Source organism: Bacillus cereus (assembly GCF_002567495.1).
Lineage (GTDB): Bacteria > Bacillota > Bacilli > Bacillales > Bacillaceae_G > Bacillus_A > Bacillus_A cereus_AQ.
The window spans coordinates 57672-112323 of sequence record NZ_NVAP01000044.1 but is presented as its reverse complement, the minus strand read 5'-3'; the positions used below and the strand labels follow the sequence as shown (position 1 = coordinate 112323).

The following is a 54652-nucleotide window of genomic DNA, read 5'->3' as shown; positions in this document are numbered from 1 at the left end:
CGTTTTCGGGGTTCACTTCAGTGGCATAAGGCTTTTTCTTATTTCAATTTGAATACCATCGCTTCATACGGACGTAATGTAATGTTATCTATCGATCCGATTTCTACGTCGTAATTGTGTATGAATAACTCTGATTCACTATAACTAATATCCTCAGGCATTTCAAATACACTTTCATCCGCAGTAAAGTTTGCAATAACAAGGAGCTTTTCGTCCCCATATGTTCTTACATAAGCAAAAATGGACGGATTTTTTTCGAGTATTAAATCATACGATCCATACACAACAATCTCATTATTTTTACGTAGCTCAATTAATTTTTTGTAGTAATAAAAAATGGAGTCTTCATCTTTGAGCCCTTGTTTCACATTAATCTCTTTGTAATTAGGATTTACCGCAAGCCATGGCTCACCTGTTGTGAATCCAGCATGTGTCTTATTATCCCACTGCATTGGAGTTCTAGCGTTGTCTCGGCCTTTTATATAAATAGATTCCATTACTTTTTCCTTGTCTTCACCACGGTCCACCACTTTTTCATTGTACATATTTAACGTTTCAATATCTCGATATTCATCAATTGATTGGAATCGAACGTTCGTCATTCCGATTTCTTCTCCCTGATAAATATATGGCGTTCCTTTCATCATATGAAGAACCGTTGCTAACATTTTCGCAGATTCGATGCGATATATTCCATCATTACCAAAACGAGATACAACGCGAGGCTGATCATGGTTATTCCAATAAAGGCTATTCCATCCCGTATGCTCTAATGCTTTTTGCCACTTTGTTAAATTCTCTTTTAAAGTAAGAAGTGAACATGGTTTTACATCCCACTTTCCGCCTTCTCCTGAATCTAAATCCATATGTTCAAATTGGAATACCATTTGCAACTCTTTTCGTTCTTCTCCAGTATACAATTTGGCTTCTTCTGTCGTTACACCAGGCATTTCACCAACCGTCATAATATCATAATTCGATAATACTTCCTCATTCATTTCATGCAAATATTTATGAATGTTTGGACCGTTCATAAAATGTTTATGACCTGAAACATAGCCATCTTCATCTGTTTCAACTGTTGGTAACCCTTCTTCTTTAGAAATAAAATTGATAACATCCATGCGGAATCCATCAATTCCTTTTTCTAACCAAAACTTCATCATCTCATAAACATCTTGTCTTACCTTTTCATTATCCCAGTTTAAATCTGGTTGTTTTTTAGAAAACAGATGTAAATAATATTCATCCGTCATTTCATCATACTTCCATGCAGATCCACTAAAAGCAGCTCCCCAGTTGTTCGGTTCTTTCCCTTCTTTTCCAGGACGCCATATATAGTAATCTCTATATTTATTATCTTTTGATTTACGTGATTCAATAAACCAATTATGTTCATCAGATGTATGATTAACAACTAAGTCCATCATCAGTTTCATATTGCGTCCATGCATTTCATGTAATAGCTCATCCCAATCTTCCATTGTTCCAAATTCGTTCATAATTTTACAATAATCACTTATATCGTAACCATTATCATCATTTGGAGATTCATAGACTGGTGATAACCAAATCACATTAATCCCTAACTCTTTTAAGTAATCTAGCTTTGAAATAATCCCTTGAAGATCTCCTATACCATCACCGTTACTATCCATAAAACTACGAGGATAAATTTGATATACTACGCTTTCTTTCCACCATTGTTTTTCCATTATGCTACCCCATTTCATTCATCATTCATTTTTCTCTTTTTTAAGGCGCAAACGTTTTCATTAATGAATGATAACAGATTCTATCTCAATTTAAAATAGCGCTTACAATTTTTATTCTTCTTTTTCTAAGAAAACATGCGAAAATTACTAATATACCTTCAATAAATGAAAACGTTTTATTTTTTTATTTATTTTTTGAATCTATTCGTTTATAATGAACTCAAAGAAAACGTTTGCATAATTATTTCTAGGGGGAAATACCATGGCAGAACTTAAATTAGAAAACATTTATAAGATATATGATAATAATGTAACAGCTGTAACAGATTTTAATTTACACATTCAAGATAAAGAATTTATCGTATTTGTCGGTCCTTCTGGATGCGGAAAATCTACAACATTACGAATGGTAGCTGGACTTGAAGATATTTCAAAAGGAGAGTTTTCAATTGATGGTAAACTGATGAATGATGTTCCTCCAAAAGATCGAGATATCGCCATGGTCTTCCAAAACTACGCTCTTTATCCACATATGAGTGTATATGATAATATGGCATTTGGATTAAAACTTCGAAAAATACCAAAAGATGAAATCGATCGTCGTGTGAAAGATGCAGCAAAAATTTTAGGGCTTGAACAATATTTAGATAGAAAACCGAAAGCATTATCAGGTGGACAACGCCAACGTGTTGCGTTAGGTAGAGCAATCGTTCGAGATGCAAAAGTTTTCTTAATGGATGAGCCATTATCAAACTTAGATGCTAAACTCCGCGTTGCAATGCGCTCAGAAATTTCTAAGCTACATCATCGCCTTGGAACAACAACAATTTATGTAACACATGACCAAACAGAAGCAATGACTATGGCTTCGCGCCTTGTCGTTATGAAGGATGGAAAGATCCAACAAATTGGAACTCCAAAAGAAGTATATGAAACACCAGAAAACATTTTCGTTGGTGGATTCATCGGCTCACCAGCGATGAATTTCTTCCGTGGTAAATTGACTGAAACCGATTTCGTTATAGACAATACCATAAAATTCAAAGTATCTGAAGGAAAAATGAAGATGCTACGTGAACAAGGCTATGTAAATAAGGAGATTGTTTTAGGAATTCGTCCTGAGGACATTCATGATGAACTACTATTTCTAGAAGCTTCACAATCTACTGCCTTCACAACAAAAATCGAAGTTGCTGAGTTATTAGGTGCTGAATCCATTTTATATATGAAACTTGGAGATCAAGATTTTGCAGCACGTGTAGATGCAAGACATACGTTTTCACCTGGCGACCAAATTAAATTGGCATTTGATATAAATAAAGCGCATTTCTTTGATAGCCAAACCGAGCAACGTATTCGCTAAAAATTTTATCTTTACTATACACATACAAAAAAACCGTCCACATATATTGAGGGCGGTTTTCATTATTATACTAGGGCTTCTACTGTATGAAATGATTGTCCTTTCGTGCCAATAATACCGAAAATCGGTAAATCACTAAGCACCACTTCTTCTTGCTGTTTCATAAAAGATGACGTTAATTGTTTTATCTCTATCCAAACGTCATTAATACAAAGTACATTGGAATCGTTCTCTTGTTGGCGAGAAAAAATAGAATCTATTTTATATAAACCAGCATTTTGAAAAAGCATGTCAATGCGACTGAATGCATTCAAAGTAATGCTAATAACGCGTTGCCAATCTCCTTGCTTTTCCATATCATAGAATACAAAAAGGGCTTCTCCGCCTAGATTCGTAATTTCCTCCACTGTTGCTTGTCCACTTTCTTGATCAATGTCCGTCACAATTACTTTTGCGCCTTGTTTAGCCAACAAAAGAGCTGTATTACGTCCAATACCGATGCCACCGCCAGTTACGATAGCAACTTTTCCTGCAAGCTTCATTTTCATTACCCCTTCTATAAGTCTTACCGTCATTCAGTATACTCCTTTATGAGATTATTCTGCAAGCAAGAAAAATTGCTATTTAATTTGTAAGCGTTTACTTTTTACCCTTCTTTTTTCTTACTCTTACGCTGATCAAGAACTAGACCGATAAAAATGAGAATGCCCCAAAAAATTATGCTACCTCCTGTCATCTCAACTTCCCCCTTATTATATAAAGTAAAACTTTAATCAGCCCCAAATGGTGAGATAAAGATATTATTTTTAATCATTATACCATTATCTTAATTTTCAATCTATTATAAATGAAAATGACACATTTTAACTTTTCCTTACTGTAAACATTCAAAATAGACTTATAAAATCAAAAAGACCTTTTTATATATAAAAAGGTCTTTTTGATTTTATTATACAAGACTTATCACTTTCGTCTTTGTAATTAAATCCTGAAAACCGCAATTGTCTTTGCGGAACAACATCATATATACGTTACATATTAATGGAATTCCTAATAGCAATACGTTCGGTAATAACAATACAAAAAATCGTATAATTAATGTTTGCAACGTTAGCTTTTCACTCTTCAATGAAATTAATTTTATTCTCGTTACCTTTTTACCAAGTGTAACACCGTTCCAAATAAAGGGTAACACAATAAAATATATCGCCATCAATATGAAAACTACTGCGAAATCATATCTAAAATCACCTAAACTTATATTAAAACGCTTAAAAATAGCACTATAGTTCCCAGTCATAATAGCTACTACTGCACCATACATAACCGAGATTAAAAACATGTCAATTAGGGAAGCACCTATGCGATTCATTACAAGCGCTGGACGATGCATCTTTAACTTCATTTTATGTCGACTCCTTCATATCCTTCTTTACCCGTCTCATCGTACCACTTCTAAAAAACATTGTAAACTAGCGTTTCTCTTACTTTTCTTGTACAATGTGTTACAACAGCATTGTAAAGGAGGTTCCCATATTGAAAAAATGGATAATCCTATTCGTCGCCTTCCTATTAACTGGTTGTGCAGGAAATACAAGCCACTTAACTTATACGATTAACGATGAATACGAACTCATACGTACTTCTGGAAATGCATTTGAACTTTTCCCCTCGCAAGATGCTGTATATGCTACACAATACATCCCTGCAAAAATTACGGACATTGCCTGGGATGATAAATACATTATTGCAAAACAAACTGAGGAAAAGTCAGATCCGAATAACCCTGATGGAGCAATTGCAAATAAAAAAAGTGAACATTATTGGATTATTGACGTAAAGCACAATAAGCGTTTTGGCCCCTATAATGAAAAACAATTTAATGAACAAAAAAACGCGTTCAAAATTAAGGTACCTTTTCAAAATGTAGATTCATACATAAAAGAAATAAAAAAACAGTCAGCATAATCTTTTGAGTGCTGACTGTTTTTTCTTATATTATTTTAAAAACACATTACTCCGAAAGTGGGATGTTAAACGTTTGTGACTCTGTTACAACATCTTGTGTTTCTGAATCTCCTGCAAGTAAATCATCAGTTGTAAACTGAATATCCTTTACCTTGTCTTTTCCATCGTCAAGTATTAAACCAATAATACCATCTCTTGTTTCACCAGGCTTATAGTCTTCTCTTGATACATTTTTTGTACCAACTAACGTATCTTCGTCATATAAAAAGTTTTGAGTCGCTACTTTAAAATGTTGCTTACCATTAATCATAACATCATTCATAGAGGCAAATTGCATATTTTTATTTCCGCTATTCTCCACTTTATATGTAATCTCAACGTAACGAATTGTATTACTAATCTCTGTTCCACTTAGCGATGCATATAATTCTGCATCATCTTGGCTTACCTTATCCCCTAATCTACGTTTTACTTCTTCAGGAGTTAATGCCGTATATACTTTCAGTGTATTTTTTGCCTTTTCACTCATCTGTGATAAAGAAATTACTTTCACATCTTGTACGTGAATTTTCATTGGCGCTACTTCAAATGTTTGATTCACAGAATGCATCTGCTCTAACTTGAAAGTACCCCATCCTGTTTCTTTCACTTTTTGTCCTACTTTTTTCAGCTCACGCCCACCATATTCTTTTGTTTCAGGAATAGATTCTTTCTTCTTCGGTTCAGCTTTCTTTTCTTCTTGATGGAAGCAACCACTTAACATAAGAAGAAAACTACATAAAACAAAAATACTTTTCCATGCTTTCATCATTTAATTTCTCCTAACGCTATCATTCATGAATATAAAATTAGTCCCTTGCTTTGTAAACTATAGAAACAATGAAAAGTCCACAAAATGAACTTGTCAGTCCAGATACTATTATACCTCCAATTTGGAAAATATGAAAATAGGGATCTACGAACGCGTGCACGATAAATATAATAGTTGCCACAACAATTACTGAAATCCAATACTTTCTTTTTTCCGAAGCTAAAATAAGGTCTTTACCCATTTCATTTCTATACTTCCATAATACGTATACTAGTACTAAAAAACCAATACACGTACTTCCATGTTGCATATATTTATAAACTGAGATGCTGTGCCATTCTCTTTGCAATAATGGTATTTTCATAACAAAATAGCCTGTCTTATGAGTAAATGCATCCCAAACAACATGTGTTAACATACCGAATAATGCTGAATAACAAAATACAAAAAGATCCTTCCATGTATGAAGCTCCCACCTCTTGTCTACTGCATATGTATAGTAGCCAGCAAATGGTTTCGGTAAATGTGTTATAAAAGACTTTTTTAAAATGTAATGATATATGCATGCTAACAAGAAGACAAGTGGTAAATTTAAATATAAGAACCCAAGCCACGTATGTCCAATAATACCATACGGTCTAAAGTGTAAAAAATATTCAAAGTCAGGCGCCATACTACCTAATATAAGAGCCGTTACTGAAATATGTTTAGAATGCTTTTTCGCAAAAGGAAGAACTGCTGCTGGATGTGCGAATGTAAACGGCATACTTTAACTCCTTCTCACATTTTCAATAGAATACCATCTATCATAACGAGAGAATGGATCTTCATGCAATATTTATTTTCACATTGGAATATGATAGTTTAAATGATATAATCCACATAAAATATTCAGAAAACAAGAAGGGGTTCAAGTGTCATTAACACTTGTATTTGCTGCCTTTTTAAATTCAAAATCCGTTATGAATTGAGGTTTATATATTGATTGACGTACCCTTTTTACAAAATGTCACATTAAAAAAAGAAAATATCCCTAGTTTTTCCGCATATCCTTACTGCTTACCCGCTATTCGAACATTACAATCACTAGCTTTCCATCCAAATGTAACATTCATTATTGGAGAAAACGGAACAGGTAAATCAACATTACTTGAAGGAATTGCAATTGCGTTAGGTTTTAATGCAGAAGGTGGAACGAAGAACTTCCGCTTTAGCACAAACGATTCCCATTCATCTTTACATGAATACCTTCGAATTTCAAAAAGTTTCAATACACCAAACGACGGTTTCTTTCTTCGCGCTGAATCATTTTATAACGTTGCTTCTTATATTGATGAAATAGATGCTGATAGAGAAGCACGTGGGAATCCGGTTATCAACTCTTATGGTGGTATCTCACTACACAAACAATCACACGGTGAATCATTCTTCTCATTATTTATGAACCGTTTTTCAGGACAAGGTTTATACATTTTAGATGAGCCTGAGGCAGCTTTATCCCCGATGAGACAACTTTCCATGCTCATTCGAATGCACGAACTAGCTGAACAAGGTTCACAATTTGTTATCGCGACGCATTCTCCTATTTTAATGGCTTATCCTGAATCCACTATATACTCTTTAACACAAGAGGGAATTCACGAATCCACATTAGAAGAAACTGAGCATTACCAAACAACGAAACTTTTCTTTGAAAATCGCGATCGATTGTTCCATCATCTATTTGAGTCGTAAAAAAAGAAGCAGCAATAGCTGCTTCTTTTTTTATAGTGCTTCTATAAATAAGGCAACCCCGATACCGCCACCGACGCATAAAGAGGCAATTCCTTTTTCTAACCCACGTCTTTTTAATTCGTGAATTAAACTTACCGTAATACGAGCCCCTGTACAACCGATTGGATGCCCAAGTCCTACGCCACTACCGTTTACGTTCACTTTTTCACGGTCTAAACCTAACTCTTTCTCTACAGCTAAATATTGCGCCGCGAAAGCTTCATTAATTTCAAGTAAATCTGCATCTTCTAATGACCAATCTACTTTTTCTAAACCTTTACGAATTGCTGGTGCTGGTCCAATACCCATAATTTTTGGATCTACCCCAGCTACTGAATATCCAACAATTCTAGCTAACGGTTGTAAGCCTTTTTCTTTCGCTTTTTCTTCGCTCATTAATACTAGAACTGCACTCCCGTCATTAAGGCCAGATGCATTCCCTGCAGTTACTGATCCGCCTTTACGGAATGCCGGCTTCAATCCAGCTAATTTCTCAGCTGTAATATCTGCGCGTGGATGTTCATCCTTCGAAAATACAACTTCTTTTCTACGTTCTTTTATTGTAATAGGAACAATTTGATCGTCAAAGTATCCAGACTCAATTGCTTGCAGTGCCAATGTATGACTACGAAGCGCAACTTCATCTTGTTCCTCTCTTGTAATTTCATATTGTTCAACTAAATTTTCCGCTGTTTCACCCATCATAATATGGTGAATCGGATCTTCTAACACTTCCCACACCGTATCACGAATTTCTCCGTGCTGTAGACGTTGTCCCCAGCGGTGCTGTTTCAATGCATAAGGGCTCGAACTCATCGCTTCTACTCCACCTGCAACAACAACATCACTTACACCTAATTGAATTTGCATTGCAGCTGACATAATTGCTTGCATACCTGAAGAACATTGGCGTTGGATTGTATATCCCGTAACTGTGTCAGGAAATCCTGCCGCTAATGCAGCAGTTCTCGCCGTATTTGCTTCATCAGTTCTTTGAATACAATGACCTAAAATTACTTCATCAACTTCATGTGGTTCTACCCCGCCTCGTTTTACAGCTTCCTGAAGTATAGGAACAGCTAATTCTACTGGCGTTACATTTTTTAGCGCTCCTCCAAAAGTTCCAATTGGCGAACGAACTGCAGCTGTAATAACAACATTATGCATTTTGTACTTGCCCCTCTCTTATGTACCCTAGTCAGTTTTTAGGTGAAATTCCATAAGATGTATATCTACAACTATCATACTATAAACATACTAAAAAATCAAAATATTTAATATAATAAAAATAGAAGGAATTAACCTTCTATTCTGTCAGCGCATATAAAAACTTTTGCAAAATTTTCTCTGTCGTTTCATTCAATTTTGGTAACTTATCTACTGGAAAATATTGAAGCTTCAGCCCTTCATGATCAAGCTTCAATTCCCCGCTCACATGATGTGCCTGATACAGATGAATAACATTGAAAATTTCATCGCCATTCGGATAACGGAAATATACTTCTTTTCCTGATAGAACACCAAGAAATTGCATTATTTTTGCAGTTAACCCCGTCTCCTCAAATAATTCTCTACGTGCAGTTTCTTCTGTCGTTTCACCCAGTTCCATCGCCCCACCAGGTACACCCCAATCATATGTATCTGAACGATATTGAAGCAATACTTCTTGATTATCATTTAATATAATGATTGCTGATCCTACTAAAATAAGCGGCCTTGTACCAACGACTTTGCGTAACTCTTCAATATACCCCATATGTAAATTCCCCTTTCCCTAACCTCCCTTATCATAACAAAATTTTTCTCTTTTTGTTCATGTAATTTTAAAGAAAAAAAAGAAGCTTTCGCCTCCTTTTTTTTCACCTTTATTTCTTAAAACTTTCATATTTTACAGCTTCAAAAGCTTCCTCAATTTCATCATTACGATAATGGACATATGTAAAACGACCCAATTCTACTAATCTTGCTATTTCTTGTAACGCTTTATGTTGCTCATATGTTTCTTTCAGCTTAATATGTACATAAAACTTCATTAATGGATGTTCATATAAAGGTTCTCCCACCTCTACATATACATCTTCAACCCCCTGCACAACTCTTACATAACTTGCAAATTGATAAAGTGCTTCTCTGTCTGAAACGATTTTTAATGTATACATATATTCTCCCCCTTTCCTTTACTATATCAAAAAGATGACCATACCATGTTATAGAACTATGAATTTTTTTTGACTTGTCATCTATATATTCATGTAATAAAAAAGGCATTTATCCATACATAGCACCTTTTTCTCACATATATTATAGGAAGAATTTTTTATTTGAGGTGTTCCTTATGGATCCATACGTCAATATATGTATTTGCATTACTCCAGGCGCCGATATTTCTGATGACCGTATCGCAAAAGATTTAGCTGTTGCAGAATCAATTTGGCACCCCATTACATTTCAAATTCAAGAAGTCATTGTATTAAATGAACTTTTCCGTTTTTCTAACCGTGAAATCAGTTATAAAAATTCTATTCAAAGTCAAGAAAAGTTAGCATCCTTTTTCCAAACATGTGTAAATGAAGCTCCTGAATGCGACCTTTATATTTGTTACATTGGCAGTGATTATTTCAAAGAAACAGCAGTAATTGCCTGCGCTTACTCTCTAGCAAAACAACAGCAGCTTACCGGTTATATCGTTTTAACAAATTCAGCAGCTCCTATTAAAAATATATATACGCTTGCTCACGAAATCGGTCATATTTTATTTACAAGGCGTGTTCACGGAAAACTTACTCATGCAGATCCTCATTCTCCAACTGGATCGGAGCACCATCCTTCTCCATTCAATCTTATGTATCCGATAGTCCCTCGTCCTGAAAATGTCCATATTCAGTCCTTATTAACGAACGAACAAAAAGCACTCTCTTTACAAAGTTCTTTATTACAAAGAAAAAAACAGTAACTGTCATGTTACTGTTTAAAACAACTGATTTAATCAACAAACCAATTCCCGGCTGCTAGAAATAAAAATAGACAACTAAATGTAAACCCTCTAAAAATCCCTATATAATATTTCTTTGGAAATAATTTTTTGCATATCCAGAGCAGCCCTTTTCTATTAATATAAAAAATATACGTGGGCGTATCACCTAATAAAGTATTAAAATAGTCATCATGTATTTCTCTTATTGAAAGCAGTATAACTAACCTAAAAAACACTATTCCGTATACATGTAAATAACTATTTCTTTTTTATTCACATGCTTCTCTTTGTTCTAATTTCGTATGAATTTTTAAAAGCATATAAATAACAATAAAAAGAATTATTTGTTGTACATACATTCCGATAACGCTTGATACATCTATCATTCCAAATGCATATTCTAATGCAATTGGAACCAGTAAATATGACAAAGTAAACCAACCACCAAATTTAATATTTATAACAGCCGCTAAAAGAACTACTACACCAACAAGAATGAAGCTTTCTGTAGCAGTAAATTTAATAAATGTTGTACCATAAAAATTATTTAATAATGCTATACTGAAAATTGATAAAAACCATATCGCACCTGTTATATACATAATTAAAAATTCAGTTCTTTCACGCTTAAATGAGGCTGTTCTCATGCCCCATATTAATACACTAATTCCTGCAAAAATCATAATCGGATAGCCAATTAATTCAATTAAAGAATAAGACAAACGATGGTCGGCTTCACTAAAAAATACACTCTTCATCATCGTGAATGCTAATAAATTCATAATAAAATAAAACAATAATTTATAATTCCCTTTTTTATCAACTTCCATCTCTTTGGCAAGTTGATTCGCATACTCCTTTGGAGCATGACCGAATATATCATTTACACTCTTCCCTCTCTTTTCTCCTTCTATTAAATGAACTTCCGCATCTTCTATAAAGGAAATAATATCAGCTTCTCTAATGCCCTTCGTTCGTAAATACCCTTGGGTATCATCTAAAAATTTTTGCCCTTCATTCGATAGCACTTTTATCACTCCCTTATTTAACCGCTTCTCTTCTATTCATCTTCATCATAATTTCAAGGAAAATTAAAATAAACAAACTTCCGTATAAACATATAATTTGAAATAACATTGGCATGAGATCTTCCGAAGTAAATGTTTTAAACAGTAACATAATTGAAAGTGGAATGATTAAATATAAGTTTTTAAACCATCCTTCGAAATATATATTTATTGCTACTGTGATAATAAAAATAGCTCCAGCTACTATATAACTTTGCACTTCGGTGAATGTGAGCATTTTTGTAGGATATATCACATCTAATATCGTAACAACTCCTATTAAAAACATTGGCGCAATCATGACTAAAGACCACATAGAAAACCATGTTTTTGTAAATCTTGTTACGAAGGTCATTTTCCGAAGTAGAAAATTAGGACCCTTTACAGCTACGATCAATGTAAAACTATAGCCAATGCACTGAATAAGTGAAATTTGTAAAACTCCGTTATTCACTATTAAGATGGAAGCAATAATCCAAAACGACACGATATTCATTACTGTAAAACCAATTTGTTTCCACGTTTCCTGTCTACCCCTTTCCATTACTTTTACAAGTTCATGTGCATATTCTTTCGGTGAGCTTCCGAAAATATCTTCTACACTTTTCCCTTCATTCTCACCTTCTATTAAATGCAACTCTGCATCTTCTAAAAAACTTTCAATATCACTTTCTTTCACACTCTTTGCAGTCAAAAATAATCTCATATCTAACAAAAACTTTCGTGCTTCACTTGATAGCATTATTTTCTCCTTCCCTTCCCTTCAAGTAGACGTTCAACACTACTTTGCATCGCTTCCCAGCGATCCATAAATTCATCAAGTGCTTCCTCGCCTTTTTCTGTTAATGTATAATATTTTCTCTTTGGACCAGATGGAGATTCCTTCATTACACTTGTTATTAGTCCTTCTTTTTGCATTCGTATTAATAACGGATAAATACTTCCCTCACTCGCCATTGTAAAACCATACTTTGCTAGCTTTTCACTCATTTCATAACCGTATATTTCGCCTTCAGAAATAATAGCAAGTAAGCATCCTTCTAAAATCCCTTTCAACATTTGACTTGTCGACATAATTCAAATCCTCCCACTATCTTGTTTTACAAGATAGATAAGCGTAAGTATCTTGCTTTACAAAATAGTATAGCAGAGACTATTTTGCAAAAACAAGATAGCTAACAATATTTTCCCAAATCTTTGCAGGATTTTTATTATCCGCTCTCTAAATAGAGCAATATGAGAACTTTATTACGAAGGGATGTTTTTCACCATGGTTACAAATCGTGTTGTCTTTTTAACAGGTGCTGCAAGTGGCATTGGTTATGAAATGGGAACCGCTTTTGCAAAAGAAGGTGCAAAGGTTGTTATTACCGATCGTCTTGAAGAACGTGCAAAAGAAGCGGCTGAACAATTACAAAAAGAAGGCTATCAAGCTATCGGTTTAAAATGTGATGTTACATCTGAAGAAGAAATTACAGCTGCAATTTCTCAAACCGTTACTCATTTCGGTTCATTACATATATTAATTAACAACGCAGGAATGCAACACGTTTCACCCATTGAAGACTTTCCAACTGAAAAGTTTGAGCTACTAATTCAAATTATGCAAATTGCTCCGTTTATCGCAATTAAGCATGCCTTTCCGATTATGAAACAACAAAAATATGGTCGTATTATTAATGTCGCTTCTATTAACGGCCTTGTCGGGTTTGCTGGAAAAGCTGCCTACAATAGTGCAAAACATGGCGTAATTGGATTAACAAAAGTTGCCGCTTTAGAAGGTGCTACGCATGGTATTACTGTTAATGCCCTTTGCCCTGGTTATGTCGATACCCCTCTTGTACGTAATCAACTACAAGACTTAGCTACTACACGAAATGTACCACTTGAAAATGTTTTAGAAGATGTTATTTATCCACTCGTCCCACAAAAGCGCTTATTACAAGTACAAGAAATCGCTGATTATGCTATGTTTTTAGCGAGTGAAAAAGCTAAAGGTATAACTGGTCAAGCTGTCGTTATCGATGGTGGCTATACTGCTCAATAAAAAATAAAGTTTGCTCAAGAAGAGCAAACTTTATTTTTTATCGCGAGGATCTTCGTACTTTAGTAATTGCCGCGGGAGCTTCTCAATTGCAACAATTACCCCCTCTAATTTACTTTCAATACGGTGGAGTAAATATAATGTTACAACAATTGGAAACCCTACATTACCTATCATCTTGATCCACTCTTCCATCTTCTTCTCCTCCTTTCATTATATAAATAAGAGAAAAGAACACATTTAGGCATAAAAAAACAAGCTATTATGTATTAGCTTGTTTTTCAAATAACGATGCAATTTCTCGTTTATAATCTCCGCGTATAATACCTCTCTCAGTAATAATTCCTGTAATTAATTCGTTCGGTGTTACGTCAAATGCAGGATTATAAACATTCGTTCCAATTGGTGCTACTTGTTTACCAAAGATTTTCGTAACTTCTGTTTCATCTCTTTCTTCAATAATAATTTCTGCACCTGTTTGTTTCGTAATATCAAACGTAGATAACGGGGCTGCAACGTAAAAGGGAATATCGAAATGCTTTGCTAAAATAGCTAAATTCATCGTCCCTATTTTATTTGCCGTATCTCCATTTGCGACAATTCGATCCGCACCTACAATAATCGCGTTTATTTTTTTCGTTTGAATAGCATGAGCTGCCGTATTATCTGTAATAAGAGTCACATCGATATTTGCTTGCTTCAATTCCCACGTCGTTAAGCGGCCACCTTGTAAAACGGGTCTCGTTTCACACGCATATGCATGTAAACGCACACCCTTCTCTTTTCCAATATAAAAGGGAGCTAATGCAGTTCCATATCTGGCAGTTGCGATACTTCCGGCGTTACAGATTGTTAAAATATTATCGCCGTCTTTAAAACATGTTAACGCATATTCCCCGATATTTCGGCACACCTCTTCATCTTCCTGCTGAATGCGAAGCGCTTCTTCTTCCAATATTTTTTGTGCTTCTTTTATTGTAGTAATCTCTCGAATAGATTCTCTCATGCGATCAATTGCCCAAAATAAATTCACTGCCGTTGGGCGTGATGTTCCTAAATAGTTACAGTCTCTATTAAACTTCTTTTGAAATTCTTCGATATGTAAAGCATTATATTTTTTTACTGCAAGCGCCAAACCAAATGCAGCTACAATTCCAATTGCAGGCGCTCCGCGTACTTCTAACATTACGATACTTTTCCAAACCTCTTCAATAGTCGTTAATGTTTTGTATTCTGTGCTATGCGGCAATTTCGTTTGATTTAATACCGCAATTGCATCACCTTTCCAACTTACAGATCTCGGAACAGTAACAATTGTACTCATGCTTTTACACCTCCTGAAACTGTCTGCTGAAATAATGTTCGAAACAGTTGAATATCAGCACTTTTAGATTCACATTTTATTAGTTCTTTACCTAAGGTTAGCGCTTGTTTCTTAGCTTGAATTCTTATTTCTTTATTTTCTATTTCATCTAAATCTGCTACATGAGCTAAGCCAATTGTTCTACGAATCAGTTCACATCCAGCAAATCCAACAGCATCAGTAAAGATATTTCGCAAAATAATTGGTAACCATTGTTTTTCTTTCGTATATGCTTCTACACCTTCTCCAATCCATAACTTTGTAAAATTCTCTACAAAATAACTCCATGTCTTTTCTATATGGAAAAATAGTACACTTCTCTTTTCTTCTTCTCTAGATAAAGCATTTAATAATAAATTTGCAATAAATTGACCTATATCAAATCCAAATGGGCCATATGTCGCAAATTCTGGATCAATCACTTTCGTTTCAGAAGGTGATGAAAAAATACTACCCGTATGTAAATCACCATGAATAAGAGTTTCTTTTCTCGTTAAAAACTTATATTTATATTGTGCTACTTTTAGTTTTAAAGTTTTGTCACTCCAAAGTTCATCCACCACGAGCTGTAAATCTGGTTCATAATTATTCGTATCATAATGTCCAAATGGATCTGTAAAAACTAAATCTTCTGTAATTTTACAAAGGTCCGGATTTACAAATGTACCTTCTAGTACCCTTTTCTCTTCTGAATGTAAACCAAAATCTGAAGTATAAAATAAAACATGTGCTAGAAAACGACCGATATGCTGGGATAATAGTGGATATTCTTCTCCGTCTATTAACCCTTTTCTTGTAATTGTTAGTCTTGATAAGTCTTCTATTACCGTTACCGCTAACTCTTCATCATGACTGTACACTACCGGAACATAATCCGGTACATACTTCGCAAAAATTTGCAGTGCCTTACTTTCAATCGTTGCTCTTTTTATAGACAACGGCCAGCTTTCTCCAACTACTTTCGCATACGGAAGTGCTTGTTTTATTATAATTGACCTCTCTCCATCATCTAATTTGAACACGTAATTTAAGTTTCCATCTCCAATTTCATGACAAATGACATTTGCCTTCGCTTCAAAATAGCCATGCTCTTTCGCATATTGTACAGCTGTTATCTCTGTTAATGAATAATATCCCATCGTCTTCTCCCCCTTTTTAAATTCAGAGGTTTTTCTAACACAGAAAAACCTCTTTCCACTAAGAAAGAGGTTTGAAGTTTATCTTCTCCCCTCTTATCTGCCAGAAAGTTATACTTTCTGCTGGAATTAGCACCGTGCCTTTTGGCGTAATAAACGCCCCATTTCACAATGGTATTACGGTCGGTTGCTGGGCTTCATCGGGCCAAATCCCTCCACCTGCTCTTGATAAGAGTTATATAATTTTTTGAATTTTTAACTTTATGTTGAAGACTATACCAAGAATAAAAATCACTTGTCAACATTTTATTTGTATAATTCTGGACGACGATCTGCAAAAACTGGAATTCCTTTACGTACTTCTTTAATTTTCTCGAATGTAAGCTCTCCAAATAAAATTGATTCCTCTTCATTCGCCTCTACTGCAATTTCACCCCAAGGATCTACAATTAAAGAATGACCTGCAAACACATTATTTGGATCCTTTCCTGCCCTATTACATGCAACAACATAACACTGATTTTCAACCGCTCTTGCTTGTAATAGCAAACGCCAATGTGCTAAGCGAACTAATGGCCATTCTGCTACAACAAATAATACTTTTGCCCCTTTAGCAGTATGGACACGCATCCACTCTGGAAAACGAATATCATAACAAATTGTTCCAGCGCACTCAACATCATCTAGCTTAAATTCGCCCGTCTCATTACCCGCTATTAAATATTTATGTTCATCCATAAGCTGAAATAAATGCACTTTACTGTATTCGTTGACTAGCTGACCTTCATTATTTACAACATACATCGTATTTGTAACACCTTGCTCTGTTTGCTTTGCTATGGAACCACCAACAATATGTACATCATATTGCTTCGACCATTCTATTAACTTCTCTTTCGTTTCCAATCCATCCCTATCTGCAATTTCAGAAAGTCTCGTTAAATCATATCCTGTTGTCCATAGTTCTGGTAAGACGATAACATCTGGTCTTTCCTTCATCGCTTCGCTTATTTTATTTTTAGCATTCTCAATATTTTTTTCTACATCTCCAAAGACAATATCCATTTGAATACATGCGACTTTCATTTTTTCAGCCCCATTCTTAATTTTCTCTTTACAAAATACTGGAAAGATTATATCATTTGTCACTAGAATTGTAACAACTTTCAAAAGAGGTGGAAAGTATGAAATTATTTAAACCTTCTGAGATAGTAACATCATTGCCAACACAATTTTTCGCTTCACTTGTTGCAAAAGTTAACAAAGTCGTTGCAGCTGGTCACGATGTTATTAATCTAGGTCAAGGTAATCCAGATCAACCAACACCGCAGCATATCGTAAAAGCTTTACAAAATGCTGCCGAAAAGACCATTCATCATAAATATCCGCCATTTCGCGGACATGAAAGCTTAAAGGAAGCCGTAGCTACATTCTATAAAAGTGAATACGGCGTCGAGTTAAATCCAAAAACTGAAGTTGCTATTTTGTTTGGCGGGAAAGCTGGATTAGTAGAATTACCGATTTGTTTTACAAATCCTGGTGATACCATTCTCGTTCCAGATCCAGGTTATCCAGATTATTTATCCGGGGTTGCCTTAGCAAAAGCACACTTTGAAACAATGCCGCTTATTGCAGAAAATAATTTTTTACCGGATTATAAAAAAATTGATGACTCTATCGCTGAGCAGGCTAAGTTAATGTTTTTAAACTATCCAAATAACCCTACTGGTGCTACGGCATCAAAAGATTTTTTTGATAAAACCATTCACTTTGCTAATAAACATAATATATTAGTTGTTCACGATTTCGCTTACGGCGCTATCGGATTTGATGGTCAAAAACCTATTAGTTTCTTGCAAGCAGACGGTGCCAAAGATACAGGAATTGAAATTTACACGTTATCAAAAACTTTCAATATGGCTGGCTGGCGTATTGCTTTTGCAGTTGGGAATGAAAGTGTCATCGAAACAATTAACCTATTGCAAGATCATATGTATGTTAGTATATTTGGTGCAATTCAAGATGCTGCTCGCGAAGCGCTATTAAGTTCACAATCTTGTGTAATAGACCTTGTAAATAGTTACGAATCTCGAAGAAATATCCTTATAGAAGCTTGTCATTCCATTGGTTGGAATGTTGATATTCCAAAAGGATCATTCTTTGCATGGCTTCCTGTACCAGAAGGCTATACATCCGAGGAATTTTCTGATATTTTATTAGAAAAAGCACACGTTGCAGTTGCTCCAGGTGTTGGGTTCGGTGAGCATGGCGAAGGGTATATCCGCGTTGGGCTCCTCCATACAGAGGATCGCTTGCGGGAAGCAATTAATCGAATTGGGAAATTAAAAATTTTCAAAAAGCCATTGACAACATGAAAAATATCTGACAAAATTCAGTTATCTTAAAAATTTAAACATTTCTAAATACTTCTTATCAAGAGCAGGTGGAGGGACGAGCCCGACGAAGCCCGGCAACCGATCTACAATTGTAGACACGGTGCTAATTCTCGCAGCATTATGCTGACAGATAAGGAGCTGGTTGTAAAAAAACCTCTCCTTAGCTGAGAGGTTTTTTTATTTAACTAGGGGGTTATAACAATGAGCGGAATTATAGCGACGTATTTAATTCATGACGATTCACATAACTTAGAAAAAAAAGCGGAACAAATTGCACTCGGATTAACAATTGGCTCTTGGACTCATTTGCCACACTTATTACAAGAACAATTAAAACAGCATAAAGGCAACGTCATTCATATTGAGGAATTAGATGAACAAGAACATACGAATTCATATCTACACAAAAAGGTAAAACGTGGGATTATTAAAATCGAATACCCGTTATTAAATTTCAGTCCAGACTTACCAGCGATTTTAACAACTACATTCGGAAAGCTATCACTTGATGGCGAAGTGAAATTAATTGACTTAACCTTTTCAGACGAGTTAAAAAAACATTTTCCTGGTCCAAAGTTCGGGATTGATGGCATTAGAAACCTTATACAAGTGCATGATCGTCCCATTTTAATGAGTATTTTCAAAGGAATGATCGGACGAAATATTGGATACTTAAAAACTCAATTACGTGATCAAGCGATTGGTAGTGTAGATATTGTAAAAGATGATGAAATTTTATTTGAGAATTCATTAACACCACTCACGAAACGAATCGTATCTGGAAAAGAAGTTTTACAATCAGTCTATGAAACATACGGCCATAAAACGTTATATGCCGTAAATTTAACAGGGCGCACTTTTGACTTAAAAGAAAATGCAAAACGAGCAGTGCAAGCCGGCGCTGATATTCTATTATTTAATGTGTTTGCTTACGGACTAGATGTACTACAATCACTTGCAGAAGATGATGAAATCCCAGTTCCTATTATGGCACACCCTGCTGTAAGTGGTGCTTATTCAGCATCCAAGTTATATGGAATTTCATCTCCATTATTACTTGGAAAGCTACTACGTTATGCTGGTGCAGATTTTTCTTTATTCCCGTCTCCATACGGAAGCGTTGCATTAGAAAAAGAAGAAACTCTCAGCATTTCAAAATATTTAACTGAGGAAGATGCATTTTTCAAGAAAAGTTTTCCTGTCCCATCTGCGGGCATTCATCCTGGTTTCGTTCCTTTTATTCTGCAAGATTTCGGTAAAGATGTTGTCATTAATGCTGGCGGCGGGATACATGGGCATCCATATGGGGCGCAAGGCGGTGGTAAAGCTTTCCACACTGCAATTGAAGCTACTTTGCAAGGTAAATTACTCCACGAAGTAGATGAAATTAATTTACATAGCGCACTACAAATATGGGGAAACCCCTCTCATGAGGTGAAGTTATGAGTATTCAAGTGTTTTGTGATTTCGATGGCACGATTACAAATAATGATAACATTATGTCCATTATGGAAAAATTCGCTCCACCAGAAGCAGAAGAAGTAAAAAATAGAATTTTATCACAAGAGCTATCTATTCAAGAAGGTGTTTCTCAATTATTTCAATTGATACCTACTCATCTGCGCGACGATATAATTCAATTTTTAAAAGAAACTGCCGAAATTCGCAGTGGCTTTCATGAATTTATACAATTCGTAAATGAAAATAACATTTCTTTTTACGTGATATCAGGTGGAATGGATTTCTTCGTCTATCCACTTTTACAAGGAATCATTCCAAAAGAGCAAATTTATTGTAATGAAACAGACTTTTCAGCAGAGTTTATTACAGTTAAATGGCCTCATTCTTGTGATGATCATTGTCAAAATCATTGCGGATTATGTAAATCATCTTTAATCCGTAAATTAAGTGATACAAATGACTTTCACATTGTAATTGGCGATTCAATTACTGATTTACAAGCTGCGAAACAAGCTGATAAAGTATTCGCTCGAGACTTTCTTATTACAAAGTGTGAAGAAAATCATATTGCTTATACACCGTTTGAAACATTTCAAGATGTGCAAGCTGCATTAAAACTTTTGTTGGAGGTGAAGGCATGAAACAACTTTTTCGTCAGTGGTATGACTTGAGCGAAATAAAAAAAGAATTAACAACTCGAAATTGGTTCCCAGCAACGAGTGGTAATATTTCTATAAAAGTTAGTCATGAGCCACTTACTTTTCTCATTACAGCAAGCGGTAAAGATAAAACAAAAACCACTCCAGATGATTTTCTATTAGTAGATCATGTAGGTGTTCCTGTATTAGAGACTGAATTACGCCCTTCAGCAGAAACAATATTGCATACACATATTTATAACAATACGAATGCTGGATGCGTACTTCATGTTCATACAACTGATAACAATGTCATCACAAATTTATATAGTGATACAGTTACCCTTCAAAATCAAGAAATTATTAAAGCTCTTGATATTTGGGAAGAAGGTGCAACAATCCACATTCCCATTATCGAAAACCATGCCCATATCCCAACGCTTGGAGATAATTTCCGAAAACATATACAAGGAGATTCGGGAGCAGTATTAATCCGTAACCACGGTATTACCGTATGGGGCCGAGATAGCTTCGATGCAAAGAAAAGATTAGAAGCTTATGAGTTTTTATTCCAATTTCATATAAAACTATTATCAATTCAAGGAGGCGTTTCTAATGGCGCAAATTCGTATTCATGAAGTAAATACTCGTATTGAAAATGAAGTGGAAGTATCAAAATTTCTACAAGAGGAAGGCGTTTTATATGAGAAATGGAATATTTCAAAACTTCCTACTCATTTAAATGAAAATTATTCCTTAACAGATGAAAACAAAGCTGCAATATTAGCAGTGTTTTCAAAAGAAATCGCTGATGTTTCAGCACGTCGAGGTTATAAAGCGCATGATGTAATTTCTCTTTCAAATAGCACGCCTAACCTTGACGAATTATTAATTAATTTCCAAAAAGAACACCATCATACAGATGACGAAGTTCGCTTTATCGTCAGTGGTCATGGCATTTTCGCTATTGAAGGCAAAGATGGGAAATTCTTTGATGTTGAACTTGAGCCAGGCGACCTAATATCTGTTCCTGAAAATGCAAGACATTATTTTACCTTGCAAGATGATCGTCAAGTTGTAGCTATTCGTATTTTTGTTACAACTGAAGGCTGGGTTCCAATCTATTAAGGTAGTTAGTTGAATAAAAGGACTTGGACCCCCTTTTCCAAACTTTTATTCACTCTACATATATACATCCTCCTATAGAACAGTCTTATTTCACTTTTGAAATAAGACTGCTTTTTTTATTTACTCAAAAGTATCATTTCATCACAAAATTTAATCCCTTTGTTTTTTAAGTATATTTTTTGAACATTTTTTGAACATTTTCTGAAAATTCTGTTTTGTATGTGATATACTACAATTAACAAAGAAGGAAAAGAATCTCGCAAACAGAGGGGGATAATCATGAGCTTACTTATTGCACTTATACTTGGAGTTACGTGTGGAGCATTTCCTGTTATTTTAGGAGCTGTTATGGAAGAATTAGAAATTGGTATTTTAGGATTTGTCGCATCTTGTGTAAGCGCTTTATTATTTGGTTTATTCGGCGCTATTCCTGTTTCAATTCTGTGTGCTTTTTATATAATACGTCATGCTCGTACAAAGCAATTTGGTCCTAATCACACCGCGCAAATTATTCCATTCCCAGTTGAACGGTGCCGCAGGGCTTCTAGCTTATAATTATAAAGCTAAAATATAACGAAATAAATAAAAGTCCTCAAATGAGGACTTTTATTTATTTTCTTCTAGAAATTGAAACAATTCTTGTAGATGTAGGGCATCTTCACCATAGCTAACAGATACATGAAATATACCGTCAATCTCAGCTTGCATATAAAGATCCACTCCATCACGATCATATTTCAATGCCAAATAAAACTCCATTTCTTCTAACATCTTTTTTGAAGTTCGAATGACATAATGCCCCTTCTCATCTCTTCCATATTCAAATTCAGGTTCAAAATCATATTTTTGTTTAAAAGCTTCTTTTTGTTTTTCATTAATTTGTATACAAGTAGCTCGCTGTACAGCATCAATCATCTCATCAAACTTTTGAAGGTCCACCTCGTTTACCCCCTTATATATTTTTTATATAGTACTTGTGTTCCACTATTTTCTTCGCCATCTCTCATTAACTCTTCATACAATTCTTTTGCCAAACTTAAGCCTGGTACTGATAATTGTAATTTCTCAGCTTCATCTAAAGCAATTTTCATATCTTTCATAAAATGCTTTACATAAAATCCTGGCTCAAAATCTCCTTTTAACATTCGAGGAGCTAAATTACTTAATGACCAACTACCTGCTGCACCTGTTGAAATACTCTCTAACACTTTATCTGGATTCAGTCCAGCCTTCTTCGCGTAAGCGACAGCTTCACATACTCCAATCATATTGGAAGCGATCGCAATTTGATTGCACATTTTTGTATGTTGTCCACTCCCAGCTGGTCCTTGTAACTGAATATTTGTTCCTAACTTTTCAAGTAAAGGTAAGCATCTATCATATATTTCTTTCTCTCCACCGACCATAATTGCGAGTCTTGCTTCTTTCGCACCAACATCTCCTCCTGAGACAGGTGCATCTAACGTATATATATTCTTGCTTTTCGCAGCTTCATTAATACGTTTTGCTAGCGTCGGTGTCGATGTCGTAAAGTCAATTGCCATCGTACCTTCTTTTGCATGTTCTATAATTCCTTCTATACCAAAATACACTTCTTCTACATCATGTGGATATCCAACCATCGTCATTACAACATCAACTTGCTTCACTAACTCTTTTGGTGTATCGCACCAATGCGCACCATCTTGTACTAAAGAATCTGCTTTTGCTTTCGTTCTATTATATACATATACTTTATGACCGTCTTGCATTAGATGATGAACCATACTTTTCCCCATTACGCCAATACCGATGAAACCTATTGATAAAGTTTTATGTTCCATTTTCTCATCCCCTTTGTTCTAATAGATCATTTACCATCTTTCGGAACTCTTTATTAAAATCATCATCCATACTATTTTTCACATTTGAAAATAGAATAACAAAAGTTCCTTTTTCTTTATTAAAATTATTAAAAGTGTTCCAACCAGATAGTACACCATGATTATGAAAATAATCTGGGTATATATAAAAACTAAATGCATATTTCCGTTCTGCTGAAGGTGAAAACATTGCTTGTATACTTTGTTCAGAAAGAAGTTTTCCATTTATAATTGCTTCATCTAACTTCTTCATATCTCCAACTGTCGTATACATTTCACCACAACCATATAACCAATCCATACCTAACTTTTGCGCTGGTACAAGCTCTTGGTTTCTTTTCACATAACCCTTTGTGAAATTTTTATCTCCAGGTACCATATTTCCCATACCAGATTCATGCATATCTGCTTTTGTAAATATATTTTCTTTTATGTAATCTCCTAAAGGTTTTTTCGATATATTTTCTATTATATAAGCAAGCACCATATAATTATAATCTGTATATCTCCAACTTGTTCCTGCAGGAAATTCTAAATTTTGACGCCCAATCCAATTAATTAACTGTAAACGAGCAGCTGCATTCACATTTCCTTTCGCATGTTCAGGTAAACCAGAGGTATGTGTTAATAAATGATATAGCGTAATATTTTTATTTTCCGGAAATGAAGGAATATATTTATTCACATTATCTTGAATATTCAATTTCCCTTGTTCTTGTAGCTGTAAAATAGATGTGGCAACAACTGTTTTCGTAATAGAACCGATACGATATTTTGTTTGAGGCGTATTTTCTATTTTATTTTGAACATCAGCATACCCATATCCTTTATTTAATATAACATGCTCTTTATCTGTTACCAAAACTGTTCCATTGAATTGCTTTCCGACTAAATATTGATCTAATTTTTGAGATATGCTAGCATAATCAATTTGCCGCTCTTCCTTTTCTTCTATATTCTCTTGTACTTCCGATTCAATAGTAGGATTCACCTTAGTGGTTAATACAGTGTTTTCCTTTATATTGGGACTATCAAGAAAATAATATACTCCACCGACAACTACAGCAGATAGTGAAGCCATTATCATTATTTTTTTTATCATATTGATCCTCCATAATTCCTTTGCTAAGAATGGTCCCTCATATTCTATTATCAAACAATAAAAAAAAATCGCAACAATTTGTTGCGAAAAATTACATTTTTTCTTTTCTATACACACATACTTGATTCTTTCCATTTTTTTTCGCTTCATATAATGCAATGTCCGCTCGTTGCATTAATTCTTCTCTTGTAGTTCCTTGTTCATATAACGCAACTCCAAAGCTAGCTGTTAACTTCGAAATTCCAGTGAATTGCTTTGTTTCAATAAAGAATCGTAATGACTCCGCAACTTGAAATGCTTCCTTTTCTACTGTATTTGTCACTAATATAATGAATTCTTCTCCTCCCCATCTTGCAAATACATGTTGCTGCTCCACTTTAGATTTCATAAGCTCTGCAAGTTGTATTAATGCCAAATCACCAAAATCATGGCCATATGTGTCATTGACTGTTTTAAAATTATCTATATCAAATAAAATAATTGCTATTTTCTCATCATTACGTATTACCTTTTCCCACTCTACTTCTAGTATTTGTTGAAACTTTAAACGATTATAAATCTCTGTCAATGAATCTATCATAGCAAGTCTTTCTTGTTCTTGATAGATTTCATCTATTTCTGTGATTTCTGTGCACTTTACAATAAACCTTGATAGATCTTCTGGTAATGGTGTCGCACGTAATAAAAAAGTTGATACTACCCCTTCATAATTTAGCATCTTAATTCTTCTACCACTTGATAAAGTATCGTCTAACCATGTTATATCATGCGTCGTCGAATAGTATCCATTTTCTCTAATAAAATGTTCAGCAAATACTAAATGTTGCTCACGATAGGCAAACAGATTTTCATATCCGAAAAACGCTAAAAAATTTGTATTACAATCAACAATCTCATCATCTTCTACTATAAATAATAGATCATTTTGAAAGTCAAACATCGTTTGAAGCAATTCCTGCTGCAAGCCGACTTGCCTTACTAAAGAAAGTTGATACAAACTCTTATTCACTTCCTCTAACACTGCTTGCGGAGTTACAGGAGCTATTACAATATTACGTATTCCTAATGCAAGTACATCTGTAAATTCTTTTGTTATTTGTTGATCCCAAATGACAATGAATGTACTGTGCGGGGTATACATATTCTTTATATATTTTATTTGAGAATAATCTGTTACATACGTAATGATAATGTGTGGTTTCGTTCTTTGAAATAATAGTTCGCCCTCTTCAAAGCTATTTGCTATAAACATACATTTTGGATGGATATTTTCTACCGTTTGTTGATGCTTACATCCATTTTCTATATAAAGGACATTTAACTGCAGATCTTGTAACACATTTTGGAAAACTGTATTCTCTAATAAAAAATGTAGTATGTTCATCACTAGTCTTCACTCACTTCATATATCTTGTTCTACTGAATTCCTCACAAACTTTTTAAAAAGACTGTTCTCCAATAAACTTTAATTTGTGAGAGATACATATTAACAAGCTAATTGAGAATGTTATCTTCGCTTTTCACTCTATAAATTCCTTTTTTAGTTTATGATTGTAGGAATTGTATCGTTTGTATGAATGCCCTAGCTTATTTTTAAAACTTGACAATTAAAATAAAGATATTATATTCTTAAATTCGATAACTTACAAAATGTAAGTAGGGTATATTATTTTTTGAAAATAAATCGATATACAATTTGGAGGATATACAATGACAAACGACAACTTTTTTAATGTTCTATATGAACGCACATCTACACGTGCATTCAACCCAAATAAAGAAATCTCATCTACAGAATTACACGAAATTTTAAAAGCTGCTGCACAAGCACCTTCCGCTTGGAACTTACAACACTGGAAATTCCTTGTTTTTCAAGGTGAAGATGTACAAAAACGATTACATCCAATAGCTTATAACCAACAACAAATTCTTGATGCTTCTGCAGTAGTCGCTATTTTAGGTGATTTAGAAGCTTATAAAAATGTTGATCCAGTATATGGTCCAATTGTAGAACAAGGATTTATGAAAGAAGAAGCAAAAGATCGCTTAGCTAAAAACATTGAATCTGCATATGCTCGTGAACAATTTCCAAGAGATGCTGCCTTTTCAAATGCATCTTTAGCAGCAATGCAACTTATGCTTGCAGCTAAAGCGACTGGTTGGGATACTTGTGCTATTGGTGGTTTCAATCCACAAGCACTTACAGACGAATTTAACGTTGCATCTCGTTACGTACCAATTATGCTTATTACAATTGGTGAATCAACTTTAAAAGGCCATCCTGCACCACGAATGAGCGTAGAGCAAGTGAGTGAATGGGCAAAATAATAAGAAACGAAGGTAACTACATTACCTTCGTTTTTTTATTCCCTGTCATACTTTTGTAATATTACTACAAATCATTCGACATTTATATATGTAAAAACAGTATATTCTATCCTCTTATCATACATATATATGACGTTTCGTGTCGAATTTTGTTAAGACATCGAAATATATCCGTGTGTTTTTGTTACAATTGTGATACAATAATAACAAATAGATAACAAGAGAGGGATTTTCATTGAGTTCATACGGAAGCTTTATCGCACTTTTATGTTACATAGTAACTGTACTGCTTCTATATTTTATTGGTGATGCCGCGAACATTTGCATGTTACAATTCCCAAAAGAAGAAGCGTTTCAATTAGAATCAGAAAAACACACCGCACGATCCATTGTGCCACTACTCCTAGCTCTTCCTGTATATATCGTCGTTTTATATAAAAGTAAAAAAGTGTAAAGGCTACCAATTTCATTCATTTCGGTGGTTTTTACACTTTTTATTATATTTACCCTATTTTAAACATCATTCCATACTAAACACCCAGCTAGTCATTTAAAATGAGAAAATCCCCTAGAAAAAATTCCACTCTCTGTCCAGTCACTAACTACCGAACTTACATAGATTATAAGTGTGAAGGGGGTGATGAGGATTATGTTTGGATCATTTGGATGCTGTGATAACTTTAGAGACTGTCATCATCGTGAAAGAGAGTGTGACCACCGCGAAAAAGAGAGAGAAGTAGTTAGACCACAACAACCAGCTGTATGTAACGTACTTGCAAGCATTTCAGTTGGAACAGAACTTTCTCTTTTAAGTATTAGAGGCCACCAATCATTCCGCAATGTGATTTTTGAAGGATTCTGTAACGGTGTTGCTCTTTTCTCTGCTTTAGCTCGTAATAACGATAACAAAGATAACAATAAAGACGATAAGAACAACCAAAATCAAAATACTTTTACTGGTATTTTACGTGTATGCCCAACTGATATTATCGCAATCGCTATCTAATTCTGTTCCTTATCCTCTATAGTAAGAAAATAAGATTTACGTTTCTCATAGAAAAAACCTGAGACCGATTTCAAATCGGCTCAGGTTTTTTTATTGTTTATATGCTTTTAACTAGTTCAACAACTTCTTCAGCAGTTGACATTGTTAATGCTTTTTCTGCTAATGTTTCCATTTCTGCTTTTGACAACTTGCTTAGTTGTGTTCTTGCAGGAAGAATAGATGTTGCACTCATACTGAACTCATCTAAACCTAATCCTAATAGTAATGGGATAGCAAGTGAATCTCCTGCCATCTCACCGCACATACCAGCCCATTTGCCTTCTTTATGAGCAGCATCGATAACCATTTTTACAAGACGTAAAATAGATGGGTTATATGGTTGGTATAAGTATGCTACTTGTTCGTTCATACGGTCTGCAGCCATTGTGTATTGGATTAAGTCATTCGTTCCGATAGAGAAGAAATCAACTTCTTTTGCGAATTGATCTGCTAATACTGCTGAAGCTGGGATTTCAACCATCATACCAACTTCAATAGAATCAGAAACAGTAGTACCCGCTTCTACAAGTTTTGCTTTCTCTTCTAATAAGATTGCTTTTGCTTGACGGAACTCATCAAGAGTTGCAATCATTGGGAACATAATTTTTAAGTTACCGTATACGCTAGCACGAAGTAATGCACGAAGCTGTGTACGGAACACATCTTGCTCATCAAGACATAAGCGAATTGCACGGTATCCTAAGAATGGGTTCATTTCTTTTGGTAAATGTAAGTATGGAAGCTCTTTATCTCCACCGATGTCAAGTGTACGAACAACGACTGGCTGGCCTTCTTTTACACCTTCAAGAACTGCTTTATACGCTTCGAACTGTTCTTCTTCTGTTGGAAGATTGTCACGGCCCATGTATAAGAATTCTGTACGGTATAAACCAACGCCTTCTCCACCATTATCGATAATACCTTGTACATCATTTGGTGTTCCGATATTAGCAACAAGCTCGACGTGATGTCCGTCACTTGTTACAGTAGCTTGGTCTTTTAATTTTGCCCATACAGCTTTTTGCTCTTCAAATTTCGCTTTCTTTTCTTCAAACGAACGAAGAGTTTCTTCAGATGGGTTTACAATTACTTCTCCATCTAAACCATCAATGATAACGATATCGCCGTTCTGGATTTTTTCCATAACAACTTTCGTACCAACAACAGCTGGAATTTCCATAGAACGAGCCATAATTGCAGAGTGAGATGTACGTCCACCGATATCAGTAGTGAAACCTTTTGCATACTTACGGTTTAACTGAGCTGTATCAGATGGTGTTAAATCTTCAGCAATGATGATTACTTCTTCAGAAATTGTACCAGGATTTGAGAAGTTAATTCCTAGTAAATGTGCAAGAACGCGTTTTGTTACGTCACGAATGTCCGCAGCACGTTCTTTCATATATTCGTTATCCATGTTTTCAAACATAGAAATAAACATTGATGCAACTTCATCCATTGCAAATTCAGCATTTACTTTTTCGCTATTCACTTTATCTTTTACTGGGTTTACTAGTTCTGGATCATTTAACACTAATAAATGTGCTTCAAAGATCGCAGCTTTGTCAGCACCTAGCTCAGCAAATGCATGGTCCTTAATAGCTTCTAATTCAGTTTTTGCTTTCTCAAGCGCAGCGTCTAAGCGTGCAATTTCTGCAGCTTCGTTTGTAATTGATTTCTTTTCGATGTTAAATTCAGGATTTTCAAGTCTGAAAGCCTTTGCAATAGCAATCCCACTTGATGCAGCGATCCCTTGAATGTTAAGAGTCATTATTCTCCTAATCCTTCGTTTTTCATAGTTTCTTCGATAGCTGCTAGTGCTTGAGCTGCATCATCACCATTTGCAGTGATTTTAATTTCTGCGTTTTGTTGAATGCCTAAAGACATAACGCCCATGATTGATTTTAAGTTAACGTTCTTTCCGTTATACTCTAAGTTAATGTCAGAACCGAATTTGCTTGCAGTGTTTACAAGTAGAGTTGCTGGACGAGCATGAATTCCTGAGTCGCTAGTTACTTTAAAGATTTTTTCCATGATAATTTATCTCCTTTAAATTACAGTATTTTTTAGTTGTATAGACGTGAGTACTACATCATCTATTGTATATAATAGGCGATGTTCGGTCAACCACATCGCCTATTATAATTATAAACATTTTGCGTCAAATTCCTACTGAATGTCAATAATAGCGTTTTCGCCCTTCTTAACATTTCCATCTTTTTTCAATTCGACTTGTTGTCCTTGTTGTAAGTTTGTAAATACAATTGGTGTAATGATAGATGGTGCATTTTCTTTTACAAATGCAAGATCTACTTTTAATAATGGTTGTCCTTGTTTCACCTTGTCGCCTTGTGCTACAAGTGCTTCAAAACCTTCACCATTTAATTTCACAGTATCAATACCGAAGTGGATTAAAATTTCTTTTCCGCCCTCAGATTGAATACCAATTGCATGCTTTGTAGGGAATACATTGACAATCTCACCGTTAACTGGAGAAACTACTGTTCCTTCAGTTGGCTCAATTGCAAATCCGTCTCCCATCATTTTTCCTGAGAATACTTGGTCAGGTACTTCTGTAATCGGTAAGATTTTCCCTTCAATTGGTGATACAATTGTTTCATTTTCATCAACTTTTTGAGGAGTTTCTTCCACTTTTACAGGTTCTTCTTTTTCAACATGAGGTGTACGACCTGACATAATATCATGAATTTGTGATTTTAATGTGTCAGATTTCGGTCCGAAAATAGCTTGAATGTTATTTCCAACTTCAAGTACACCAGCTGCTCCAAGTTCTTTTAAGCGATCTTTGTTTACATTCTGTTGTTCGTTAACTTGAACACGCAAACGAGTAATACAAGCATCTAAAGAAGCAATGTTTTCTTTACCACCAAGTGCTACTAATACTTCACGAGGAAGTTCGCCTGCTTCTGCTTTTCCTGCACCGTCATTCGCATTTGCCTCTTCACGACCAGGTGTTTTTAGATTCCATTTACGGATTGCAAAGCGGAATCCGAAGTAGTAAATAACTGCTAGTACAAGACCAACAATAATTACCCACCACCATGCTGTACGGCCTGGTAGTACACCGAATAATAGGAAGTCAATTAAACCACCAGAGAATGTCATACCAATTTTAACGCCTAAAATTTGCATTGTCATAAATGATAGACCAGCAAATACAGCGTGAATTCCGAATAATACTGGCGCTACAAATAAGAATGAAAATTCAAGTGGCTCTGTAATACCTGTTAAGAAAGATGTTAATGCAGCAGAACCTAAAATACCAGCTGCTAATTTTTTATTTTCTGGACGTGCTTCATGGTACATTGCTAAAGCTGCTGCTGGAAGACCGAACATCATGAACGGATACTTACCAGTTGTAAATGTACCTGCTGTTAATTCTACACCGTCTTTTAACTGTGCCATAAAGATTTTTTGGTCACCACGGATTAATTCGCCAGCTGCATTTGTATACTGACCGAATTCAAACCAGAACGGTGAATAGAAAATGTGATGTAATCCAAATGGAATTAATGAACGTTCAATTAAACCGAATATAAATGCTGCGATTGTTCTATTTGCATCAATCATTTGATGTGAGAACGTATTTAAGCCACCTTGGATGTATGGCCAAACGAAGCACATGATAATACCTACTATTAAAGAGAATGTTGCAGTTGCGATCGGTACGAAACGCTTACCTGCAAAGAAACCTAAGTATGATGGTAATTCAATGTTGAAGTATTTATTATAGCAATATGCCGCCACTATACCGACGATAATACCACCGAATACTCCTGTTTGCAGTGTTGGAATTCCTAATACATTGGCATATGCAGGATCTGCAAATCCAATTTTTACTGGATCTGCTCCAGAACTTGTTACTTTCACTAGCTTATCTACTTCTAAGAACACACTCATCGTTTTGTTCATAATTAAGTAACCAACGAATGCAGCTAAACCAGCTACTCCGTCTCCACCAGCTAAACCAATTGCTACCCCAACTGCGAATAATAATGCAAGGTTAGCGAAAATAATATCACCAGATTGTTCCATAATTTTTGCAACCATTACGAACCAATCTGCTTTTAAAGCAGGAATAACATTTGTTAACTGTGGATTTTGAAATGCATTACCAAATCCAAGTAAAATACCTGCCGCCGGTAAAATCGCTACTGGAAGCATAAGCGCTTTCCCGACTTTTTGAAGAACACCAAAGATATTCTTAAACATGGAAACCCTTCCTCTCTTATCTATATTGATACCTTTCGACAAACGCCAAAAAAGGCATGAGGAAAAAAAGATAGAACGATAGCTATACAAAGGGTAGTATATCCCTTTCTCTAGCTTACATTCCTTACTTTTCTCCACTCATGCCTGATCGAATCAGTAACACGTGTCAAAAATAGGTTTACGTATAAGTTCACTATAATTAAGGCAAGCGTTTTCGTAATTTCTCTTAATGTGTTTGTCGAAAATTGTATAACTTTGCAATAGTTATTATACATAACTATTGTAAGCGATTCAATGATTTTTTTTAACGTTTTCATTTTAGACAAAAATATATGTCTTTTTACACATGCTCTGCCTTTACTAAGCGTTGCAAATGCATCGTTAAATAAATGCTTTCTGCTTCATATACAGGAAGTTGCAATTCTTTTTGCATGACCTTAACTAGCTTCCAAGCTAAGTTATAGCATACTGGATATTCCGCCTTTAATAAATCAGCAAAACTTTGCGACTCCTCTACTTTTTCTCCTTTTTTCACCCTCTCAATAGCATATTGAAGATGACGAAGAAGGCGTAAATAATGAATACTTTCTTGATCTAATGTAATTTGTAAGTTCGTCTCAATTAAAGATACAAGTTGTGCAATGAGACGGGAGTTTTGATTAACTGAAGATAAATCCGAATTTGTAAGCGAACTGTAAATATGGAGTGCAATAAAACCGATTTCTCCTTCTGGCAATGTAATTTGCAAACGAGAATTTAAAAGTTCTACAACACCTTCCGCAATTTCATATTCCTCTGGATAGAGCATTTTTGTTTCAACTAAAAAAGGATTATCAATTGTAAGTCCTTGTTTTAACCTTTTAATCGCAAATGAAATATGATCTGTTAACGCAATATGAATATGTTCATTTAGTGGAGATTTCGCTTTTCCTTGAATGTACAACATAATATCATTCATCAATTCAATTAATTTTTCACTAACATGCGGCACTAATAATTTATATTGTTCACGATCACGTTCATTTTTTAAGACAAACATTTTTTCGATTTGTTCTTGCTCCAATACATCCTTCGCTTTTTTCCCAAATCCAATTCCTTTACCAATCACTACTACTTCCTCGTGTTCAGGATGGCTAGCAATGATAACATTATTATTTAAAACTTTTTTAATTTCTAGATAATTACTCATATAACACCACCCTCGTACTTAAATAGCCTACTTTTATGTTACAGAATATTCTTCTTTGTCGTCAATGTAAAACATCTGCCATTTAATAAAAATTCATTTTTTAGACATGTTTATATATGATGCGTATAATGTAAGAGCAACTGTACATAGAAAGGAGATAGCAGCATGATTAAAATGTTTGTAAGTGATATCGATGGTACAATGATGCAACACGGAGGTCTTATTGATGAACAAGATGTCGCGGCACTTCGCAGCCTTGCCGAGCAAAATGTTATTCTTTGCTTCGCTTCCGGAAGACTTGATAATGAAATTGCAGACTTAATGAAAGCTGTAAATACAAATTTTCATCGCATTAGTGTAAATGGTGTTTTTGTATATACTCATGAAAATAAACAACTATTATCTGCAACCTTTGATTCCAGCATACTTCCCGATTTGTTAGCTATGACGAATGAAGATCCTTATTTCCGTTATGTAAGTGATGAGCATAATTATTATATTGAAGAGAAAACACCTTTTATTCAAGAACTTGAACAACAAGTGACTATGACTTCTGTTGAGGAACCAAACTTATTACAGAAGATTGATGATACAATTTTCCCAAATAAAATTTCTGTCGGTGGAACAAAAGAGAGCTTACAACTCCTTCAGAAAAAAATTGATGAAAAATTCCACGGGAAAGTTAGTACTTTCATCTCAGCAGAACAATGTTTAGATGTAATGCCACCGAATGTTAGTAAAGGCTCTGCCATTTCTGTTTTATTAAATGAGTTTCAATTAAAACCTGAGGAAATTGCTTGTATAGGAGATTCTTACAATGATATTCCTATGTTTTCTTTAACTCCTCACAGTTTTGCTATGTCGCAAGCAGATGAAGCAGTAAAAAAACATGCTCACTATGTAGTAAATCACGTCAAAGATGCTGTTAACCACGTAATCGCTCATAATAAAAATACGACTCACTCCTTATAAGGATGAGTCGTATTTTTATTTCTTTACATGTTAACCATTTTCAATTCCACTGTACTTCACAAACTGAAATATACTATTTGTTACGTGCGATATTCGTAATAAATTTATAACGATCTCCACGATAAATACATTTCACGTACTCTAGCGGTATCTCACCTTCTGAATATGACCATTGACGCATTACAAGTACAGGCGCCTTTTTAGGAATATGCAGATGTTCAGCTTCATTTTCCGTCGCAACGGAAGCTTCAATTGACTGAGTAGCACTAACAAGTTTAAAGCCCAGTTTTTTCTCTAAATGTTCATATAAAGATTGTTGCAATATCTCTTCGTTAATATCTTTTACAAGAGCTGGCGACAAATATGTCGTCTCAAAAGCAATCGGTTCATCATCAGCTAAGCGAATACGCCTCACTTCATAAACCGATTCCCCCTCCTGTATTCTCAACCGGTCTGCTATTTTAGCAGTAGCTGGAACTAGGCGGAAACTAAGTAATTGACTACTTGGGTTCATCCCACGAGAAATCATGTCTTCTGTGAATCCAGTCATTCCTTGCAATTTCTGTTCCACTTTCGGGAGTTGGACAAATGTTCCAATTCCACGCTTCCGATATAAATAGCCTTGTTCCACTAAATTATTAATCGCCTGTCTGATTGTCATACGACTCACTTCGAACTTATCACAAAGTTCATTCTCAGATGGGATTTTATCTCCCGGCTTCCATTCGCCGTCCTCAATTAGCTGTTTCACCCACTCTTGAATCTGATAATAGATCGGAAATGGTGAATACTTGTCGATGTTCATCAGCAATCGCCTCACTGCATAAAGATAGAGCTTCTTGATCAGCGATTACGGTTACATTCGGATGATGTTGTAAAACTGTAGCCGGACACTCTTCACTATATTCACCTTGCAATAACTCTTTCACAGCTTCTGCCTTTTTAGAACCCATAGCAACTAATAGAATTTGTTTCGCTTTCATAATGCTTCCAATTCCCATTGTAATTGCATGAGTTGGCACATCTTCTTCTTTTTCGAAGAAACGAAGGTTTGCTTGGCGTGTAGATTCTGTTAATTCAACAATGTTTGTTGGAGAATTAAACAGCGTTCCTGGCTCGTTAAATCCGATGTGACCGTTTTCACCGATTCCAAGAATCTGTAGGTCAACTGGGTTAGCAGCTAGAATGCCCTCATAACGTTTGCACTCTTCCTCTAAATCACTTGCCATCCCGTTTGGTACATAAGTTTGTTTAAATGGAAGATGATCAAACAACTGTTCTTGCATGAAATAATGATAGCTGTTTTTATCTTCATGTGGTAAATTTACGTACTCATCTAAGTTTACAGTGGTTACACGGCTTGTATCAAGTTTATTTTTTCGCATTTCTGCATAAATACCTAATGGAGAGCTTCCTGTAGCCATTCCTAATGTTGGATTTTCTTTTCCTTTTACTACTTCTTCAATTAATTTATAACCTGCTTCTGCTAATTCTTCTGAAGTTTTTACAACAAGAATATTCATTTAATTACTTCCCTTCCTTCATATGAGTTCCTAAACGAACCGTATCATATACATGTAAATCTTCCGTCATCACAACAAAGTCTGCATCTTTCCCTACATCTAGTGCACCTTTATTATTTAACCCAAACTCTTCTGCTTGGTTCACTGATGTCATCAGTACTGCGTCTTCGATTGAACAACCTGTAAATTCAATTACATTTCGGAAAGCTTGATCCATTTTTAGAATACTACCAGCTAACGTTCCATCTTCTAATCGAGCACTACCATCTTTTACATGTACTGGCTGTCCGCCAAGCTCATATAATCCATCTTCAAGACCTTTTGCGCGCATTGCGTCAGTAATAACACTTACTTTTTTCGGTCCTTTTAACTTATATGCTAATTTCACCATATCAGGGTGAATATGAATACCATCTGTAATTACTTCAACCATTACATCTGGATTTAACAACACATGACCAACAACTCCTGGTTCACGGTGATGTAATCCACGCATTTGATTGTATAAGTGTGTCGCATGTGTAATATTTCTATTTTTTAGTTGCGCATCAATTGCATCTGTATGCCCCATTGTGCCAACTACACCAGTTTCAGCAAGATATTGTTCAAACTCTAATGCTCCCTCTTCTTCTGGCGCATATGTTACTAGTTTAATCAAATTCCCACTTGCTTCTTGCCATTGTTTAAATTGATCAATACTCGCAGGAACGATATGTTCAAGCGGTTGTGCACCTGCACGTTTCTTTGAAACATAAGGTCCTTCTAAATGAATATATTCGAAATGTGCTCCTTTTTCTTTTGCTTCTTTCGCAGCAGTTAGCGCTGCTTCAATTGCCTCTGGAGCTTGTGTCATTGTTGTCGGGAAGTAAGTTGTAACTCCTTCTTTTAACATCTCTTTACCTAGAGTTACTAACCCATCGCTATTTGCATCCATCGCATCAATATCGTATCCACCATGAATATGAACATCGATCATACCTGGAATTACAATCTTCCCTGTAGCATCAAAAACAGTTTCATTTTCTTGCGGTACATATTGAGCCATCAAACCAATTTCTTTAATGGTTTCTGCGTAACGAATAAATCCGTTTTCCACTACTTCTTGACCTGTGTAAATTTTGGCATTGATGACAATTTGCGTTTTCATTTTCATCGATCCTTTCCCATGAAATACCTACTTGTTATTATTACCTTATTCGCCTAATTCCATCTTAATATATGCACGAGTAGTTGTCTAGACATTCTAATGAAATTTCCTTTTTATTGAACTGAAAAGGAAATTTCTTACGTCCCTTATAATTATAATATATATTATTCATTTTTCCAAAAAGGGACAGTATTCACCTCTACTATAGAAATCACTTTAACAATGGCATTAACCCGCTAGACTCTAACATAATATGTTCACCATCTGTTTCTATTTCTACTGTACGTTTATTCGTTCTATATAACATTATACCGTGTCTCTTTAAGCGTTTCACTACACTTTGGTGAGGATGTCCATACGGATTACTACTCCCGTAAGACAAAATAGCAAACTGCGGTTCCACTTTTTTTATAAACGTTTCACTTGTTGAAGTATATGAGCCGTGATGCCCCACTTTTAACACATCTGCATGTACATCAAATTGTTTTAATATTTCATGTTCTGTCCGTACATCCGCGTCACCCATTAATAAAAAATCCGCTTTTCCATATCGCACCTTTAAAACAATTGAGGATTCATTATTTTCATCTTTTGATTTCCCATTGTTTAATACTTGTATAGAAACATGTGGATCCAGCGGTATGTATTGTCCTTCCTTTACTGAAACGAAAGGTATCCCTCTTTTTTTAATATTACTCCGATACGTATGATAAGTAAGAGAACTATATGTTTTTCCACTATCTAATATAAGCGATACCGGCATTTGCTCTACAATTGGAATTAATCCCCCTATATGATCCATATCGGGATGCGTACTAACAATTACATCTAAATGATTAATCCCTTTCTCAATTAATTTTTGAATAATAACCTCTCCTGCTTCATAAGGTCCTCCATCAATTAACATTGTTTGTCCGTTCGGCAATATGATAAGTGTTGCATCACCTTGCCCCACTTTTAAAAAGCTCACTTTCATTTTACTAAGATGCTGCCGTTGCATATGTAAAGGAGACGTAGTATGAATAGACATCATATACCTTTTAGCTGATGCGCTATTTAAAGAAAAGCATAATAAAACAGAAACTAATACTAGAATGATCCGTATACCTCTCATAACTCGTCTCCTTTTTTCATTTAGTATGGCACTGTAAATAATTGATATACAAAAAAAGCTTAGCAAAATGCTAAGCTTTTATTTCGATATCTCTTGTAAGGAACCGAAGAATAAATCCGCTTCATTCATTTGTTCATTCTCTTCAGAAAGCGGTGGTAAATCATCTAATGTTTTCAATCCAAATGTGTCCAAAAACTCTTTTGTTGTTCCATATAAAATAGGACGCCCTGGTCCTTCTGCTCTTCCCATTTCTTTTATAAGTAAATGTGAAACCAATGTTTGTAACGCCTTATCGGTTTTAACTCCTCTAATCTCTTCCATTTCAGTCCTTGTGATTGGTTGACGATATGCAACAATCGCTAACGTTTCAAGGGCAGCTTGAGAGAGCGAAGCAGCTGTTGGTGTATCTATTAATTTTTGATAATATGAAGCATGTTCTTTCTTTGTAGCAAAACGGTATACTTTTGCATACTGTACAATTTGCAAACCGCGGTGTGCACCTTCACATTCTTGTTGCATTTCTTCTAAAATATTAATTACTTCATTCATTTCAATTTCAAGAACTTTCGCTATTTGTTCTGGATAAATCCCTTCATCACCAGAAACAAATAAAAGACCTTCAATGATTGACTTTTGTTCTTTCCTATCCATTTCACGAGCTCCTTCCTTCTATTTTCCAATAAAAATACACATCAAAAAACCGAATCACAATCAATGCGTTCGGTTCAATATTTTTTCTCTTGTTCCAAACGATACATTAAAACATAGCATGAGATAAAGTGTTTCTATCCCGTTTTCACATACTTGCTCTATGCAGATTTATTAGAGCTTGATACGAAAATTTCATCAAAATTATGTTCTTGCTCAATTATGATTTGTTGATTTTTCATTAGTTCCAGAACTGCTAAAAATGTTACAACCATTACTTCACGTTCATCATCAACAAACAAATCATAAAAACTTTGGCGACCACCCTTTATTTTTAACTGCTTTAAAATATCAGTCATTCGCTGTGCAATTGGTATTTCTTGACGAGTAATACGTGTTGTTACAGGTTTTTTTGCCTTTTTACGGCGCATTAGTTTTTGAAATGCCGCTAGCATATCATATAACGTAACATCAAGAGGCAAGCTTGTCTCCTCTTCTTGTTGCAACGATGTAAAGTCAATTGGTGGACGTGTATATAGCTGTGCTCTTTCTTGTTCTCTTTCTTTTAACTCAGTAGCAACTTGCTTATATTTCTTATATTCAATTAACCTCTCCATCAATTCTTGACGAGGATCATCTATAAAATCATCACCGTTATCAAGTACATCTTCCTCATGTTTCGGCAACAACATTTTACTTTTAATTTGTAATAACGTTGCGGCCATTACTAAATACTCACTTGCAACATCTAATTGAAGTTCTTTCATCGTATGCACATAAGATAAATATTGCTCTGTAATATCTGCTACAGGAATATTATATATGTCAATTTCATAACGATGTATTAAATGTAACAATAGATCTAAAGGCCCTTCAAAAGCCTCTACTTTAAAATTATATTGCACAAAGCATCCCACCACATTTTTTCTATAACAACATAAGTATAGAGCATACTCATGTTCTATCCAACCTTTTTAAGAAATTTAATTAAAAATAGACCGATGCCTATGTCATCATGCCCACCACTTCATATGATAACAGTGTAGTAAGAACAATGTAGGAGGTCAAAAAACTATGGGTCACGTTGATTGTGGTTTTAGCGGTGGGTTCGCATTACTTGTTGTACTGTTTATTTTACTAATTATTGTAGGAGCAGCTTGCTTCTGCTAATATGAACAATAACGGCTAGGGGGAAATCCCCTAGTCGTTTATTGTTCATATTTCTATGATACACTTATATGTATAACCGTTAGATAGGGGCGAGAAAACATGTATCCTACCGAATACATACAATTTTTAATTCATTTCCACGGAGATTACGACTATTTTGAATGCCACGAAATACTAGAAGAGTACTGGAAGACAAAACCAAGAGGAAATCGTGATCATTACTTAGTTGGTCTCATTCAAATTGCAGTTTCTTTATACCATCAAAGACGTGCTAACTGGAATGGTTCCACAAAAATGATGAAAAGTGCAATCACAATTTTAGAAAAAAGCGGTGTGCCTTTACAACGTTTAGGAATTAATCAAGTACAACTTATTTCCTTGCTCAATGAAAGATTGCAATCTATCCATAAGAAAGAACGTTTTGTACCTTTATTTTTACCTTTATCGGATCCAACGTTAGAGAAGCAGTGCATAGAGTTATGTCAAAAACAAAACCTCCCTTGGAAAGATTTGAATGCTATCCCAGGTGAATATATTATACACAAGCATACTATGCGTGATCGAACAGAGGTCATTACTGAACGAAACGAACAATTACAAAAAAGAAAGCAGAGATAATAAACTACTTATCCCTGCTTTCACGAATGTATATTTTGTTCTAGCCCTTTACACTTTTTGCAAAAACTTGCTGTTTGCTCATTTCCGCAAATTGTAAATTCAAGAAATTTATTCTTTAACTCTTGAACCATCTTCGTCCCAATCCCCACATGACGGTGAGACGGGTTCACACTCAAATGCTGAATTTCTAATACTTGGTTCTCTTTTTTTACAATCCCCATTATTCCAACAAAATCTTCATTTTCTTTCCACAAATACAATTGCCAATCATCTTTTGCTTCATATTCTTTCATTGTCAATTGTAATGTTTTCACATCTTTTTCAGTTGGCATAAACGAAAGAAGCCCCATTGCAATTTTTTCATAACTTTTTTTAAAACGAATTAACATAACCCTTATCCCTTCTTACAAAAGTTACAAACTAGTAATCCCCTCAATCACTCTTTTCATATCACATTCATTTTACAATATTTTCAACAGAGTGAGAAGAGTCTAAAACAACTTGATAATCATACAAAGCGAAAAGAAGAAAGTCAAATGTATGTTTCAGCACCATTACTTTAATAAATAGAGTAAAAAAAAGAAAATTTTATATAGAATGAACAGAAACATATCATTCAACATCACTTCATTAATAGTTATCCTAAAGCAGTACAATTCTAGCAAAATTAATATAACAAAAAATATTTGTTGAAACATATAATGTAATGTATTCTATGTAATTTGTTAAGAGTTTGTTCTCACAAGCAGTATATTTTAGCAGCAACACTGCTTGTATTATGGGCTTTAAAAATAAAAAAGAGAGCAAAAGCTCTCTTTTTCCTTACCTTATTCTTCCCAAACTTTAACTTCTTTCATTACATCGCCTTGACGCATTTTTAATACTGTTTCAATACCGCTTGTTGCTTTACCAAATACAGTATGAACGCCATCTAAATGTGGCTGTGGCTCATGAACAACAAAGAATTGGCTACCGCCTGTGTTACGGCCAGCGTGAGCCATAGAAAGTGATCCTACAAGGTGTCTATGAGGGTTTCCATCAGTTTCACATGGAATAGAGTAACCTGGGCCACCTGCACCTGTACCTGTTGGATCTCCACCTTGGCTTACGAAGCCAGGAATAACACGGTGGAATGTAACACCGTCATAAAATCCTTGCTCTGCTAATTTTTTAAAGTTTTCTACTGTTTTTGGTGCTTCTTCTGGGAAAAATTCCAATTCGATTTTTTCACCATTTTCCATTAATATGTATCCTAAAGTTTTCATATGTATATGTCTCCTTTCAACTATCTCAGCACTATATTACCACATTCATGACTAGAAACAAAAAGAATCCGACAATCTAGATACTTCTTTTTTGAAATGTGGAAAAAGCTAGGTGACAAATAAGAAATATATACTATAATAACTTTGTTGCCCGAAAATTTTAGAAAGAGAAAGGGAGCGATTTTTCGTGAAAACGAAATTACTAGCTCTGCTATTAGCTGTAACGGTATTTATGATGCCAACAGCTTCATTTGCAGACATCATTGAGGGAGAATCAATTGTTACACTAGGAGAGAGCTTATCCGAACAACAAAAACAAGATCTGTTAAAAGAAATGAAAGCACCGAAAGATGCTACAATTATTACTGTATCTAATGCGGAAGAACATAAATTTCTAGAAGGCATTGTTCCAAAAGCACAAATTGGTACGAGAGCAATTTCTTCTTCTATGATTACATACACAAAACCAGGATCTGGTCTTATTGTACGATCAAAGAACATTAACTGGGTAACAGATGCAATGTACACTAACGCTTTGATTACAGCAGGTGTAAAAGATGCAGAAATTCAAATCACTGCACCTTTTAAAGTTTCAGGAACTGCAGCTTTAACTGGATTAATGAAAGCATATGAAACTGCGTCCAATAAACAAATTCCTGAAGAAGTTAAAAAAGTAGCGAATGAAGAAATGGTACAAACAGCCCAGCTTGGTGATAAAATTGGTGATGAAAAAGCAGTTCAACTTGTTGCAAAAATTAAAGAAGAAATTGCAAAAGAACAGCCAAAAACAACGGAAGATTTACGTTCATTAATTAAAAAAATTGCTGATCAACTCGGTATTACATTAACAGATGAACAGTTAGATAACTTAGTATCGTTATTTGATAAAATGAAAAATCTAAACATCGATTGGAATCAAGTTGGTAGTCAATTAAACAAAGCAAAAGAACACGTTTCTGCCTTTTTAGGATCTGAAGAAGGACAAAGTTTTCTAGATAAAGTGAAAGATTTCTTCTCAAGTATCATTGATTTTGTTAAATCTTTATTCAAATAAAAAAGAAGCCCGCCAGTGACGGGCTTCTTTTTTTATACAAGTAACGGTAATTTCATAACAGCTTCTTCAACCGAACGCACAATATGGTTTGCTTTCTCCTTTACATATGGATGGGCATGATGAAGAGTAAATGAATGCGGGGTTACTTCGAACATAGAAATATCATTGAAAGAATCTCCAATACAAGCAACTTCATTTGCTTCAACTTGCAAATGGTCCATTAGTCGCTTTAGAGCACTCCCCTTACTTACGCCTCTTGGCATAATATCAACATAGCGTTTACCTGATATAAAAACTTCTGCTTCTCCTTGAAACGTATCTCGTAGCTCTTGATCTAACGTCACAATTTTCTCTTCTTCTCCAAAAACAAACAATTTCGCAGGGTGTACAGTCTTACCAAACTCTTCTTCTAACGCTTCAATTTCAGCAATATGCACACCCATATACGCTTCAAAATTATGGTGATGTTCATTCTTCCTTTTTGTATATCGCTGCTCATTTGCACAAACAATATCCGCTAGTCCTTTTTTATGTATATATTGATATATTTCCTGGGCAACCTCATTTTCAAAACTCGATTCATGAAATAAATTTCCATCTGGAAGTAACATTGTCGCTCCATTTAAGCCAGTTGTGTAATATGGGAACGAAAACCTTTTTACAACTTCATCAATTCTGTGTGTAAAGCGGCCAGAGGCAAAACAAATATTTGTCCCTTTCTCAGCTAACCAACACAGCGCACGTTCATCTTCTTTTTGCATATGATTCACATCGTAAACGAGCGTGTCATCTAAATCACTTACAAATAATTTAATCATGTCCTCTTCCCCTTTCATACACAATATCTACTCTAAGTGTACACAAAAAATGTTTGTTTTTTGTTAAAAAACAATAAATTTTCTATAAAAAAAATAAACGGGAGTATAATCCCGTTTATTTTTGTCTTTTTACATTTTGAGGTCGTACAATACTTGGTCGTACTTTTAAACTAGACATCGTTGGACGGAGTAAAATCTTTGTTAATGCTCCCCAATCAAATGGTAAAAACGGCCATAAATATGGTGTTTGTAAACTCTTTATGGACGTTAAAAATAAAATCAATATTGTCATTCCTATTACAAATCCCATCTCGTGGAAGAGACCTGTTAAAATAATAACAAACAATTTCCCAACCTTATTCCCTAATCCTAATTCATAACTCGGTGTCGCATATGCACCAATCATCGAAACCGCTACATACAAAATGACTTCTGGCACAAACAAACCTACATCAATTGCAATTTGCCCAATTAATATAGCGGAAATCAACCCTGCTGCAGACGATAATGGGGTTGGAGTATGAATAGCAGCCATCCTTAAAAACTCAAGTCCAACTTCCGCCATTAATACTTGTAGTAATATTGGCAAGTGCGTCATCTTGTTCGGTCCAATAAAAGCTAGATTCGCTGGCAAAAGGGTTGGATCAAATACAAATACTAACCAAAATGGTAATAAAAATAGCGAAAATATAACACCTAAGAAACGTACCCAACGTAAAAATGTACCGACAGCTGGATTTTGTCTAAACTCTTCTGCATGCTGTAAATGGTGAAAATATGTTGTTGGTGTAATCATAGCACTTGGCGATGTATCAACAAGAACAAGAACATGTCCCTCTAGTAGATGATTTGCTGCTACATCTGGTCTTTCTGTATATCGAATAAGTGGGAATGGGTTATAGCTTTGCTTTACAACAAATTCTTCCACTGTTTTATCCGCCATCGTAATTCCATCTACATCGATGTTATTTAATTCTTGTTTTATAATCTTTACTAAGTCTGGATTTGCAACATCTTGAACGTATGTAATACAAATATCCGTTTGTGATCTATCTCCTACTCGAATAATTTCATTTCGAAGACGTGGATCTCGAATTCTTCTACGAATTAACGCTGTATTTACAACGATATTCTCAACAAATCCATCCCTCGCACCGCGCACTACCTTTTCGGTATCTGGTTCTGTCGGTGTTCGTCCTGGATAACTACGAACATCGATTGCGAACGCTTCCGTTTCACCTTCCACAAATATAATAATAAGTCCTGATAATGCTTGGACCATTACTTCATCCATCGTTTTTACTTTACTTACTTGCTGATGGATTAAACGGTTTTCTAAAAGCTTCACCGTATCTTCTTCAACATCCCGAATTTCATTTGTATCTACCGCTTCTTCTAAAATAGGGATAATATAGTTTGTATCACAAAGTCCATTGACAAATAATACAGCAATTTCTTTATTCAAAATTTGAAATTTACGAATACCAACATCGAATGTAACGCCTAGTCCAACTGTCTGCTTTAAATAATTTTCATTGTCACTTATGAAAGTTGATATAGGAATATCCACTTTTTTAGGCTTCGTCATAAAACCCACTCCTTTCCAAAATTAATTGAATTGCTTTCTTTGTAATAGGTGATCCTCTCTCCCATTCATCGTTCCCGCACATCTTACCAATATCACCAACTCCAACAATGACAGGAACATTTAAATCATCTAAACAATAGATTGTATCTCCGCTAATCCTACCAATTTCACCATCTGGAAGACCAAATTTATCAACACCGTATTCAGTTAAATTCCCGTTCCGATCTACACTTACATCTACACGTGCCCATTCCCAATGATGCGTATTAGACGCTACCGCTAAAATACCAAGTACATCAATTTGTTTATGGGTAGCCACATATTTTAAAGCCTTTTCACCAGATCCTTCTCCAATAAATCCACTATCATCAAACATGACAAATACAGGGTCATATGGCGTTTGCATAATAAGCTCAACAACTTTCTTCCCTGTCAATTTGGTTGGATTACTTTGTGATGCTGAAATACACCTTCCCCCAAATTCCTTTGTTAAAAGCTCAATTGTCCGCTTTGCATATTCATCTCCATCTGTGACCAAAACAACCCTTCGTCTCATTTGATTTATCCTTTCGGTTTACATATAAGTGCTATAAAAAATGAAAACAATATTGCTGCGGAAATGCCCGCAGACGTTAAACTAAACATGCCAATACCAATTCCTAAATATCCATGTTTTTCTGCCGCATGCATTGCTCCGTGCAATAGTGAATGTCCAAAACTTGTAATAGGGACTGTGGCTCCAGCACCTGCAAACTTTATTAGTTTATCGTACAATCCAAATCCATCTAAAACTGCTCCGATGACTACAAAAGTTGCCATTAAATGAGCTGGTGTTAACTTTGCGAAATCTAACAATAGTTGTCCAATTACACAAATAGCTCCACCTACAAGAAATGCATATATAAAATCCACAATTCACTCTCCTTTAACTCTCTCAAATACGACACCATGTGCAATCGTTGGAATCGTTTCTTTCTGTTGCATAATCATCGGACTTAATAATGCACCAGTAGCAACGACAAAAATTCGTTGCAAATTCCCTTTTTGCATCTCGTGTAATAAATGACCATATGTGACAACTGCTGAACAAGCGCAACCACTACCACCTGCAAACACTTCTTCTTGACTTGATTCATAAATCATTAATCCGCAATCATTGTATATATGCCCAAGATCGTAACCTTCCTCAAGTAAAAGTTGTTTTGCAATTGGCGTCCCAACAGCTGATAAATCTCCCGTAACAATTAAATCATAATCATCGGCACTTCTTCTTAAATCTTCAAAATGCTGTTGAATTGTATGAGCTGCTGCTGGAGCCATCGCCGATCCCATATCCAAAGGATTCGCGATTCCTAAATCTTGCACTTTTCCGATTGTAGCCGCCGTAATTTTAATTGCACTTTTTTCATTGCTAATTAATATAGACCCTGCACCAGTCACAGTTGAATTCGCTGTTCCCGGCTTTTGTCCACCGTACTCTGTTGGATAGCGAAATTGCCTTTCAGCCGTTGCATTATGACTACTTACTGTAGCTAAGACACGATTTGCAAATCCACCGTCTATAAAGGCTGATCCGACCGCCAAGGTCTCCATGGATGTTGCACAAGCGCTAAACATTCCTAAAAAAGGAATGCCAAACTCCCGAGCAACATAATTTGCTGTCACTGTTTGATTTAATAAATCTCCCGCTAAAAAGAAATCAATTTGCGATGTTTTTATATTCCCTTTTTGCACTGCTTGTTGAATTGAGTCTGACATTAATCTTCGTTCGGCGAGTTCCCAATTTTCCTCTCCACAATGCAAGTCATCATATGAAATATCAAAATCTTTTCCAAGAGGGCCTTCAGCTTCTTTCGGACCGACAGCAGTACCCGTTGCATTCACATATATATTATTTTGAAATACCCACGTTTGTTTTCCGGTCAACCTCATACTAGCCCCTCTCTTAAGACATAAAAATTTTAAAGGTATACCTTATTAACCCAATGATATATGCACCAACAACCCCAAATACAATCACACTTCCTGCCAGTTTAAACATATTTGTAGCAATCCCTAGAACAACTCCTTCGCTCTTATGTTCTAAGGCAGCGCTCGCCATAGAATTCGCAAATCCTGTCACTGGTACCGCTGATCCTGCTCCAGCAAATTGACCGATTTTATCATATACACCACATCCTGTTAAAATCGCCGATAATAATACAAGCGTTGCAACTGTTGGGTTTCCTGCCTCTTGTTCACTGAAATGAAAATAATGTATATAAAATTTCATCAATACTTCTCCAACTGTACAAATGAGTCCACCTACAAGAAATGCTTTGGCACAATTTAGTAAATAGTTTGGCTTTGGATGATACTCCTTCACTTTATTTATGTAATCATCCTTCAATTTCTGACTTGTCATTTATATATTGCCTCCTACTTTACGAAATAAATCCAGTGAAACAACGATCCTATTACTTTCCCAAGTACAAGGGCAACGAGTAGAACAATAATCTTTCCCTCTACCCCTACTCGTTTCGCTAAAATAGGTAGAACATTTAACACTTCTGTTAATGCCGCAGCAAGCATTCCAATGAACGTGCCACAAAATATCCCTAATATAACAAGCCAATATTGCGACGTTTGAAATGTAATGTTTTTCAAACTACACCAAGCCCCTGTTAAAGTACCTACAATGACTGCCCACTCAAAATATTGAATATGCTTTCCACTTCTCGTTAATTGAGCTAAACGTGGGATTATACCAAGTACAGCTAAAAATGCGACATATCCGCTACCTACTGCAATCCCTCCCGCTAAACCAATTAAAATAACAAATCCAGACTCAATCATCGGCAAGTTGTTTCATATTATCCTTGTTTTCATTAACGATTACATACTGATCAAGTGACTGTTGGTATTGAAACATCTCAACTTCTAACGGACTTGGCTCTTCATTAATTCGCTTTTGAAATACATGATTAAAGAATAAAACCATCCCTAAGCCAAGACCTAAAGAATAAGGAATTTGAAATAAAAGTGGTTGTGCATTAAATTCTCCAGTAATCATGTAATATAACCGTTGATGTACTTGTTGCATACTTACATCTTCATGGAAATAAATGATTGCAAGAGCCGCTCCAATAAAAAGCAACATCCATACAAGCCCGAAAAAAATTGGGTGTGCCTTCTTTTTTTCGTATATAATTTCAACAAGAGTTTGTCCAGAACCGAGTAAATTAATTTGTACATGAGATGCTTTCTGTTGAATAATCTCAATCACTTTCATAACATCAATTACAACATGCGTCTTATCATGCGCTGTTATTTTGTAAACAATCTCATTTTGTAACAACTCAACTACGAAAGAATCTCCAGCAAGTTGAGCAACATCGCCCAGCTTTACTTCATAAGTAGGAGAAACTTTTAACCGATTGCGCATTTTAATATAAATCGTTTGTTCCAACTTTCATTCACCCCTTCACTCTTCCTCGTAGTTGTAGTATGGTTATTGAATTTTTTTCTAATACAATTTTTTCATAAAAAAAACATCTGCACCATTTCGGTACAGATGTTTTTTTATTTATGCCTTTTTCTTAAATAAGTTTGCAATACTTAATGCAAGCCCTCCCCAAATGACTACTATTCCAATAACCATCATCATAATCGCTGACCCACTCATTATGAAACACCTCGATCTTTCCATTCTTTTTCAAGCTTAGCAGAATCTGAATGTATTTGTGCATCCCATTTTTTCAGACCAATGATTAGTGCAACTATTAGGAATGCTGCTGCTATCGACCAACCATACGTCACAACAAACTCAGTCGGATAATCTCCGTAGTTCTTTTTAACATTTTGGATTGTACCATCAATTAACATATACCCTAACATGAGCGGAGTAATAACGAGTAAACTCACTCTCCAAAACGTTCCTAACTTAATATCAGATACGAAGTTTGCATGATTTTGATAAACTGGTAAACGACGTAAAATGAGCCCTATTGTAACTACTTCCGCAAGCGCAATCGTAATTAACCCAAAATTATTAGCGAAATAGTCGACAACATCTAAGAACATAAGCCCACCACGCGTTGCAAAAACAAGAGAAACTAATACGAGAAGAGTTCCCATAATTCCAATGGTTTTTTCACGACTTAAGCTGAATTTTTCGGATACAGCCGCAAAGCATACTTCCGCAAGTGAAATAAGTGATGTAATTCCAGCAACCGTTAAAGATAAGAAGAATAATACGCCAAATAACGATGACATCGGCAATTCATTAATAATTTGTGGGAATACTACGAACGCAAGTCCTACACCAGCACTTGCTACTTTATCAACTGGTACTCCCATATTATTTGCCATAAATCCAAGAGCTGCAAAGACCCCAATACCTGCTAATAATTCAAATCCTGAGTTTGCAAATCCAGTAATAAAGGCATTATTTGTTGTATCCGAGTTTTTCGGCAAATAACTAGAATACGTAATCATAATTCCAAATGCTAAAGATAAACTAAAGAATATTTGGCCATAAGCGGCAAGCCATACTTTCCCATCAAAAATACGACTCCAATCTGGTTTAAAGAATGCATCTAGACCTTGCATAGCACCTTCCATCGTCACTGCACGAACGACGATAATAAGGAACATAACAACTAATAAAGGAATGAATATACGGTTAACAACTTCGATTCCTTTCTTAACTCCTTTAAATGCAACGCCAAGCACAATAATCCAAACGAGAGCTAACGGAATTAATACTTCCGGTACAAGTCCTCCAAATTGTCCTGGCTTATCTGCAACATGTAAGTACTCTTTAAATAAAAATGATTGCGTGTCTTTCCCCCATGCTCCAGTAATTGCAAAGTATGTATACGAAATAGACCAAGCAATAATTACTGCATAATATGTTGAAACGATAAATGTTACACACATTTGCCACCATCCAATAAATTCAGCACGCGGGCTAATACGGAAAAATGTAAGTGGTGCCGAGCCACGATGACGATGACCAAGAGCAAACTCAAAAGCTAACAATGAAATACCAGTCGTTAATAATGCAAATAAGTATGGTAAAAAGAATGCGCCTCCTCCATTTTCATACGCTGTATAAGGAAAACGCCATATGTTTCCTAATCCAACGGCAGAGCCGACCGCTGCGAAAATAAATCCAGCCCTCGTTCCCCATTGTTGCCTCGTTTCCATGTTTCCTTCCCCCTTTATGACAAGTTCATACTTGGATTATATTTTAAATTAACTAAATTATCAATAAATTCTGTTAATTATCACAAAAATTAATAGCCCTCTCCTATTAACTGCATAAAAAAATCGAATAGACAATTATTCATCTATTCGATCTTTCATCTGTTTTAATATTTTCTTTTCAAGTCTTGAAACTTGTACTTGGGAAATGCCTATGCGCTCTGCTACTTCTGACTGTGTTTGATCTTTATAGTAACGCAAGTATACAATTAAGCGCTCTCGTTCATCTAGTTCTCTAATCGCTTCTTTTAAAGCAATTTTATCGAACCATTTCGTTTCAGATTGATCTGCAATTTGATCTAAAATGGTGATTGGATCTCCATCGTTTTCATATACAGTTTCATGTATAGATGAAGGAGCCCGGCTCGCTTCTTGCGCTAGAACAACTTCCTCTGGCGTTAGTTCTAGTGCCTCTGCCACTTCATTAATCGTTGGAGCCCTACCGAATTCTTTCGAAAGCTCATCTCTCATCTTTCGAATTTTATTTCCCGTTTCTTTTAAAGACCTACTTACTTTCACTGATCCATCGTCACGTAAAAAACGTTGTATTTCTCCAATAATCATGGGAACTGCATAGGTTGAAAATTTCACGTCGAAAGATAAATCAAATTTATCTACCGATTTTAAGAGCCCAATACATCCAATTTGAAATAGATCGTCTGGTTCGTATCCTCGATTAAGAAACCGCTGTACAACCGACCAAACGAGACGCATATTACTTTGAACGATTGTATCTCTCGCTTGTTGATCTCCATCTTGACTTTTTTGAATTAACGCTTTTAGCTCGTGGTCCTTTAACTGAGGTTTCTTCTTCTCATTTTTGACCTCTATGTCCATAGGCTATTCTCCTTAATTGCATAGAGCGTTACTATTTGATAAGTATTTTGTCAAATGGATTGTTGTCCCGAAAGATTCGTTTGAAATAACTTCTACTTCATCCATAAAATTTTCCATGATAGTAAATCCCATTCCGGAACGCTCTAATTCAGGTTTAGTTGTAAAAAGGGGTTGTCTTGCCTCATCTAAATTAAAGATGCCAATCCCTTCATCTCGAATCGTGAGTTTCACCATTGCCTCTTCCAAAATTACAGAAATATAAACAGTACCTTCTGCATTTCCTTCGTATCCATGAATAATTGCATTTGTAACCGCTTCTGACACAACAGTTTTAATCTCCGTTAACTCATCCATCGTTGGATCTAGTTGCGCAATAAAAGCTGCCACTGTAACGCGAGCGAATGATTCATTTTGACTTAATGCTGAAAATTGAAGGTTCATTTCATTTCTCATTTATGCCACCCCCAACGTCGCGAGCGCGTGCGCTTCACTTTCTTCTAAGCGAACAATTTTGAATAAGCCCGACATTTCAAATAAACGCTTTACAGGCGGTGAAATTGCACAAACAACCATTTCTCCACCTAATCCCTTTACGTGTTTATATCGGCCTAATATTACACCTAGACCAGAACTATCCATAAACGATAAGCTCTCTAGGCTCAAAACAATATGATGAACACCATGTGTCTCAATCATATCTGTCACTTTCGTTCGCAACTCTTCAGCAGTATGATGATCTAATTCACCCGCTAGTCTCACACATAGGACGTCACGTTTTACTTCTAATTGCATGGAAAGACTCACACGATTTCCTCCTTATGCTCAAACTTTACTCATTCACATACATAAAGATTTTCGTGATACAACATAAGAATCCTTCCTACTGACAAAAGAAGAACTATTTCGCCATAAAGTGAAACCATTCAACAATTATTTACTTACGTACGAATAGAAAAGCGGCAAAATGTTTGCCGCTATTTTGATGTTGAAAACATCCCAAAACTTCTTTTAAATAACTCCCACCAGCTTGCTGCAGCAACATCTTCTTTTGCTACAATTGTTTGTTTTAATAAAACCTCTTTATCTTTTTTAATAACAAGCGTACCAAGTGCATCACCTTTTTTAATCGGTGCTTTCACTTTCTTTTCAGCAATTACTTCTTGCTTTACTTTGTCCATATTTTCGCCCTTCTTCATAAGAAGAGATACATTATCTGACGCAACTAAATCTACTTTTTCTTTTTTACCTTTTCCTATTTGTATAGTCTTAATTTTTTCACCGCGCGTATACAATTTCTTTGTCATATATTGTCCAAATGCATAGTCAAGAAGCTTCGTCACTTGATTGTTCCGTTCTTTCGACGTTGGTGCTCCCATGACAACTGAAATGACACGCATGCCATTTTTTTCAGCCGATGCTGTTAAACAATATTTTGCTTCTGTCGTAAAGCCCGTTTTCACACCATCTACTCCAGGATAAAAACGTACTAACTTATTCGTATTAACGAGCCAAAACTTCTTATCCGTATCTTCTCGTAAATAATCTTCGTATTTACCTGTGTATTTGCGAATAAGTGGATACTTCATCAATTCTCTCGCCATTATAGCCATATCATTTGCTGTAGAATAATGATCTTTCGCCGGAAGACCTGTTGGGTTTTGAAAATGTGTATTTTTCAACCCTAAATCTTTCGCTTTTTTGTTCATCATATTTACAAATCCTTCTTCTGAACCAGCGATATGCTCTGCTACTGCAACAGATGCGTCATTTCCAGATGCAATTGCAATACCCTTTAGCATTTCATTTACAGTCATCTCTTCCCCAGGCTCTAGAAAGATTTGTGATCCACCCATTGAGGCTGCATGTTCACTTGCTCTAACTTTATCGGTCAGTTTTAGTTTTCCTTTTTCAACTTGTTCCATAATTAATAGCATTGTCATAATCTTCGTCATACTAGCAGGTGGTAACTTTTCATTCGGATTTTTATCAAATAAAACTTTACCTGTATCTTGCTCAATTACGATTGCTGACGACGCTTGTTCCGCTAACTTAGGCGTTGTTTCTTCTGTTTTCTCCTGCTTCGTCTTCTCAGATTGCGCGAAACTAACTGAAGTACCAGAAAGCAATAACATGAAACAAACAAGTATTCCAAAAACTCGCTTCATGACTAACCCTCCATTCTATATCAGACCTATTTTTTCCAATTTACCTTTTTTTAATACCAAATTTTTCTATTATTTTCAGTTGACAAATATATCCGTCCCCTATATTGTATTAAGTGTATTACACACATTAGTACACTTAATACATATGAGGAAGGAGACATTGCTCTTGCATATTCAACTTGACCCAAGAAGCAACACTCCGATATGGGAACAAATTGTTCAAAATATAAAAGAACTCGTATTAAAAAATATGTTGGCTCCAAGTGATAAACTTCCTTCTGTACGCGAGCTCGCTTCTTTACTCGTTATAAATCCAAATACAGTGAGTAAAGCGTATCAAGAGTTAGAGCGACAAGGAATTATTGAAACGTTACGAGGAAAAGGAACATTTGTATCCCAATCGATTACCCCAACATTAGACGAAAGGAAAATCGCTATGGTTGAAAAGCAATTTCATCAATTACTATTAGAAGCCTCTTATCTTGGTGTTACGAAAGATAAAATTCATGATTGGATAGATTCATACTATAAAGAGATTGGAGGAAATACGGATGCTGAAAGTGACAAGCTTGAAGAAAACAATTGATAATCAAACAATTTTAGACGATGTTTCTTTCACATTACAAAAAGGTAGTATCGTCGGGTTACTCGGAAGAAACGGCGCGGGAAAAACAACTTTATTACGAACGATGGTCGGCATTTTAGATCCAGATGAGGGAACTGTTACATATGAGGATACCGACATTCATAAAAATCCTGAAACGAAACAAAAAATCGTATATGTTCCAGATTCCACTAACATACTGAACGGTTATACTGTAAAAGAAATCGTGAAGTTTTATAAAGCCGTTTATACGGCATTTGATGAAGCATATTTCTATGAACTGCTA

At 35.3% G+C, this 54652-nt stretch carries 67 protein-coding genes and 2 riboswitches (1 of these 69 running past the window's edge); of the genes, 20 read left to right on the top strand and 47 right to left on the bottom strand.

Annotation, left to right across the window (positions count from 1 at the left end; genetic code table 11):
* Window positions 1-38 precede the first annotated feature (38 nt).
* Window positions 39-1715, bottom strand: coding sequence for a glycoside hydrolase family 13 protein (locus tag COK05_RS21550; RefSeq protein WP_098614179.1), 1677 nt, complete (start codon window positions 1713-1715; stop codon window positions 39-41).
* Window positions 1716-1977: 262 nt separating this feature from the next.
* Here COK05_RS21550 and COK05_RS21545 point away from each other — a divergent pair, with 262 nt between their 5' ends.
* Window positions 1978-3078: an ABC transporter ATP-binding protein gene (locus tag COK05_RS21545; protein WP_098614178.1), complete on the top strand. Its 1101-nt coding sequence runs from the start codon at window positions 1978-1980 to the stop codon at window positions 3076-3078.
* Window positions 3079-3143: 65 nt separating this feature from the next.
* Here the strand turns inward: COK05_RS21545 and COK05_RS21540 are convergent, their stop codons facing one another.
* From COK05_RS21540 to COK05_RS21530, 3 genes are all read right to left on the bottom strand, one after another.
* Complete coding sequence (locus COK05_RS21540) at window positions 3144-3653, bottom strand: SDR family NAD(P)-dependent oxidoreductase (protein ID WP_000218413.1); 510 nt, start codon at window positions 3651-3653, stop codon at window positions 3144-3146.
* 71 nt (window positions 3654-3724) lie between these two features.
* Window positions 3725-3814, bottom strand: a complete 90-nt coding sequence (locus tag COK05_RS21535) for a hypothetical protein (protein WP_000145638.1) — start codon at window positions 3812-3814, stop codon at window positions 3725-3727.
* 213 nt (window positions 3815-4027) lie between these two features.
* A complete protein-coding gene (locus COK05_RS21530; RefSeq protein ID WP_098614177.1) occupies window positions 4028-4483 on the bottom strand; it encodes an RDD family protein in 456 nt (151 codons plus the stop codon).
* 131 nt (window positions 4484-4614) lie between these two features.
* Between COK05_RS21530 and COK05_RS21525 the strand changes: the two genes are divergently transcribed.
* Entirely contained in the window at window positions 4615-5046 is a 432-nt protein-coding gene (locus COK05_RS21525) for a DUF3997 domain-containing protein (RefSeq protein ID WP_098614176.1), read from the top strand.
* Window positions 5047-5092: 46 nt separating this feature from the next.
* On the opposite strand, the gene COK05_RS21520 is transcribed toward COK05_RS21525, so the two are convergent.
* Window positions 5093-5857 (bottom strand): hypothetical protein, encoded by a 765-nt coding sequence (locus COK05_RS21520; RefSeq protein ID WP_098614175.1) that lies wholly within the window; start codon window positions 5855-5857, stop codon window positions 5093-5095.
* Window positions 5858-5894: 37 nt separating this feature from the next.
* On the bottom strand, window positions 5895-6623 hold the full coding sequence (locus COK05_RS21515) for a DUF4184 family protein (protein ID WP_098614174.1): 729 nt from the start codon (window positions 6621-6623) through the stop codon (window positions 5895-5897).
* A gap of 215 nt (window positions 6624-6838) precedes the next feature.
* Between COK05_RS21515 and COK05_RS21510 the strand changes: the two genes are divergently transcribed.
* Complete coding sequence (locus tag COK05_RS21510; protein WP_000567998.1) at window positions 6839-7591, top strand: AAA family ATPase; 753 nt, start codon at window positions 6839-6841, stop codon at window positions 7589-7591.
* Between the two features lie 30 nt (window positions 7592-7621).
* Here the strand turns inward: COK05_RS21510 and COK05_RS21505 are convergent, their stop codons facing one another.
* The 3 genes from COK05_RS21505 to COK05_RS21495 all read right to left on the bottom strand — a co-directional run bounded on the left by COK05_RS21505 (window position 7622) and on the right by COK05_RS21495 (window position 9789).
* Window positions 7622-8797: an acetyl-CoA C-acetyltransferase gene (locus tag COK05_RS21505; RefSeq protein WP_098614173.1), complete on the bottom strand. Its 1176-nt coding sequence runs from the start codon at window positions 8795-8797 to the stop codon at window positions 7622-7624.
* Window positions 8798-8936: 139 nt separating this feature from the next.
* Window positions 8937-9386 (bottom strand): NUDIX hydrolase, encoded by a 450-nt coding sequence (locus COK05_RS21500; protein ID WP_000540529.1) that lies wholly within the window; start codon window positions 9384-9386, stop codon window positions 8937-8939.
* A 109-nt stretch (window positions 9387-9495) separates the two neighbouring features.
* Window positions 9496-9789 (bottom strand): DUF3928 family protein, encoded by a 294-nt coding sequence (locus COK05_RS21495; protein WP_000288330.1) that lies wholly within the window; start codon window positions 9787-9789, stop codon window positions 9496-9498.
* 176 nt (window positions 9790-9965) lie between these two features.
* On the opposite strand from COK05_RS21495, the gene COK05_RS21490 reads away from it, so the two are divergent.
* On the top strand, window positions 9966-10583 hold the full coding sequence (locus COK05_RS21490) for an ImmA/IrrE family metallo-endopeptidase (RefSeq protein WP_098614172.1): 618 nt from the start codon (window positions 9966-9968) through the stop codon (window positions 10581-10583).
* A 29-nt stretch (window positions 10584-10612) separates the two neighbouring features.
* On the opposite strand, the gene COK05_RS31850 is transcribed toward COK05_RS21490, so the two are convergent.
* Genes COK05_RS31850 through COK05_RS21470 form a run of 4 tightly spaced genes read right to left on the bottom strand, consistent with a single transcriptional unit; the run spans window position 10613 to window position 12745 of the window.
* Entirely contained in the window at window positions 10613-10843 is a 231-nt protein-coding gene (locus tag COK05_RS31850; RefSeq protein ID WP_141539201.1) for a DNA-binding protein, read from the bottom strand.
* A 30-nt stretch (window positions 10844-10873) separates the two neighbouring features.
* The gene (locus COK05_RS21480) at window positions 10874-11632 is read right to left on the bottom strand and encodes a DUF1129 domain-containing protein (protein WP_098614171.1); all 759 of its coding nucleotides are present in this window, start codon (window positions 11630-11632) and stop codon (window positions 10874-10876) included.
* Window positions 11633-11645: 13 nt separating this feature from the next.
* The gene (locus tag COK05_RS21475; protein ID WP_098614170.1) at window positions 11646-12413 is read right to left on the bottom strand and encodes a DUF1129 domain-containing protein; all 768 of its coding nucleotides are present in this window, start codon (window positions 12411-12413) and stop codon (window positions 11646-11648) included.
* Window positions 12413-12745, bottom strand: coding sequence for a PadR family transcriptional regulator (locus COK05_RS21470; protein WP_000107977.1), 333 nt, complete (start codon window positions 12743-12745; stop codon window positions 12413-12415). The genes COK05_RS21475 and COK05_RS21470 overlap by 1 nt, the downstream gene beginning before the upstream one ends.
* A gap of 196 nt (window positions 12746-12941) precedes the next feature.
* On the opposite strand from COK05_RS21470, the gene COK05_RS21465 reads away from it, so the two are divergent.
* Entirely contained in the window at window positions 12942-13718 is a 777-nt protein-coding gene (locus COK05_RS21465) for a 3-hydroxybutyrate dehydrogenase (protein WP_098614169.1), read from the top strand.
* A 30-nt stretch (window positions 13719-13748) separates the two neighbouring features.
* Here the strand turns inward: COK05_RS21465 and COK05_RS21460 are convergent, their stop codons facing one another.
* From COK05_RS21460 to COK05_RS21445, 4 genes are all read right to left on the bottom strand, one after another.
* Window positions 13749-13910, bottom strand: coding sequence for a YvrJ family protein (locus tag COK05_RS21460; RefSeq protein WP_000393336.1), 162 nt, complete (start codon window positions 13908-13910; stop codon window positions 13749-13751).
* 67 nt (window positions 13911-13977) lie between these two features.
* Entirely contained in the window at window positions 13978-15039 is a 1062-nt protein-coding gene (gene mtnA, locus COK05_RS21455; RefSeq protein WP_098614168.1) for an S-methyl-5-thioribose-1-phosphate isomerase, read from the bottom strand.
* On the bottom strand, window positions 15036-16217 hold the full coding sequence (gene mtnK / locus COK05_RS21450; protein ID WP_098614167.1) for an S-methyl-5-thioribose kinase: 1182 nt from the start codon (window positions 16215-16217) through the stop codon (window positions 15036-15038). The genes mtnA and mtnK overlap by 4 nt, the downstream gene beginning before the upstream one ends.
* A 90-nt stretch (window positions 16218-16307) precedes the next feature.
* Window positions 16308-16449, bottom strand: a riboswitch (SAM riboswitch).
* 71 nt (window positions 16450-16520) lie between these two features.
* Complete coding sequence (locus tag COK05_RS21445; RefSeq protein WP_141539200.1) at window positions 16521-17384, bottom strand: carbon-nitrogen family hydrolase; 864 nt, start codon at window positions 17382-17384, stop codon at window positions 16521-16523.
* A gap of 14 nt (window positions 17385-17398) precedes the next feature.
* On the opposite strand from COK05_RS21445, the gene COK05_RS21440 reads away from it, so the two are divergent.
* The 6 genes from COK05_RS21440 (at window position 17399) to COK05_RS21415 (ending at window position 22392) form a co-directional block, all read left to right on the top strand.
* Window positions 17399-18589 carry a pyridoxal phosphate-dependent aminotransferase gene (locus tag COK05_RS21440; protein ID WP_098614166.1) on the top strand — a complete coding sequence of 397 codons (1191 nt, stop codon included), beginning with the start codon at window positions 17399-17401 and terminating at the stop codon, window positions 18587-18589.
* 52 nt (window positions 18590-18641) lie between these two features.
* Window positions 18642-18747: riboswitch (SAM riboswitch) on the top strand.
* A gap of 64 nt (window positions 18748-18811) precedes the next feature.
* Window positions 18812-20056, top strand: coding sequence for a 2,3-diketo-5-methylthiopentyl-1-phosphate enolase (gene mtnW / locus COK05_RS21435; RefSeq protein ID WP_098614165.1), 1245 nt, complete (start codon window positions 18812-18814; stop codon window positions 20054-20056).
* On the top strand, window positions 20053-20712 hold the full coding sequence (locus COK05_RS21430) for a 2-hydroxy-3-keto-5-methylthiopentenyl-1-phosphate phosphatase (protein ID WP_098614164.1): 660 nt from the start codon (window positions 20053-20055) through the stop codon (window positions 20710-20712). Before mtnW ends, COK05_RS21430 begins: the two co-directional genes overlap by 4 nt.
* A complete protein-coding gene (locus COK05_RS21425) occupies window positions 20709-21347 on the top strand; it encodes a methylthioribulose 1-phosphate dehydratase (protein ID WP_098614163.1) in 639 nt (212 codons plus the stop codon). Before COK05_RS21430 ends, COK05_RS21425 begins: the two co-directional genes overlap by 4 nt.
* Window positions 21325-21837 carry a 1,2-dihydroxy-3-keto-5-methylthiopentene dioxygenase gene (locus COK05_RS21420; protein ID WP_098614162.1) on the top strand — a complete coding sequence of 171 codons (513 nt, stop codon included), beginning with the start codon at window positions 21325-21327 and terminating at the stop codon, window positions 21835-21837. The genes COK05_RS21425 and COK05_RS21420 overlap by 23 nt, the downstream gene beginning before the upstream one ends.
* A 279-nt stretch (window positions 21838-22116) precedes the next feature.
* Complete coding sequence (locus COK05_RS21415) at window positions 22117-22392, top strand: hypothetical protein (protein WP_098614161.1); 276 nt, start codon at window positions 22117-22119, stop codon at window positions 22390-22392.
* 51 nt (window positions 22393-22443) lie between these two features.
* Here the strand turns inward: COK05_RS21415 and COK05_RS21410 are convergent, their stop codons facing one another.
* The 4 genes from COK05_RS21410 to COK05_RS21395 form a co-directional block, all read right to left on the bottom strand.
* Window positions 22444-22776, bottom strand: coding sequence for a DUF3909 family protein (locus COK05_RS21410; protein WP_098614160.1), 333 nt, complete (start codon window positions 22774-22776; stop codon window positions 22444-22446).
* Between the two features lie 5 nt (window positions 22777-22781).
* Window positions 22782-23660, bottom strand: coding sequence for an NAD(P)-dependent oxidoreductase (locus tag COK05_RS21405; protein ID WP_098614159.1), 879 nt, complete (start codon window positions 23658-23660; stop codon window positions 22782-22784).
* A gap of 4 nt (window positions 23661-23664) precedes the next feature.
* Window positions 23665-24801 carry a serine hydrolase domain-containing protein gene (locus COK05_RS21400; protein ID WP_141539199.1) on the bottom strand — a complete coding sequence of 379 codons (1137 nt, stop codon included), beginning with the start codon at window positions 24799-24801 and terminating at the stop codon, window positions 23665-23667.
* A gap of 91 nt (window positions 24802-24892) precedes the next feature.
* Window positions 24893-26185 (bottom strand): GGDEF domain-containing protein, encoded by a 1293-nt coding sequence (locus COK05_RS21395; RefSeq protein ID WP_141539198.1) that lies wholly within the window; start codon window positions 26183-26185, stop codon window positions 24893-24895.
* A 326-nt stretch (window positions 26186-26511) separates the two neighbouring features.
* Here COK05_RS21395 and COK05_RS21390 point away from each other — a divergent pair, with 326 nt between their 5' ends.
* The 3 genes from COK05_RS21390 (at window position 26512) to COK05_RS21380 (ending at window position 28135) form a co-directional block, all read left to right on the top strand.
* On the top strand, window positions 26512-27129 hold the full coding sequence (locus tag COK05_RS21390; RefSeq protein ID WP_098614157.1) for a nitroreductase family protein: 618 nt from the start codon (window positions 26512-26514) through the stop codon (window positions 27127-27129).
* Window positions 27130-27364: 235 nt separating this feature from the next.
* Window positions 27365-27583 (top strand): hypothetical protein, encoded by a 219-nt coding sequence (locus COK05_RS21385; protein ID WP_098614156.1) that lies wholly within the window; start codon window positions 27365-27367, stop codon window positions 27581-27583.
* 195 nt (window positions 27584-27778) lie between these two features.
* Window positions 27779-28135 (top strand): DUF3915 domain-containing protein, encoded by a 357-nt coding sequence (locus COK05_RS21380; RefSeq protein ID WP_098614155.1) that lies wholly within the window; start codon window positions 27779-27781, stop codon window positions 28133-28135.
* 97 nt (window positions 28136-28232) lie between these two features.
* On the opposite strand, the gene ptsP is transcribed toward COK05_RS21380, so the two are convergent.
* From ptsP to glcT, 4 genes are all read right to left on the bottom strand, one after another.
* The gene (ptsP, locus tag COK05_RS21375) at window positions 28233-29945 is read right to left on the bottom strand and encodes a phosphoenolpyruvate--protein phosphotransferase (RefSeq protein WP_098614154.1); all 1713 of its coding nucleotides are present in this window, start codon (window positions 29943-29945) and stop codon (window positions 28233-28235) included.
* Window positions 29945-30208 (bottom strand): phosphocarrier protein HPr, encoded by a 264-nt coding sequence (gene ptsH / locus COK05_RS21370; protein WP_000411080.1) that lies wholly within the window; start codon window positions 30206-30208, stop codon window positions 29945-29947. The genes ptsP and ptsH overlap by 1 nt, the downstream gene beginning before the upstream one ends.
* A gap of 135 nt (window positions 30209-30343) precedes the next feature.
* Window positions 30344-32407: a PTS glucose transporter subunit IIABC gene (gene ptsG, locus COK05_RS21365; RefSeq protein WP_098614153.1), complete on the bottom strand. Its 2064-nt coding sequence runs from the start codon at window positions 32405-32407 to the stop codon at window positions 30344-30346.
* Window positions 32408-32747: 340 nt separating this feature from the next.
* Window positions 32748-33596 carry a glucose PTS transporter transcription antiterminator GlcT gene (glcT, locus tag COK05_RS21360; protein ID WP_098614152.1) on the bottom strand — a complete coding sequence of 283 codons (849 nt, stop codon included), beginning with the start codon at window positions 33594-33596 and terminating at the stop codon, window positions 32748-32750.
* Between the two features lie 165 nt (window positions 33597-33761).
* On the opposite strand from glcT, the gene COK05_RS21355 reads away from it, so the two are divergent.
* Window positions 33762-34568, top strand: coding sequence for an HAD family hydrolase (locus tag COK05_RS21355; RefSeq protein ID WP_098614151.1), 807 nt, complete (start codon window positions 33762-33764; stop codon window positions 34566-34568).
* A gap of 73 nt (window positions 34569-34641) precedes the next feature.
* Here COK05_RS21355 and COK05_RS21350 read toward each other — a convergent pair whose 3' ends face one another.
* From COK05_RS21350 to scpA, 6 genes are all read right to left on the bottom strand, one after another.
* Window positions 34642-35373: a GntR family transcriptional regulator gene (locus COK05_RS21350; RefSeq protein WP_014894892.1), complete on the bottom strand. Its 732-nt coding sequence runs from the start codon at window positions 35371-35373 to the stop codon at window positions 34642-34644.
* Window positions 35303-36091, bottom strand: coding sequence for a glucosamine-6-phosphate deaminase (nagB, locus tag COK05_RS21345; RefSeq protein WP_098614150.1), 789 nt, complete (start codon window positions 36089-36091; stop codon window positions 35303-35305). The genes COK05_RS21350 and nagB overlap by 71 nt, the downstream gene beginning before the upstream one ends.
* Window positions 36092-36095: 4 nt before the next feature.
* Window positions 36096-37238, bottom strand: coding sequence for an N-acetylglucosamine-6-phosphate deacetylase (gene nagA / locus COK05_RS21340; protein WP_098614181.1), 1143 nt, complete (start codon window positions 37236-37238; stop codon window positions 36096-36098).
* 211 nt (window positions 37239-37449) lie between these two features.
* Complete coding sequence (locus COK05_RS21335) at window positions 37450-38352, bottom strand: ComEC/Rec2 family competence protein (RefSeq protein WP_098614149.1); 903 nt, start codon at window positions 38350-38352, stop codon at window positions 37450-37452.
* Window positions 38353-38430: 78 nt separating this feature from the next.
* The gene (gene scpB, locus COK05_RS21330) at window positions 38431-39003 is read right to left on the bottom strand and encodes a segregation/condensation protein ScpB (protein ID WP_098614148.1); all 573 of its coding nucleotides are present in this window, start codon (window positions 39001-39003) and stop codon (window positions 38431-38433) included.
* A 158-nt stretch (window positions 39004-39161) separates the two neighbouring features.
* Window positions 39162-39905, bottom strand: coding sequence for a segregation/condensation protein A (gene scpA / locus COK05_RS21320; RefSeq protein WP_098614147.1), 744 nt, complete (start codon window positions 39903-39905; stop codon window positions 39162-39164).
* A 169-nt stretch (window positions 39906-40074) separates the two neighbouring features.
* Between scpA and COK05_RS21315 the strand changes: the two genes are divergently transcribed.
* A complete protein-coding gene (locus tag COK05_RS21315) occupies window positions 40075-40170 on the top strand; it encodes a YjcZ family sporulation protein (RefSeq protein ID WP_000510194.1) in 96 nt (31 codons plus the stop codon).
* 99 nt (window positions 40171-40269) lie between these two features.
* Window positions 40270-40788, top strand: coding sequence for a DUF309 domain-containing protein (locus COK05_RS21310; RefSeq protein WP_098614146.1), 519 nt, complete (start codon window positions 40270-40272; stop codon window positions 40786-40788).
* A 20-nt stretch (window positions 40789-40808) separates the two neighbouring features.
* Here COK05_RS21310 and ribT read toward each other — a convergent pair whose 3' ends face one another.
* Entirely contained in the window at window positions 40809-41177 is a 369-nt protein-coding gene (ribT, locus tag COK05_RS21305; protein WP_098614145.1) for a GNAT family N-acetyltransferase RibT, read from the bottom strand.
* Between the two features lie 438 nt (window positions 41178-41615).
* Window positions 41616-42053, bottom strand: coding sequence for a peptidylprolyl isomerase (locus COK05_RS21295; RefSeq protein ID WP_016080395.1), 438 nt, complete (start codon window positions 42051-42053; stop codon window positions 41616-41618).
* Window positions 42054-42240: 187 nt separating this feature from the next.
* On the opposite strand from COK05_RS21295, the gene COK05_RS21290 reads away from it, so the two are divergent.
* Window positions 42241-43107, top strand: coding sequence for a DUF1002 domain-containing protein (locus COK05_RS21290; RefSeq protein WP_098614144.1), 867 nt, complete (start codon window positions 42241-42243; stop codon window positions 43105-43107).
* Between the two features lie 32 nt (window positions 43108-43139).
* Here COK05_RS21290 and COK05_RS21285 read toward each other — a convergent pair whose 3' ends face one another.
* The 14 genes from COK05_RS21285 to dacF all read right to left on the bottom strand — a co-directional run bounded on the left by COK05_RS21285 (window position 43140) and on the right by dacF (window position 53762).
* Complete coding sequence (locus COK05_RS21285; protein ID WP_141539197.1) at window positions 43140-43943, bottom strand: Cof-type HAD-IIB family hydrolase; 804 nt, start codon at window positions 43941-43943, stop codon at window positions 43140-43142.
* Between the two features lie 97 nt (window positions 43944-44040).
* Window positions 44041-45513 (bottom strand): spore germination protein SpoVAF, encoded by a 1473-nt coding sequence (gene spoVAF, locus COK05_RS21280; protein WP_098614142.1) that lies wholly within the window; start codon window positions 45511-45513, stop codon window positions 44041-44043.
* Window positions 45500-46069: a stage V sporulation protein AE gene (locus tag COK05_RS21275; RefSeq protein WP_001254415.1), complete on the bottom strand. Its 570-nt coding sequence runs from the start codon at window positions 46067-46069 to the stop codon at window positions 45500-45502. The genes spoVAF and COK05_RS21275 overlap by 14 nt, the downstream gene beginning before the upstream one ends.
* Before the next feature lie 5 nt (window positions 46070-46074).
* Window positions 46075-46425, bottom strand: coding sequence for a stage V sporulation protein AE (gene spoVAE, locus COK05_RS21270; protein WP_098614141.1), 351 nt, complete (start codon window positions 46423-46425; stop codon window positions 46075-46077).
* Window positions 46426-46428: 3 nt separating this feature from the next.
* Window positions 46429-47445 (bottom strand): stage V sporulation protein AD, encoded by a 1017-nt coding sequence (spoVAD, locus tag COK05_RS21265; protein ID WP_098614140.1) that lies wholly within the window; start codon window positions 47443-47445, stop codon window positions 46429-46431.
* A 13-nt stretch (window positions 47446-47458) separates the two neighbouring features.
* Window positions 47459-47917, bottom strand: a complete 459-nt coding sequence (gene spoVAC / locus COK05_RS21260; protein ID WP_098614139.1) for a stage V sporulation protein AC — start codon at window positions 47915-47917, stop codon at window positions 47459-47461.
* A 14-nt stretch (window positions 47918-47931) separates the two neighbouring features.
* Window positions 47932-48348, bottom strand: a complete 417-nt coding sequence (spoVAB, locus tag COK05_RS21255; protein WP_098614138.1) for a stage V sporulation protein SpoVAB — start codon at window positions 48346-48348, stop codon at window positions 47932-47934.
* Window positions 48341-48961, bottom strand: a complete 621-nt coding sequence (locus tag COK05_RS21250) for a stage V sporulation protein AA (RefSeq protein ID WP_098614137.1) — start codon at window positions 48959-48961, stop codon at window positions 48341-48343. The genes spoVAB and COK05_RS21250 overlap by 8 nt, the downstream gene beginning before the upstream one ends.
* A 117-nt stretch (window positions 48962-49078) precedes the next feature.
* Entirely contained in the window at window positions 49079-49177 is a 99-nt protein-coding gene (locus COK05_RS21245; RefSeq protein WP_000016826.1) for a methionine/alanine import family NSS transporter small subunit, read from the bottom strand.
* Window positions 49177-50703: a sodium-dependent transporter gene (locus COK05_RS21240; RefSeq protein ID WP_098614136.1), complete on the bottom strand. Its 1527-nt coding sequence runs from the start codon at window positions 50701-50703 to the stop codon at window positions 49177-49179. The genes COK05_RS21245 and COK05_RS21240 overlap by 1 nt, the downstream gene beginning before the upstream one ends.
* Window positions 50704-50838: 135 nt before the next feature.
* Window positions 50839-51597, bottom strand: coding sequence for an RNA polymerase sporulation sigma factor SigF (gene sigF / locus COK05_RS21235; RefSeq protein WP_000350729.1), 759 nt, complete (start codon window positions 51595-51597; stop codon window positions 50839-50841).
* Window positions 51598-51609: 12 nt separating this feature from the next.
* On the bottom strand, window positions 51610-52050 hold the full coding sequence (gene spoIIAB, locus COK05_RS21230; protein ID WP_001243394.1) for an anti-sigma F factor: 441 nt from the start codon (window positions 52048-52050) through the stop codon (window positions 51610-51612).
* Window positions 52051-52401: an anti-sigma F factor antagonist gene (gene spoIIAA, locus COK05_RS21225; protein WP_098614135.1), complete on the bottom strand. Its 351-nt coding sequence runs from the start codon at window positions 52399-52401 to the stop codon at window positions 52051-52053.
* A 170-nt stretch (window positions 52402-52571) separates the two neighbouring features.
* Window positions 52572-53762 (bottom strand): serine-type D-Ala-D-Ala carboxypeptidase DacF, encoded by a 1191-nt coding sequence (gene dacF, locus COK05_RS21220; protein WP_098614134.1) that lies wholly within the window; start codon window positions 53760-53762, stop codon window positions 52572-52574.
* 166 nt (window positions 53763-53928) lie between these two features.
* Between dacF and COK05_RS21210 the strand changes: the two genes are divergently transcribed.
* Window positions 53929-54348: a GntR family transcriptional regulator gene (locus COK05_RS21210; protein ID WP_000548040.1), complete on the top strand. Its 420-nt coding sequence runs from the start codon at window positions 53929-53931 to the stop codon at window positions 54346-54348.
* Window positions 54314-54652, top strand: partial view of an ABC transporter ATP-binding protein gene (locus tag COK05_RS21205; protein WP_098614133.1) — the 5' portion only. It continues 543 nt past the right edge of the window; the window shows 339 of its 882 coding nt (coding positions 1-339); its start codon is at window positions 54314-54316; its stop codon lies beyond the right edge, outside the window. The genes COK05_RS21210 and COK05_RS21205 overlap by 35 nt, the downstream gene beginning before the upstream one ends.

Bases quoted from the DNA above. Each gene is read 5' to 3' on its own strand.
- ptsP (WP_098614154.1), bottom strand. From the start codon at position 29,945: ATGACTCTTAACATTCAAGGGATCGCTGCATCAAGTGGGATTGCTATT.
- mtnK (WP_098614167.1), bottom strand. From the start codon at position 16,217: ATGGGATATTATTCATTAACAGAGATAACAGCTGTACAATATGCGAAA.
- COK05_RS21515 (WP_098614174.1), bottom strand. From the start codon at position 6,623: ATGCCGTTTACATTCGCACATCCAGCAGCAGTTCTTCCTTTTGCGAAA.
- COK05_RS21535 (WP_000145638.1), bottom strand. From the start codon at position 3,814: ATGACAGGAGGTAGCATAATTTTTTGGGGCATTCTCATTTTTATCGGT.
- scpB (WP_098614148.1), bottom strand. From the start codon at position 39,003: ATGGATAGGAAAGAACAAAAGTCAATCATTGAAGGTCTTTTATTTGTT.
- glcT (WP_098614152.1), bottom strand. From the start codon at position 33,596: ATGAGTAATTATCTAGAAATTAAAAAAGTTTTAAATAATAATGTTATC.
- COK05_RS21240 (WP_098614136.1), bottom strand. From the start codon at position 50,703: ATGGAAACGAGGCAACAATGGGGAACGAGGGCTGGATTTATTTTCGCA.
- COK05_RS21420 (WP_098614162.1), top strand. From the start codon at position 21,325: ATGGCGCAAATTCGTATTCATGAAGTAAATACTCGTATTGAAAATGAA.
- COK05_RS21550 (WP_098614179.1), bottom strand. From the start codon at position 1,715: ATGGAAAAACAATGGTGGAAAGAAAGCGTAGTATATCAAATTTATCCT.
- COK05_RS21415 (WP_098614161.1), top strand. From the start codon at position 22,117: ATGAGCTTACTTATTGCACTTATACTTGGAGTTACGTGTGGAGCATTT.
- COK05_RS21400 (WP_141539199.1), bottom strand. From the start codon at position 24,801: ATGATAAAAAAAATAATGATAATGGCTTCACTATCTGCTGTAGTTGTC.
- COK05_RS21405 (WP_098614159.1), bottom strand. From the start codon at position 23,660: ATGGAACATAAAACTTTATCAATAGGTTTCATCGGTATTGGCGTAATG.
- COK05_RS21440 (WP_098614166.1), top strand. From the start codon at position 17,399: ATGAAATTATTTAAACCTTCTGAGATAGTAACATCATTGCCAACACAA.
- mtnA (WP_098614168.1), bottom strand. From the start codon at position 15,039: ATGAGTACAATTGTTACTGTTCCGAGATCTGTAAGTTGGAAAGGTGAT.
- ptsH (WP_000411080.1), bottom strand. From the start codon at position 30,208: ATGGAAAAAATCTTTAAAGTAACTAGCGACTCAGGAATTCATGCTCGT.
- COK05_RS21315 (WP_000510194.1), top strand. From the start codon at position 40,075: ATGGGTCACGTTGATTGTGGTTTTAGCGGTGGGTTCGCATTACTTGTT.
- COK05_RS21465 (WP_098614169.1), top strand. From the start codon at position 12,942: ATGGTTACAAATCGTGTTGTCTTTTTAACAGGTGCTGCAAGTGGCATT.
- mtnW (WP_098614165.1), top strand. From the start codon at position 18,812: ATGAGCGGAATTATAGCGACGTATTTAATTCATGACGATTCACATAAC.
- COK05_RS21425 (WP_098614163.1), top strand. From the start codon at position 20,709: ATGAAACAACTTTTTCGTCAGTGGTATGACTTGAGCGAAATAAAAAAA.
- COK05_RS21490 (WP_098614172.1), top strand. From the start codon at position 9,966: ATGGATCCATACGTCAATATATGTATTTGCATTACTCCAGGCGCCGAT.
- COK05_RS21545 (WP_098614178.1), top strand. From the start codon at position 1,978: ATGGCAGAACTTAAATTAGAAAACATTTATAAGATATATGATAATAAT.
- spoIIAB (WP_001243394.1), bottom strand. From the start codon at position 52,050: ATGAGAAATGAAATGAACCTTCAATTTTCAGCATTAAGTCAAAATGAA.
- ribT (WP_098614145.1), bottom strand. From the start codon at position 41,177: ATGTTAATTCGTTTTAAAAAAAGTTATGAAAAAATTGCAATGGGGCTT.
- COK05_RS21495 (WP_000288330.1), bottom strand. From the start codon at position 9,789: ATGTATACATTAAAAATCGTTTCAGACAGAGAAGCACTTTATCAATTT.
- COK05_RS21475 (WP_098614170.1), bottom strand. From the start codon at position 12,413: ATGCTATCAAGTGAAGCACGAAAGTTTTTGTTAGATATGAGATTATTT.
- ptsG (WP_098614153.1), bottom strand. From the start codon at position 32,407: ATGTTTAAGAATATCTTTGGTGTTCTTCAAAAAGTCGGGAAAGCGCTT.
- COK05_RS21295 (WP_016080395.1), bottom strand. From the start codon at position 42,053: ATGAAAACTTTAGGATACATATTAATGGAAAATGGTGAAAAAATCGAA.
- COK05_RS21460 (WP_000393336.1), bottom strand. From the start codon at position 13,910: ATGGAAGAGTGGATCAAGATGATAGGTAATGTAGGGTTTCCAATTGTT.
- COK05_RS21520 (WP_098614175.1), bottom strand. From the start codon at position 5,857: ATGATGAAAGCATGGAAAAGTATTTTTGTTTTATGTAGTTTTCTTCTT.
- COK05_RS21335 (WP_098614149.1), bottom strand. From the start codon at position 38,352: ATGAGAGGTATACGGATCATTCTAGTATTAGTTTCTGTTTTATTATGC.
- COK05_RS21505 (WP_098614173.1), bottom strand. From the start codon at position 8,797: ATGCATAATGTTGTTATTACAGCTGCAGTTCGTTCGCCAATTGGAACT.
- COK05_RS21390 (WP_098614157.1), top strand. From the start codon at position 26,512: ATGACAAACGACAACTTTTTTAATGTTCTATATGAACGCACATCTACA.
- COK05_RS21245 (WP_000016826.1), bottom strand. From the start codon at position 49,177: ATGAGTGGGTCAGCGATTATGATGATGGTTATTGGAATAGTAGTCATT.
- COK05_RS21395 (WP_141539198.1), bottom strand. From the start codon at position 26,185: ATGAACATACTACATTTTTTATTAGAGAATACAGTTTTCCAAAATGTG.
- COK05_RS21500 (WP_000540529.1), bottom strand. From the start codon at position 9,386: ATGGGGTATATTGAAGAGTTACGCAAAGTCGTTGGTACAAGGCCGCTT.
- COK05_RS21540 (WP_000218413.1), bottom strand. From the start codon at position 3,653: ATGACGGTAAGACTTATAGAAGGGGTAATGAAAATGAAGCTTGCAGGA.
- spoVAB (WP_098614138.1), bottom strand. From the start codon at position 48,348: ATGATTGAGTCTGGATTTGTTATTTTAATTGGTTTAGCGGGAGGGATT.
- COK05_RS21275 (WP_001254415.1), bottom strand. From the start codon at position 46,069: ATGAGACGAAGGGTTGTTTTGGTCACAGATGGAGATGAATATGCAAAG.
- COK05_RS21470 (WP_000107977.1), bottom strand. From the start codon at position 12,745: ATGTCGACAAGTCAAATGTTGAAAGGGATTTTAGAAGGATGCTTACTT.
- spoVAD (WP_098614140.1), bottom strand. From the start codon at position 47,445: ATGAGGTTGACCGGAAAACAAACGTGGGTATTTCAAAATAATATATAT.
- COK05_RS21285 (WP_141539197.1), bottom strand. From the start codon at position 43,943: ATGAAAGGGGAAGAGGACATGATTAAATTATTTGTAAGTGATTTAGAT.
- COK05_RS21530 (WP_098614177.1), bottom strand. From the start codon at position 4,483: ATGAAGTTAAAGATGCATCGTCCAGCGCTTGTAATGAATCGCATAGGT.
- COK05_RS21310 (WP_098614146.1), top strand. From the start codon at position 40,270: ATGTATCCTACCGAATACATACAATTTTTAATTCATTTCCACGGAGAT.
- COK05_RS21355 (WP_098614151.1), top strand. From the start codon at position 33,762: ATGATTAAAATGTTTGTAAGTGATATCGATGGTACAATGATGCAACAC.
- nagA (WP_098614181.1), bottom strand. From the start codon at position 37,238: ATGAAAACGCAAATTGTCATCAATGCCAAAATTTACACAGGTCAAGAA.
- nagB (WP_098614150.1), bottom strand. From the start codon at position 36,091: ATGAATATTCTTGTTGTAAAAACTTCAGAAGAATTAGCAGAAGCAGGT.
- spoVAC (WP_098614139.1), bottom strand. From the start codon at position 47,917: ATGACAAGTCAGAAATTGAAGGATGATTACATAAATAAAGTGAAGGAG.
- COK05_RS21430 (WP_098614164.1), top strand. From the start codon at position 20,053: ATGAGTATTCAAGTGTTTTGTGATTTCGATGGCACGATTACAAATAAT.
- spoVAF (WP_098614142.1), bottom strand. From the start codon at position 45,513: ATGACGAAGCCTAAAAAAGTGGATATTCCTATATCAACTTTCATAAGT.
- COK05_RS21350 (WP_014894892.1), bottom strand. From the start codon at position 35,373: ATGAACATCGACAAGTATTCACCATTTCCGATCTATTATCAGATTCAA.
- dacF (WP_098614134.1), bottom strand. From the start codon at position 53,762: ATGAAGCGAGTTTTTGGAATACTTGTTTGTTTCATGTTATTGCTTTCT.
- COK05_RS21380 (WP_098614155.1), top strand. From the start codon at position 27,779: ATGTTTGGATCATTTGGATGCTGTGATAACTTTAGAGACTGTCATCAT.
- sigF (WP_000350729.1), bottom strand. From the start codon at position 51,597: ATGGACATAGAGGTCAAAAATGAGAAGAAGAAACCTCAGTTAAAGGAC.